Annotated in this window: 74 protein-coding genes and 4 tRNA genes (2 of these 78 only partly in view); 6 read left to right on the top strand and 72 right to left on the bottom strand. The window is 39.3% G+C overall.

Translation table 11 applies throughout. From position 1 onward, the window contains the following. From hpt to AC4PGZ_RS04705, 3 genes are all read right to left on the bottom strand, one after another. On the bottom strand, positions 1 to 412 hold the 5' portion of the coding sequence (gene hpt / locus AC4PGZ_RS04715) for a hypoxanthine phosphoribosyltransferase (RefSeq protein ID WP_492159893.1). The gene continues 128 nt to the left of window position 1, outside the view; only the first 412 of its 540 coding nucleotides appear in the window; the start codon lies at positions 410 to 412; its stop codon lies beyond the left edge, outside the window. 104 nt (positions 413 to 516) lie between these two features. Further along, the gene (locus tag AC4PGZ_RS04710) at positions 517 to 1422 is read right to left on the bottom strand and encodes a DMT family transporter (RefSeq protein ID WP_492159892.1); all 906 of its coding nucleotides are present in this window, start codon (positions 1420 to 1422) and stop codon (positions 517 to 519) included. Positions 1423 to 1484: 62 nt separating this feature from the next. Beyond that, positions 1485 to 3107, bottom strand: coding sequence for an ABC-F family ATP-binding cassette domain-containing protein (locus AC4PGZ_RS04705; protein ID WP_492159891.1), 1623 nt, complete (start codon positions 3105 to 3107; stop codon positions 1485 to 1487). A 188-nt stretch (positions 3108 to 3295) separates the two neighbouring features. On the opposite strand from AC4PGZ_RS04705, the gene AC4PGZ_RS04700 reads away from it, so the two are divergent. Further along, the gene (locus tag AC4PGZ_RS04700) at positions 3296 to 4648 is read left to right on the top strand and encodes a Na+/H+ antiporter NhaC family protein (protein ID WP_492159890.1); all 1353 of its coding nucleotides are present in this window, start codon (positions 3296 to 3298) and stop codon (positions 4646 to 4648) included. A 5-nt stretch (positions 4649 to 4653) separates the two neighbouring features. On the opposite strand, the gene AC4PGZ_RS04695 is transcribed toward AC4PGZ_RS04700, so the two are convergent. Continuing rightward, entirely contained in the window at positions 4654 to 6024 is a 1371-nt protein-coding gene (locus AC4PGZ_RS04695; RefSeq protein ID WP_492159889.1) for a cobyrinic acid a,c-diamide synthase CobB, read from the bottom strand. A gap of 112 nt (positions 6025 to 6136) precedes the next feature. Between AC4PGZ_RS04695 and AC4PGZ_RS04690 the strand changes: the two genes are divergently transcribed. Beyond that, a complete protein-coding gene (locus AC4PGZ_RS04690; protein WP_492159888.1) occupies positions 6137 to 7063 on the top strand; it encodes an AEC family transporter in 927 nt (308 codons plus the stop codon). Between the two features lie 53 nt (positions 7064 to 7116). Here the strand turns inward: AC4PGZ_RS04690 and AC4PGZ_RS04685 are convergent, their stop codons facing one another. The 20 genes from AC4PGZ_RS04685 to AC4PGZ_RS04590 all read right to left on the bottom strand — a co-directional run bounded on the left by AC4PGZ_RS04685 (position 7117) and on the right by AC4PGZ_RS04590 (position 22166). Beyond that, on the bottom strand, positions 7117 to 7656 hold the full coding sequence (locus AC4PGZ_RS04685) for an FUSC family protein (RefSeq protein WP_492159887.1): 540 nt from the start codon (positions 7654 to 7656) through the stop codon (positions 7117 to 7119). Between the two features lie 3 nt (positions 7657 to 7659). After that, on the bottom strand, positions 7660 to 9162 hold the full coding sequence (gene pap, locus AC4PGZ_RS04680; RefSeq protein ID WP_492159886.1) for a polyphosphate:AMP phosphotransferase: 1503 nt from the start codon (positions 9160 to 9162) through the stop codon (positions 7660 to 7662). An 85-nt stretch (positions 9163 to 9247) separates the two neighbouring features. Further along, on the bottom strand, positions 9248 to 9931 hold the full coding sequence (locus AC4PGZ_RS04675) for an RluA family pseudouridine synthase (RefSeq protein WP_492159885.1): 684 nt from the start codon (positions 9929 to 9931) through the stop codon (positions 9248 to 9250). After that, positions 9932 to 10801: a class I SAM-dependent methyltransferase gene (locus AC4PGZ_RS04670; protein WP_492159884.1), complete on the bottom strand. Its 870-nt coding sequence runs from the start codon at positions 10799 to 10801 to the stop codon at positions 9932 to 9934. A 12-nt stretch (positions 10802 to 10813) separates the two neighbouring features. Beyond that, positions 10814 to 11974: an NAD(P)/FAD-dependent oxidoreductase gene (locus AC4PGZ_RS04665; RefSeq protein WP_492159883.1), complete on the bottom strand. Its 1161-nt coding sequence runs from the start codon at positions 11972 to 11974 to the stop codon at positions 10814 to 10816. A 143-nt stretch (positions 11975 to 12117) separates the two neighbouring features. After that, on the bottom strand, positions 12118 to 13344 hold the full coding sequence (gene dnaJ / locus AC4PGZ_RS04660) for a molecular chaperone DnaJ (RefSeq protein WP_492159882.1): 1227 nt from the start codon (positions 13342 to 13344) through the stop codon (positions 12118 to 12120). A gap of 62 nt (positions 13345 to 13406) precedes the next feature. Further along, positions 13407 to 15236: a molecular chaperone DnaK gene (dnaK, locus tag AC4PGZ_RS04655; protein WP_492159881.1), complete on the bottom strand. Its 1830-nt coding sequence runs from the start codon at positions 15234 to 15236 to the stop codon at positions 13407 to 13409. A gap of 84 nt (positions 15237 to 15320) precedes the next feature. After that, positions 15321 to 15935 (bottom strand): nucleotide exchange factor GrpE, encoded by a 615-nt coding sequence (gene grpE, locus AC4PGZ_RS04650; RefSeq protein ID WP_492159880.1) that lies wholly within the window; start codon positions 15933 to 15935, stop codon positions 15321 to 15323. A gap of 13 nt (positions 15936 to 15948) precedes the next feature. Further along, the gene (gene hrcA / locus AC4PGZ_RS04645; protein ID WP_492159879.1) at positions 15949 to 17007 is read right to left on the bottom strand and encodes a heat-inducible transcriptional repressor HrcA; all 1059 of its coding nucleotides are present in this window, start codon (positions 17005 to 17007) and stop codon (positions 15949 to 15951) included. Between the two features lie 163 nt (positions 17008 to 17170). Then, positions 17171 to 17244, bottom strand: a tRNA-Gly gene (locus tag AC4PGZ_RS04640). 20 nt (positions 17245 to 17264) lie between these two features. Then, a tRNA-Gly gene (locus AC4PGZ_RS04635) sits at positions 17265 to 17338 on the bottom strand. A gap of 32 nt (positions 17339 to 17370) precedes the next feature. Next, positions 17371 to 17455, bottom strand: a tRNA-Tyr gene (locus AC4PGZ_RS04630). A gap of 16 nt (positions 17456 to 17471) precedes the next feature. Further along, positions 17472 to 17547: transfer RNA gene (locus AC4PGZ_RS04625), tRNA-Val, on the bottom strand. Positions 17548 to 17652: 105 nt separating this feature from the next. After that, entirely contained in the window at positions 17653 to 18177 is a 525-nt protein-coding gene (pyrR, locus tag AC4PGZ_RS04620) for a bifunctional pyr operon transcriptional regulator/uracil phosphoribosyltransferase PyrR (RefSeq protein WP_492159878.1), read from the bottom strand. 19 nt (positions 18178 to 18196) lie between these two features. Then, complete coding sequence (locus tag AC4PGZ_RS04615) at positions 18197 to 19111, bottom strand: RluA family pseudouridine synthase (RefSeq protein WP_492159877.1); 915 nt, start codon at positions 19109 to 19111, stop codon at positions 18197 to 18199. Positions 19112 to 19120: 9 nt separating this feature from the next. After that, a complete protein-coding gene (locus AC4PGZ_RS04610) occupies positions 19121 to 19504 on the bottom strand; it encodes a DUF3783 domain-containing protein (RefSeq protein ID WP_492159876.1) in 384 nt (127 codons plus the stop codon). A 57-nt stretch (positions 19505 to 19561) separates the two neighbouring features. Continuing rightward, on the bottom strand, positions 19562 to 19738 hold the full coding sequence (locus AC4PGZ_RS04605) for a hypothetical protein (RefSeq protein ID WP_492159875.1): 177 nt from the start codon (positions 19736 to 19738) through the stop codon (positions 19562 to 19564). A gap of 10 nt (positions 19739 to 19748) precedes the next feature. Next, entirely contained in the window at positions 19749 to 21617 is a 1869-nt protein-coding gene (gene feoB / locus AC4PGZ_RS04600) for a ferrous iron transport protein B (RefSeq protein ID WP_492159874.1), read from the bottom strand. Positions 21618 to 21687: 70 nt separating this feature from the next. Next, the gene (locus AC4PGZ_RS04595) at positions 21688 to 21909 is read right to left on the bottom strand and encodes a FeoA family protein (protein ID WP_492159873.1); all 222 of its coding nucleotides are present in this window, start codon (positions 21907 to 21909) and stop codon (positions 21688 to 21690) included. Between the two features lie 41 nt (positions 21910 to 21950). After that, the gene (locus tag AC4PGZ_RS04590) at positions 21951 to 22166 is read right to left on the bottom strand and encodes a FeoA family protein (protein ID WP_492159872.1); all 216 of its coding nucleotides are present in this window, start codon (positions 22164 to 22166) and stop codon (positions 21951 to 21953) included. A 190-nt stretch (positions 22167 to 22356) separates the two neighbouring features. Here AC4PGZ_RS04590 and AC4PGZ_RS04585 point away from each other — a divergent pair, with 190 nt between their 5' ends. Further along, entirely contained in the window at positions 22357 to 23442 is a 1086-nt protein-coding gene (locus AC4PGZ_RS04585; RefSeq protein WP_492159871.1) for a pyridoxal phosphate-dependent aminotransferase, read from the top strand. A 27-nt stretch (positions 23443 to 23469) separates the two neighbouring features. On the opposite strand, the gene AC4PGZ_RS04580 is transcribed toward AC4PGZ_RS04585, so the two are convergent. Next, complete coding sequence (locus AC4PGZ_RS04580; RefSeq protein ID WP_492159870.1) at positions 23470 to 23871, bottom strand: YkvA family protein; 402 nt, start codon at positions 23869 to 23871, stop codon at positions 23470 to 23472. Positions 23872 to 23921: 50 nt separating this feature from the next. Here AC4PGZ_RS04580 and AC4PGZ_RS04575 point away from each other — a divergent pair, with 50 nt between their 5' ends. Together AC4PGZ_RS04575 and ychF are read left to right on the top strand one after the other, a co-directional pair. After that, on the top strand, positions 23922 to 24539 hold the full coding sequence (locus tag AC4PGZ_RS04575; RefSeq protein WP_492159869.1) for an NUDIX hydrolase: 618 nt from the start codon (positions 23922 to 23924) through the stop codon (positions 24537 to 24539). Between the two features lie 65 nt (positions 24540 to 24604). Continuing rightward, positions 24605 to 25702, top strand: coding sequence for a redox-regulated ATPase YchF (ychF, locus tag AC4PGZ_RS04570; RefSeq protein ID WP_492159868.1), 1098 nt, complete (start codon positions 24605 to 24607; stop codon positions 25700 to 25702). A gap of 471 nt (positions 25703 to 26173) precedes the next feature. Here the strand turns inward: ychF and AC4PGZ_RS04565 are convergent, their stop codons facing one another. From AC4PGZ_RS04565 to AC4PGZ_RS04345, 45 genes are all read right to left on the bottom strand, one after another. Beyond that, on the bottom strand, positions 26174 to 26476 hold the full coding sequence (locus tag AC4PGZ_RS04565; protein WP_492159867.1) for a hypothetical protein: 303 nt from the start codon (positions 26474 to 26476) through the stop codon (positions 26174 to 26176). Positions 26477 to 26706: 230 nt separating this feature from the next. Next, on the bottom strand, positions 26707 to 27054 hold the full coding sequence (locus AC4PGZ_RS04560) for a hypothetical protein (protein ID WP_492159866.1): 348 nt from the start codon (positions 27052 to 27054) through the stop codon (positions 26707 to 26709). 12 nt (positions 27055 to 27066) lie between these two features. Continuing rightward, positions 27067 to 27750: a peptidoglycan recognition protein family protein gene (locus AC4PGZ_RS04555; protein WP_492159865.1), complete on the bottom strand. Its 684-nt coding sequence runs from the start codon at positions 27748 to 27750 to the stop codon at positions 27067 to 27069. Positions 27751 to 27858: 108 nt separating this feature from the next. Beyond that, the gene (locus tag AC4PGZ_RS04550) at positions 27859 to 28569 is read right to left on the bottom strand and encodes a hypothetical protein (RefSeq protein ID WP_492159864.1); all 711 of its coding nucleotides are present in this window, start codon (positions 28567 to 28569) and stop codon (positions 27859 to 27861) included. A gap of 329 nt (positions 28570 to 28898) precedes the next feature. Then, positions 28899 to 29051, bottom strand: a complete 153-nt coding sequence (locus tag AC4PGZ_RS04545) for a hypothetical protein (RefSeq protein ID WP_492159863.1) — start codon at positions 29049 to 29051, stop codon at positions 28899 to 28901. Position 29052: 1 nt separating this feature from the next. Continuing rightward, complete coding sequence (locus AC4PGZ_RS04540; protein WP_492159862.1) at positions 29053 to 29319, bottom strand: hypothetical protein; 267 nt, start codon at positions 29317 to 29319, stop codon at positions 29053 to 29055. A gap of 3 nt (positions 29320 to 29322) precedes the next feature. Continuing rightward, entirely contained in the window at positions 29323 to 30036 is a 714-nt protein-coding gene (locus tag AC4PGZ_RS04535) for a pyocin knob domain-containing protein (protein WP_492159861.1), read from the bottom strand. Between the two features lie 14 nt (positions 30037 to 30050). Then, positions 30051 to 30575 (bottom strand): putative phage tail protein, encoded by a 525-nt coding sequence (locus tag AC4PGZ_RS04530; protein WP_492160245.1) that lies wholly within the window; start codon positions 30573 to 30575, stop codon positions 30051 to 30053. Position 30576: 1 nt separating this feature from the next. Next, positions 30577 to 31665, bottom strand: a complete 1089-nt coding sequence (locus AC4PGZ_RS04525) for a baseplate J/gp47 family protein (protein WP_492159860.1) — start codon at positions 31663 to 31665, stop codon at positions 30577 to 30579. Beyond that, positions 31658 to 32092, bottom strand: a complete 435-nt coding sequence (locus tag AC4PGZ_RS04520; RefSeq protein ID WP_492159859.1) for a DUF2634 domain-containing protein — start codon at positions 32090 to 32092, stop codon at positions 31658 to 31660. Before AC4PGZ_RS04520 ends, AC4PGZ_RS04525 begins: the two co-directional genes overlap by 8 nt. 1 nt (position 32093) lies before the next feature. Further along, complete coding sequence (locus AC4PGZ_RS04515) at positions 32094 to 32366, bottom strand: hypothetical protein (RefSeq protein WP_492159858.1); 273 nt, start codon at positions 32364 to 32366, stop codon at positions 32094 to 32096. Continuing rightward, positions 32363 to 33340, bottom strand: a complete 978-nt coding sequence (locus tag AC4PGZ_RS04510; RefSeq protein ID WP_492159857.1) for an XkdQ/YqbQ family protein — start codon at positions 33338 to 33340, stop codon at positions 32363 to 32365. Before AC4PGZ_RS04510 ends, AC4PGZ_RS04515 begins: the two co-directional genes overlap by 4 nt. Positions 33341 to 33348: 8 nt before the next feature. Continuing rightward, positions 33349 to 33753, bottom strand: a complete 405-nt coding sequence (locus AC4PGZ_RS04505) for a phage portal protein (protein ID WP_492159856.1) — start codon at positions 33751 to 33753, stop codon at positions 33349 to 33351. Positions 33754 to 33762: 9 nt separating this feature from the next. Continuing rightward, on the bottom strand, positions 33763 to 35301 hold the full coding sequence (locus tag AC4PGZ_RS04500) for a tape measure protein (protein WP_492159855.1): 1539 nt from the start codon (positions 35299 to 35301) through the stop codon (positions 33763 to 33765). Between the two features lie 212 nt (positions 35302 to 35513). Continuing rightward, a complete protein-coding gene (locus tag AC4PGZ_RS04495) occupies positions 35514 to 35948 on the bottom strand; it encodes a hypothetical protein (RefSeq protein ID WP_492159854.1) in 435 nt (144 codons plus the stop codon). An 8-nt stretch (positions 35949 to 35956) separates the two neighbouring features. Then, positions 35957 to 36385 (bottom strand): phage tail tube protein, encoded by a 429-nt coding sequence (locus AC4PGZ_RS04490; RefSeq protein ID WP_492159853.1) that lies wholly within the window; start codon positions 36383 to 36385, stop codon positions 35957 to 35959. A 13-nt stretch (positions 36386 to 36398) separates the two neighbouring features. Further along, on the bottom strand, positions 36399 to 37466 hold the full coding sequence (locus tag AC4PGZ_RS04485; RefSeq protein WP_492159852.1) for a phage tail sheath C-terminal domain-containing protein: 1068 nt from the start codon (positions 37464 to 37466) through the stop codon (positions 36399 to 36401). Positions 37467 to 37478: 12 nt separating this feature from the next. After that, complete coding sequence (locus AC4PGZ_RS04480; RefSeq protein ID WP_492159851.1) at positions 37479 to 37910, bottom strand: phage tail terminator family protein; 432 nt, start codon at positions 37908 to 37910, stop codon at positions 37479 to 37481. A gap of 8 nt (positions 37911 to 37918) precedes the next feature. Next, the gene (locus AC4PGZ_RS04475; RefSeq protein ID WP_492159850.1) at positions 37919 to 38350 is read right to left on the bottom strand and encodes an HK97 gp10 family phage protein; all 432 of its coding nucleotides are present in this window, start codon (positions 38348 to 38350) and stop codon (positions 37919 to 37921) included. After that, positions 38347 to 38676, bottom strand: a complete 330-nt coding sequence (locus AC4PGZ_RS04470) for a phage head closure protein (RefSeq protein ID WP_492159849.1) — start codon at positions 38674 to 38676, stop codon at positions 38347 to 38349. The genes AC4PGZ_RS04475 and AC4PGZ_RS04470 overlap by 4 nt, the downstream gene beginning before the upstream one ends. Further along, entirely contained in the window at positions 38663 to 38947 is a 285-nt protein-coding gene (locus tag AC4PGZ_RS04465; protein ID WP_492159848.1) for a head-tail connector protein, read from the bottom strand. Before AC4PGZ_RS04465 ends, AC4PGZ_RS04470 begins: the two co-directional genes overlap by 14 nt. 62 nt (positions 38948 to 39009) lie before the next feature. After that, entirely contained in the window at positions 39010 to 40119 is a 1110-nt protein-coding gene (locus AC4PGZ_RS04460) for a phage major capsid protein (protein WP_492159847.1), read from the bottom strand. Between the two features lie 31 nt (positions 40120 to 40150). Continuing rightward, on the bottom strand, positions 40151 to 40867 hold the full coding sequence (locus tag AC4PGZ_RS04455) for a head maturation protease, ClpP-related (RefSeq protein WP_492159846.1): 717 nt from the start codon (positions 40865 to 40867) through the stop codon (positions 40151 to 40153). Continuing rightward, a complete protein-coding gene (locus AC4PGZ_RS04450; protein ID WP_492159845.1) occupies positions 40868 to 42130 on the bottom strand; it encodes a phage portal protein in 1263 nt (420 codons plus the stop codon). It abuts the gene before it with no gap. A gap of 12 nt (positions 42131 to 42142) precedes the next feature. Then, positions 42143 to 43885, bottom strand: a complete 1743-nt coding sequence (locus AC4PGZ_RS04445; RefSeq protein WP_492159844.1) for a terminase large subunit — start codon at positions 43883 to 43885, stop codon at positions 42143 to 42145. A 10-nt stretch (positions 43886 to 43895) separates the two neighbouring features. Continuing rightward, the gene (locus tag AC4PGZ_RS04440) at positions 43896 to 44369 is read right to left on the bottom strand and encodes a phage terminase small subunit P27 family (RefSeq protein ID WP_492159843.1); all 474 of its coding nucleotides are present in this window, start codon (positions 44367 to 44369) and stop codon (positions 43896 to 43898) included. Positions 44370 to 44464: 95 nt separating this feature from the next. Then, positions 44465 to 44920: a hypothetical protein gene (locus AC4PGZ_RS04435; RefSeq protein ID WP_492159842.1), complete on the bottom strand. Its 456-nt coding sequence runs from the start codon at positions 44918 to 44920 to the stop codon at positions 44465 to 44467. A gap of 139 nt (positions 44921 to 45059) precedes the next feature. Beyond that, positions 45060 to 45617 carry a site-specific integrase gene (locus AC4PGZ_RS04430; protein ID WP_492159841.1) on the bottom strand — a complete coding sequence of 186 codons (558 nt, stop codon included), beginning with the start codon at positions 45615 to 45617 and terminating at the stop codon, positions 45060 to 45062. Between the two features lie 170 nt (positions 45618 to 45787). Further along, on the bottom strand, positions 45788 to 46192 hold the full coding sequence (locus AC4PGZ_RS04425) for a DUF1492 domain-containing protein (protein WP_492159840.1): 405 nt from the start codon (positions 46190 to 46192) through the stop codon (positions 45788 to 45790). 62 nt (positions 46193 to 46254) lie between these two features. Beyond that, positions 46255 to 46524: a hypothetical protein gene (locus tag AC4PGZ_RS04420; RefSeq protein WP_492159839.1), complete on the bottom strand. Its 270-nt coding sequence runs from the start codon at positions 46522 to 46524 to the stop codon at positions 46255 to 46257. Positions 46525 to 46532: 8 nt separating this feature from the next. Beyond that, positions 46533 to 46916: a hypothetical protein gene (locus AC4PGZ_RS04415; RefSeq protein ID WP_492159838.1), complete on the bottom strand. Its 384-nt coding sequence runs from the start codon at positions 46914 to 46916 to the stop codon at positions 46533 to 46535. A gap of 17 nt (positions 46917 to 46933) precedes the next feature. After that, on the bottom strand, positions 46934 to 47104 hold the full coding sequence (locus AC4PGZ_RS04410; RefSeq protein WP_492159837.1) for a hypothetical protein: 171 nt from the start codon (positions 47102 to 47104) through the stop codon (positions 46934 to 46936). A gap of 65 nt (positions 47105 to 47169) precedes the next feature. Further along, on the bottom strand, positions 47170 to 47550 hold the full coding sequence (locus AC4PGZ_RS04405; RefSeq protein ID WP_492159836.1) for a single-stranded DNA-binding protein: 381 nt from the start codon (positions 47548 to 47550) through the stop codon (positions 47170 to 47172). Positions 47551 to 47552: 2 nt separating this feature from the next. Beyond that, positions 47553 to 47882 (bottom strand): hypothetical protein, encoded by a 330-nt coding sequence (locus tag AC4PGZ_RS04400; RefSeq protein WP_492159835.1) that lies wholly within the window; start codon positions 47880 to 47882, stop codon positions 47553 to 47555. Between the two features lies 1 nt (position 47883). After that, the gene (locus tag AC4PGZ_RS04395; RefSeq protein WP_492159834.1) at positions 47884 to 48174 is read right to left on the bottom strand and encodes a hypothetical protein; all 291 of its coding nucleotides are present in this window, start codon (positions 48172 to 48174) and stop codon (positions 47884 to 47886) included. A 2-nt stretch (positions 48175 to 48176) separates the two neighbouring features. Then, a complete protein-coding gene (locus tag AC4PGZ_RS04390) occupies positions 48177 to 48593 on the bottom strand; it encodes a hypothetical protein (protein ID WP_492159833.1) in 417 nt (138 codons plus the stop codon). A gap of 2 nt (positions 48594 to 48595) precedes the next feature. Continuing rightward, a complete protein-coding gene (locus tag AC4PGZ_RS04385; protein WP_492159832.1) occupies positions 48596 to 48901 on the bottom strand; it encodes a hypothetical protein in 306 nt (101 codons plus the stop codon). A gap of 11 nt (positions 48902 to 48912) precedes the next feature. After that, positions 48913 to 49224, bottom strand: a complete 312-nt coding sequence (locus tag AC4PGZ_RS04380; RefSeq protein WP_492159831.1) for a hypothetical protein — start codon at positions 49222 to 49224, stop codon at positions 48913 to 48915. A gap of 174 nt (positions 49225 to 49398) precedes the next feature. After that, the gene (locus AC4PGZ_RS04375; RefSeq protein ID WP_492159830.1) at positions 49399 to 50517 is read right to left on the bottom strand and encodes a hypothetical protein; all 1119 of its coding nucleotides are present in this window, start codon (positions 50515 to 50517) and stop codon (positions 49399 to 49401) included. A gap of 11 nt (positions 50518 to 50528) precedes the next feature. Beyond that, complete coding sequence (locus AC4PGZ_RS04370) at positions 50529 to 50717, bottom strand: hypothetical protein (RefSeq protein WP_492159829.1); 189 nt, start codon at positions 50715 to 50717, stop codon at positions 50529 to 50531. An 18-nt stretch (positions 50718 to 50735) separates the two neighbouring features. After that, a complete protein-coding gene (locus AC4PGZ_RS04365; RefSeq protein ID WP_492159828.1) occupies positions 50736 to 50933 on the bottom strand; it encodes a hypothetical protein in 198 nt (65 codons plus the stop codon). An 11-nt stretch (positions 50934 to 50944) separates the two neighbouring features. After that, positions 50945 to 51373 (bottom strand): helix-turn-helix domain-containing protein, encoded by a 429-nt coding sequence (locus AC4PGZ_RS04360; RefSeq protein ID WP_492159827.1) that lies wholly within the window; start codon positions 51371 to 51373, stop codon positions 50945 to 50947. Continuing rightward, the gene (locus AC4PGZ_RS04355) at positions 51374 to 51535 is read right to left on the bottom strand and encodes a hypothetical protein (RefSeq protein ID WP_492159826.1); all 162 of its coding nucleotides are present in this window, start codon (positions 51533 to 51535) and stop codon (positions 51374 to 51376) included. Then, the gene (locus AC4PGZ_RS04350; protein WP_492159825.1) at positions 51525 to 51782 is read right to left on the bottom strand and encodes a hypothetical protein; all 258 of its coding nucleotides are present in this window, start codon (positions 51780 to 51782) and stop codon (positions 51525 to 51527) included. The genes AC4PGZ_RS04355 and AC4PGZ_RS04350 overlap by 11 nt, the downstream gene beginning before the upstream one ends. A 23-nt stretch (positions 51783 to 51805) precedes the next feature. Further along, positions 51806 to 52012 carry a hypothetical protein gene (locus AC4PGZ_RS04345; RefSeq protein ID WP_492159824.1) on the bottom strand — a complete coding sequence of 69 codons (207 nt, stop codon included), beginning with the start codon at positions 52010 to 52012 and terminating at the stop codon, positions 51806 to 51808. Positions 52013 to 52097: 85 nt separating this feature from the next. Here AC4PGZ_RS04345 and AC4PGZ_RS04340 point away from each other — a divergent pair, with 85 nt between their 5' ends. Then, the gene (locus tag AC4PGZ_RS04340) at positions 52098 to 52922 is read left to right on the top strand and encodes a DUF4393 domain-containing protein (protein ID WP_492159823.1); all 825 of its coding nucleotides are present in this window, start codon (positions 52098 to 52100) and stop codon (positions 52920 to 52922) included. Positions 52923 to 53098: 176 nt separating this feature from the next. On the opposite strand, the gene AC4PGZ_RS04335 is transcribed toward AC4PGZ_RS04340, so the two are convergent. Together AC4PGZ_RS04335 and AC4PGZ_RS04330 are read right to left on the bottom strand one after the other, a co-directional pair. Further along, positions 53099 to 53239 carry a hypothetical protein gene (locus AC4PGZ_RS04335; RefSeq protein WP_492159822.1) on the bottom strand — a complete coding sequence of 47 codons (141 nt, stop codon included), beginning with the start codon at positions 53237 to 53239 and terminating at the stop codon, positions 53099 to 53101. A gap of 122 nt (positions 53240 to 53361) precedes the next feature. Beyond that, positions 53362 to 53522: the 3' portion of a helix-turn-helix transcriptional regulator gene (locus tag AC4PGZ_RS04330; protein ID WP_492159821.1), read on the bottom strand. Its footprint extends 31 nt past the window's final position; only the last 161 of its 192 coding nucleotides appear in the window; the start codon falls outside the window, past its right edge — the gene reads right to left on this strand; it ends in the stop codon at positions 53362 to 53364.

Below are 53522 nucleotides of genomic sequence, written 5' to 3'. Positions count from 1 at the left end.
CCTGTCTTCTTTCCGGCTTGTCAAGAAGCACACAGCTCCTTACGCTGGCCGGAGACTTTTTCATTATATGTTCTGTAACATATTTCATAGTAATTCCTGAATCAGTAATATCATCCACAACAAGCACATCTACCCCCTCGAGGTTATCCTGTATATCCATGTTTATAGATACACTTCCACTTGATGTTTCTGAATGTCCATAGCTTGAGGTCATCATGAAACCAACTTTTAAAGGTATTCTTATTTTCCTTACAAGGTCAGCTGCGAATATAAAGCTTCCTTTAAGCAGAGATACCACAAGCAGAGTCTTTCCCTCATATTCCTTGCTGATTTCTTCTCCAAGTTCGCTTATCCTGTCTTCAATCTCTTCCTCTGAACAAAGTACTTCCCAGACCTTACTCTCAATATCCATTTTTTTCTCACTTTCTTTTTCAATATTTGTATCACTGTTTATAGACAATTTTAAATAAAATACACTGAAATGTCAATAATCAAATAGCATATTATCTGTATTTTCTAAGCCTTGATTTCACTGGATTCCTTTTTGCCAAATCCAAGAAATTCAAACCTTGTTTCTATAAGAAGTATAGCCGCAAAAACGGTTATGCATCCAAGCGCCATCTGCAGATTGAACATCTCCCCTTCAAAGACAACAGCAACAAGAGTTCCGAATACGGACTCAAGTGAAAGAATGAGTGATGCATGTGTGGATGGAGTATATTTCTGGCATATGTTCTGGAGAAGAAACGCCAGCAGAGTAGACGCAAGCACCATATAACCAACAGACAACATGGCCTCTGAACCTATCTTTGCAGGAAGAGGCTCCATCATGAGCGCAGACACGAGTGAAAGAACAGCTGCTACGGCAAACTGGACTATCGTAAGCGCTATAGGATCATTCTCCTTAGCAAAAAAACCTATTGAAACTATATGTCCGGCAAAAAATACAGCGCAGGCAAGTGTCCACATGTCTCCGACATTGAGATGAAGTCCTTCCTTGAGCGTAATGAGCCCTATCCCTACGGTAGCGAGCGCTGCACCGATGAATGCGAATTTGTCCGGAGCTTTTTTGTAGACTACCCAGACCAGAAATGGCACGAATACAACATTTGTCGCCGTCAGAAAAGCCTGATTCGAAATGCTCGTAAACTGAAGCCCGATAGTCTGGGTTGCAAAAGCGATATAAAGGAATATCCCAATGATAAGTCCTGCCTTCAAGTCTGACTTGCTTATTTTTCTGAAATTCTTATAAAACACTATGCTCATTATGATCGTAGCTCCTACAAATCTCATCGACATCATCCAGAGCGGAGTTATATAATCCAGTCCCCTTTTGGTAAAAAGAAATCCTGCCCCCCAGAGAAGCGCCACAAGCAGTAATCCTAAATCTGCAAATAAAACCTGCTTTTTCGTCCTGTCCATAATTTTTCTCCTATGTACTAAAATGCATGAAGTTATTCATGCATTTTAAAATATATCATATTCTAAACGTTATACATCTTTTCGACCTGTGACTGTATATCATCATTCTCAAGGTATTCATCAAACTCCATCATTCTGTCCATTATTCCTCCAGGAGTTATTTCAATTATCCTGTTAGCGATAGAGCTTATGAACTGATGGTCGTGAGATGAGAACAGCATGCTTCCGCTGAATCTTATAAGCCCTTCGTTCAGCGCTGTTATCGATTCAAGATCCAGGTGGTTTGTTGGATCGTCCATCACAAGCACGTTTGAGTTTGCAATCATCATTCTTGAGAGCATACATCTTACTTTTTCTCCTCCGGAAAGAACAGAAGCCGATTTAAGAACCTCTTCCCCTGAGAAAAGCATCCTTCCAAGGAATCCTCTTATGAAGGTTTCTGTCTTATCAGTTGAATACTGTCTAAGCCAGTCTACAAGATTTATTTCAAGACCATCGAAATATTTATTGTTGTCCTTTGGAAGATACGAAACAGACGTAGTTACTCCCCACTTGAAGGTTCCACTGTCCGGCTCTTCTTCGCCAGTCAATATCTTGAACAGCATAGTCACAGCCTGCTCATTCTTGCTCATGAAAACTACCTTGTCGTCTTTAGTAAGTCTGAAAGATACGTTGTCCAGTATCTTTACTCCATTTACGGTCTTAGTGATTCCATCTACTTCAAGAAGCTCATTTCCTACTTCTCTCTCAGGCGTGAATCCGACAAACGGATAACGTCTTGAGCTCGGTCTTATGTCTTCAAAAGTAAGCTTTTCAAGCTGCTTCTTTCTTGATGTCGCCTGTTTTGCCTTGGAAGCATTTGAGCTGAACCTTGCGATAAAGTCCTGAAGCTCCTTTGCTTTTTCCTGTACCTTCTTATTCTGATCCTTCATGAGCTTTGAAGCCAGCTGACTTGACTCATACCAGAAATCATAGTTTCCTACATACAGCTGTATCTTGCTGAAATCCACGTCACACATGTGAGTACATACCTTGTTCAGGAAGTGTCTGTCGTGGGATACGATTATTATGGTCGAATCTTCAAGGTTCATAAGGAAGTTTTCAAGCCACATTATGGATTTGAAGTCAAGGTGGTTTGTAGGCTCATCCAGAAGTAGTATGTCAGGCTTTCCAAAAAGCGCCTGAGCAAGGAGAACCTTTACTTTGTCTCCACCTTTGAGTTCTTTTATCTGCTTGTCATGAAGATCCTTTGGTATTCCAAGTCCCATAAGAAGAGATGCTGCATTTGATTCAGATTCCCAGCCGTCAAGCTCTGCGAATTCAGCCTCAAGCTCTGCTGCTTTCATACCGTCTTCATCAGTAAAATCTTCCTTCATATATATGGCATCTTTTTCAAGCATTATATGATGAAGTCTTTCGTGTCCCATTATTACAGTATTGAGAACTATTTCTTCATCAAACTGGAAGTGGTCCTGCTTTAATACAGCCATTCTCTTTCCAGGCTCTATAGTCACGCTTCCGTCATTTGCCTCTATCTCTCCTGAAAGGATCTTCAGGAACGTTGATTTTCCGGCACCATTAGCTCCGATTACTCCATAGCAGTTTCCTTCTGTAAATTTAAGATTTACATCCTTGAACAGCTGCCTGTCGCCAAATCTGAGTCCAACCCCTGTTACATTTATCATTCTTTACTCCTCACTTATATATTATTATTGTTATTTACGCATACTTATATATTATACTATATCATGCAGAAAAAATACAGTTATTTTCGTATAAATATTTTGATAATTGACATGCAAATAAATTGCCTGTAAAATTTCATTACAGCCTTGCAAATAGTTAAACACTTTATTTTCAGTTAGGGGAAATCATGAACACATACAGAAAACTTTCATTTAATCTTATGACCGTGACAATATTGCTGATTGCAGCTTCCGTTTATTTTGGATTCAGCCTCATATTCAGCTTTTGGGCTGCAATAATATACTCACTGATTGTGATGTCCGCAAACGGCTTTGACACAAAGCTCCTGCTCAGCCAGTCAGCAGATTCGGTACTTAAATACATACCGCTTTACATAACCATACTGCTGATTGGTGCCACTGTGTCCATGTGGCTATCATCCGGCGTGATAGCATCGATGATATACTACGGATTCAACTACGTAAAGGGAATCAACTTCCTATTCTTCAGCTTCATAATAATAACCCTGTGCTCCGTATTCATGGGAACTGCTGTTGGTACCTTCAGCACTATAGGACTCATACTCTACAGCATAGGATCCGCAATTGGAATCCCCTCACACATAATGATGGGAACGATAGTCTCCGGAGCTTTTATAGCGGACAAGATATCCCCGCTTTCAGGACTTATGAACATAATGCTGAAGGTAACCGAAACCAGCTATAACAAGGTTCTGAAATCCATGCTTTTTACCCTCGTGCCCTCTATCCTGATAACGCTTGCGTTCTATCTGGCAATAGGAAACAGGTACATTGTAGGAGATGATGTCAGCAGCTTCGTAATGCTACAGAGCGCACTTGGCGATTCTTACGTTATATCTCCATGGCTTCTGCTTTTCCCAGCCTTCATCATAATCATGTCCTCAAGAGGCATGAATTCTCTGATTACCATAGGAAGCGGCGTGCTTATTGGCTCTCTTCTTACGACTGCAGTACAGGGTTACAGCGCTGCTGATACGCTCGGATTCCTTGTAAACGGGTTTGCTCTGCACTCTGAAAATGAATATCTTGGGTCCATACTCAGAGGAGGCGGTGTGTCCGGGATGATCGAAGTCATAGCAATCGTAATAAGTGCCATATTTCTTGTCAGCATCTTTGAAAAAAGCGGCATCATCAGTTACATCATCGGAAACTTCGTAAAAAACATCAAGACGCCTTCTGAACTGATAACCAAAACTGCACTCATAAGCACAGGACTCACAGTGCTTACCTGCGACCAGACCGTTGGAATAGTGCTCCCGGGATCCCTGCTCAGAGAAAAGTATGAAGAGTTTGGCATAGCCCCCGAAGTACTCGCGCGTACGATATCTGACAGCGGAATAATTGTCGCTCCTGTGATACCCTGGAACATAAATTTCATAATAATAAGCAGTATAATACCGGCAGGAATCTCATTCATTCCCTATGCACTGTTCTGCTTCATATGCCCGGCTGTGACAGTAATTTCGTCCTTCCTTCTGAAAAAAAAGCAGATTGTCTGATAAGGCTATCTTTTTCTATAATTCTCCATTTTATCTATAAAATTGAGAGCTACAGCGTAATCGCTGCAAAAATGAGCGTGGAGGTAGGTGCCCAGAGTATTTCTCAGGCAGTATCCGCCTCCCCAGCGCTTTATCTGTCCGTCTGACATCTCCTTGAACATGTCAAAAGCATTCTCCATATCAGACTCAAAAACAGAATAGTGGAATTCATGCCCTTTTACAACCTGTCCCCTGTGTGATATTACAGTATCTGCATTTGATTCGCCGCTGCAGTATCCGAATCTCTGAAGCCTTTTCTGCATCTTGCTCGTACCCTTGAATATGCCAGTCATGCCATACAGATTGCCATCCATGTCCTCAACTTTTTCTCCAAGATACATAAGTCCTCCGCACTCTGCATAAATCGGCATCCCATCAAGAGATTTCTGCTTTATCTGCTCAAGTATTTCCGTGTTTTTCGAAAGTTCAGAGGCAAATATCTCAGGAAACCCTCCGCCGATATATATGCCATCACATTCTGGGAGCTCACGGTCTTCAAGCGGACTGAATCTTATCAGCCTTACACCCATCTCCTCAAGCAGGTCAAGATTATCCTGATAATAGAAATTGAACGCCTTGTCATAGGCAATAGCCAGCCTTACATCAGTAATGCCTCTTACTTCGTCCCGCCTTTTCCTGTCAAACGTATTTTCCTCATTTTCCGCTATCTTCAGAATCATGTCTATATCAAGATATTCTTCAAGCTTTGCTGACACATAGTCGAGCTTTTCTTCGAGCTCATCTACTTCAAAGCTTGGAGTGAGTCCAAGATGCCTTGAAGAAAGGCTGAATCTCTCATCCCTCGGAATCCTGCCTACCACAGGTACACCTGTGTACTTCATTATCGCATCCTTAAGAAGCGTATAGTGACTCTCTGTATTAACATTATTCACTATCACTCCGGCAAGGTTGACGTCTCTGTCTATGTTTTTGAAGCCATATACGAGAGCTGCCGCCGAAGCTGCCATGGCTCTTGCATCAATGACGAGTATGACTGGACAGGAAAGTATCTTTGAGATGTTTGCGCTGCTGCAATAATCAAGCGAAGATCCGTATCCGTCGTATAGTCCCATTACCCCTTCTATTACAGATATATCCTTTTCCTGAGAATTTGTACCAAATATATATCTGATTTCCTCAACAGGAAGCATGAATTCGTCAAGATTTCTGGATTTAAATCCGCTAGATTTCGTATGATATTCTGTATCGATATAGTCAGGCCCTACCTTGAATGGCTGAACCTTCATGTTCCTGTTTCTGAAAGCTCTCATAAGTCCACAGCTTACTGTAGTCTTACCCGTCGAACTGCTCACCGCTGCAATCATTATTTTTTTCATATATCCTTATTCCTCCGTCTATAATTTCATTTTCTCTTATTTTTCTCAAGATACTGTGATATAATTTATATACAGTATTTAATAATTATATCATCAGGACAAGGAGTTAGAAATGAATTTTTACCTTATATTTTCAAAAGTGTCTGTTATTTTCCTTCTCATAATAGTAGGATTCATCCTGTCAAAAAAGAAGATCCTTTCATCCGAAGGCCAGAAAGAGCTCACATCACTGCTTCTTTACGTGCTTCTTCCATGTACCCTCATCAAATCTTTTGATATTGAATTTTCTTCTGATATTCTTGCAAGAGGACTCAAGATGTCTGTTTTTATGTTTGCAATATATATTGTATCTTATTTAATCGCAACGCTCGTCTCAAAAAAATATGCAGAGCCTGAGAACAGAAGAGACATACATGTGCTTTCCATGATACTTCCAAATGTCGGTTTTATGGGATACCCTATAGTGAATGCCCTGATCGGCCCCGAAGCCATAATATACGCTGTCATGTGCAACGTGGGCTTTGAGTTCTTTGCGTGGACCTTCGGAATAAGAACCGTGTCAAGAAACAGCCCTGTAAAGGCTTCCGGAAATCCAGTGCTCTCACTGCTCAGTACTCCGGCTATTATAGCTATACTTGCCGGAATGGTGCTTTTCACTACCCCGCTTTATATCCCGGAACCCCTTATATCTACGGTTAACCTTCTCGCAGCTGCGATGTCTCCGGTGGCTATGATAATAGTGGGAATCTCCCTTGCAAACAGCGACCTTTCAAGAATAATTACAAACAAATATATATATATTTCTTCATCTGTAAGGCTTGTTCTCATACCGCTGATCACAATGTTTGCTCTCAAGGCTCTGTCAGCTGCGGATATGTCATACTATATTCCTATGATCGTGATTTCAATGCCTACCGCAGGCTACGCTACAATGTTTGCAACAAAGTATGAAAACGACAGTCTGCTTGCCTCAGAGATGATATCTATGAGCACCCTTATGTCACTCATATCTATTCCTGTGATCCTCAGCCTGCTTTAGAATTCAAAAGAGATGAAGAAGCTTCATCTCTTTTTTTATGCCTGTATTCATTTTTATTCTTCATTATTTTCATGCACGAAGGCATCTATGACTTTTCTCGTGAACATTACATTTACAAAAAGCGAGACCATTATACCAACTATGGTGTCAAGCATCCTGGTCAGCGCATAATACATGACCTGATCGCTACCTACATGAAGGATAACGATGCTTGCATAAACCACTCCGGTAACCGAAGCTGCTCCGGCACGATTCATTAGCTTGAGAATCAGAAGCATAGGCACTATCATTGCAGATATAAGTGCAAATCTCAGGATGTCTATATCCATATACGGTATGATATTTACTGCATAGAGCGTAATCACTCCGAATATACCTCCCGCAAAGGTACCTATTATACGGTTTTTAGATACAAGCCAGCTGTTGTCAATGTCCTTCTGCATACATATGATGGCAGATATGACTGAGTATATTGGCTGATTCACTCCTCTCAGTGCATCAATGCAGAAGCACAGAAATGTTGCTATCGCAGTCTTTATTATCCTCATGCCAGGTTTTGGCAGAAGCTTGTTTATGTCATCTTTGTATGGCATTTACTAATCCTCTTTTTTTAATCTTTCTTCAATCTTATCTATAAATATTTCCATCGTCTTTATGCGAGCATGCCTTTTGCTGTTTGCCTCTATAAGGTTCCATGGCGCAAAATCAGTTGAAGTATATCTTATCATATCGCTTACAGCCAGTTCGTACTCATCCCATTTATCGCGGTTTCTCCAGTCTTCATCAGTAATCTTGTACTTTTTAGAGAATGTGTCCTCCCTTTCATTGAAGCGCCTGAGCTGTTCATCACGGTCAATCTGAAGCCAGAACTTTATTATTACAGCTCCCCATTTATCAAGAGAAGCTTCGAACTCATTTATCTCCTCATAAGCTCTCATCCACTCAGACCTGCTGCAGAACCCTTCTACTCTCTCCACTAAAACTCTTCCATACCAGCTCCTGTCATAAATCGAGATATGACCCGTCTTTGGTATTTTCTTCCAGAATCTCCAGAGATAATGATGGCTGTCTTCACACTCATTCGGCGCTGCGATGGTTGCCACGCTGTATCCGCGCGGATCAAGCGCGGATGCAATCCTTTTTATGCTTCCGCCCTTACCGGCCGCATCCCAGCCTTCATAAACCATTATTACAGGTATTTTTTTCTGATAAAGAATGTTCTGAAGCTTTTCTATCCTGTCTTTATATTTCTCGAGCTTTTCCTGATACTCGTCCTCAGATAAATCTTTTGTAAGATCCATGCTATTCAGGCTCTGTCCGTCGATGAGCCTGAACCTGGGATGGATGCTTATAATATCATTTGCAACATTATTTTCAGCCATTTGAGATTTCAGCTTTATGTGAGACTCTATTTTCTCTGTTATGATTTCAAGTGTCTTTATCCTCAGATAACGCCTGTCCGTTGCCGGGATAACATGCCACGGAGAAACGGGAGTGCTGGTACGGTCTATCATTATATCAAAAGCCTCAAAATGCCTGACATATTCCTTGTTGTGCTTTCGGTCCTTTTCAGTCACCCTCCATGAAGTTGACTTGTCCTCCATGAGCTTTTTGAAACGCTGCTTCTGCTCCTTCTGATCGATATGAAGAAAAAACTTTATTATCAGCGCCCCGTCATCTGAAAGCTGCTTTTCAAAAGTGTTTATCTCATCATAGGATTCCAGCTTTTCTCTGAATTCACCTGCCGAATCTATAAGGTCTGTAGATATGTCAAAGTACCAGCTCCTGTCAAATATGGCTATGTTTCCGTATTCAGGTATCTTATCCCAGAATCTGTAAAGAGGAGGTAGCCTTTTTTCAAGCTCATTGCATGGAGATACAGAGTAAACATCAAATCCCCTCGGATCCAGCGATCTTATCACCGAAGAAATGGTACTTCCCTTTCCAGAAGCTCCCCAGCCTTCAAATACTATGATTACTGGTATGCCCAGTTTCTTTATCTGCTGCTGAAGAAGGAACAGGCCGTCTCTAAGGCCCTCAATCCTTCCTTCGTATTCTTCCTTTGTAACAGAAAGCCTGAGATCTGTTTTTTCCAGCACGAATACTCCCCCTTTATGTAAAAAAGGTGATTAAACTAATAAAAATGTTCTAATCACCTTAAATATCACAAAAAACAATGTTAAATTAATCCATCTTCCTGTTGACCTTGAATTTATCCCACGGCTCTACAAGAGGCGGCTCCAGCATAAAAGTCATTTTCGTCTTCTTTGTCGGATGCATGAATTCTATCTTTCTCGACCAGAGTGCTATGCCCTTTCTGCTCTTGTAGGATGATCCGTATTTTCCGTCTCCCCAAATAGGGTTTTTTCTGCTTGAAAACTGTACTCTTATCTGATGAGGCCTTCCGGTAAGAAGATCTACTGAAATCAGTGTCAGGTTGTCCTTGGATTCTATCATCTCATATTTCAGTATGGCTTCCTTTGCATCTTTTACATTTTTATTTACTACCTGTACAGTGTTTGTGTCCTTATCCTTCTTAAGATAGTCAACAAGCTGAGATTTTTCAGATTTTATCTGGCCTTCGACAACGGTGACATACTCCTTGTGAAACTCTCTGTTTCTTATCTGCTCAGAAAGCCTCGATGCCGCCTTTGAGGTCCTTGCAAATACCATAAGTCCACCCGCAACTCTGTCCAGCCTGTGTACAAGACCAATATATACCTCTCCCGGCTTGTCGTATTTTACCTTTACGTAATCCTTTACTTCCGTAAGAAGGTCTCTGTCCTTTGACTCGTCCTCCTGGGTAGGCATGTTGAAGGGTTTTTCCACTACTATTATATGATTATCCTCATATACTACATTTAACATCTACTTATTCTCCATTCTTGCATATATTCCGCACGGCAGAATCAAATCGCCATTTCCTATCGGCAGTCCTATCTCACCGGAAGAAAATGAAGCATCAAATTTTTTAAATACGATTTTCATCATGTTGCTGAGCGATATATGAGAAAAACCAGTTGTATATGAATTTACCAGTACGAAGAGCGGATCATCTACAAGGACCTTTGAAGTAAGCTCAAGCAGCTTTGGCAGCTCATCTTCGAGCTTCCATATTTCTCCCTTTGGTCCTCTGCCATAAGAAGGAGGATCCATTATTACCGCATCGTATCTGTTTCCTCTTCGGATTTCCTTTTCAACAAACTTGAAAACATCATCAACAAGAAATCTTATCCTGTTTTCCTTGAGCCCGCTTATTTCGGCATTCTCCTTTGCCCAGGCTACCATTCCCTTTGATGCGTCCACATGGCACACCTCAGCTGCGCCTGCCTTTGAAGCTGCACATGTAGCTCCGCCTGTGTAGGCAAAGAGGTTAAGCACCTTAACCGGACGGCCGGCACTGCTTATTTTTTCAGTCATCCAGTCCCAGTTTGCAGCCTGCTCAGGAAACAGTCCGGTATGCTTGAAGCCTGTGGGTTTTATATAGAACGAGAGGTCCTTGTATTTAACTATCCATTTTTCAGGATATTTCTTTTTGTTCTCCCACTGTCCTCCGCCCTGAGTGCTTCTGTGATAGTGAGCATGGACCTCCTTCCATATTTTCTGGTTCTTGTCTGTTTTCCAGATTATCTGAGGATCCGGTCTTCGAAGGACTACGTCCTTCCAGACTTCGAGCTTTTCGCCCTCTCCCGCATCAAGTATCTTATAGTCTTTCCAGTTGTTTGCTATTATTAACATTAATTGCCTTCCTTATTTGATAATTTCCAGAAACTGCTCTCTGGTTGTCTTGTTTGTAAGCATTGAAAAAATCTTTGATGAGAGCTTTGTATCTCCAATCAGATTCGCTCCTGTCAGTATGTTATCTTTGAAGGTAAAGAATCTGTAGTTGCTGCCATCCTGCTCTTCTATATGATCATCTCTGTCATATATGTCGCCTGCAGAATAAACTCCCGTATTCAGGGCTTTGAGGATTACAGCAGGCGGATTCATGCTGAATCTGGCTTCTTTTCCGAGTATGTCAAGCGCCGCAATCTTTCCAGTCTGCATAGCCAGAGGCCATATTCCAAGACAGATTCCGTTTACCTGTGCACAGTCACCTACGGCATATATGTCTTCATCAGAGGTCCTCATGTTTTCATTAACAACTATTCCTCTGTCGGTTTCAATGCCTGCGCCTGTCGCAAGCCCTGTCTCAGGTCTCACTCCCACAGAAAACATCAGCATGTCCGTAGGAATCTCTTCTCCCGACTCAAGTATTATCTTCTCTACTTTTTCATTACCTATTATACACTTTGTGCTTTTTTGCGTAAACACATTTATTCCTTCGCTGCTCAGTTCATCCTGTACTATCTGGCTCGCTTTTTCGCTGAGCTGTCTGGCCATGAGCCTGTCTCCGAATTCAAGCACATTTACATTTTTTCCGGTTTTTTTAAGAGTCCACGCAGCCTCTATTCCAAGAAGCCCTCCTCCGATTATGGTAACCGTGCTTTTGTCTGCCATATAGCCGTTTATTTTTTCCATGTCCTCATAAAACTTGAGATTGAATACCCCAGTAATATCTGAGCCTTCAACCGGCGGCACGAAATTCCTGCTGCCTACCGCAATTACGAGTTTATCATAATCTATGCTTTCTCCTGAGCTGAATTCAACCTTTTTTGCATCCCTGTCTATCCTGACAGCCTCTTTTCCCTGAAGGAGCTCAATGTTATTGTCTTTATAATAATTTTCTGGCTTTAGATAAAAACGGCTGTCGATTTTGCCTTCACCCAGCATATGTGAAAGCTGAGGCCTGTAATATGGCAGTATCTCTTCCTTTCCTGCCACAGTAATCTGAATATCTGAATCATTCTTTCTTAAAGTATCCGCACATGAGATTGCACCTGCGCTGCTTCCTAATATCAAAATCTTCATATCTGGCCCTCCTTTTTATTTTAAATGATAACACAATGACAGCCACTCATCAAGAGAAGTTAGGCAATAAAAAAAAGAGGATGTGAATAAAAATATATTCTCATCCTCATGATAAACTGCTAAAAATCAGCAACGAGTGTCCTTCAGTCTTTCAGAGAGTCCTTCATCTTCTTAAAGAAAGATTTTTCCTTTTTTCCCGAATTCTCCTCTTTCTTGCTCTCGGTTTTTACTTCAGGCTTTTTTTCAGATTTGCCGTCTGCTGCCTCCGGGCTCTTTTTCTCACCGATAGCTTCCGCAAATTCTTCAAGTATCTGCCTCTGTCTCTGAGTAAGGTTTTTAGGAGTCTCGACTGTAACTCTTACCATCTGGTCTCCACGTTTGTCAGGATTGCTTATATAAGGGATACCCTTATTCTTTATCCTGAATATCGTTCCGGTCTGAGTTCCTTCTGAAACCTTGTACTTCACCTTTCCATCAAGCGTAGGCACTTCAATCTCAGCTCCCAGCGCTGCCTGAGTAAATGAAATCGGTATCTCCAGCCATACGTTGTTTCCATCTCTTTCAAAAAGCTTGTGGGGAAGAACGTTTATAGTAAGGTATACATCTCCTCGAGGGCCTCCCTTGCTTCCCGGCTGACCTTCGCCTGCTATTCTCAGAGTAGATCCGTCGTCTATGCCGGCCGGTATCTTGACAGCTTTCTTGACCTTTACGGTTTCAGTCTTTCTTCCTCTGCACTTTGTACACTTTTCATCGATGACTTCACCAGTTCCGTTACAGTTTCCGCACACACTGGAGCTCATCATAGTACCAAACGGAGTTCTCACCTGTTTTTGAACCTGTCCGCTTCCGTGGCATACAGGACATGTCTTTGCAGATGTACCCTGCTTTGCACCTGATCCATGACACTCAGAGCATTCCTCTTCTCTTGTAATGTTTATTTCTTTTTCTACGCCAAATGCTGCCTCTTCAAAAGTGATATTCATCCTGTAGCGTATATCTTCTCCCTTTTGAGGTCCATTCCTTCTCTGTCTGCTCCCCGTGGCGCCGAATCCACCTCCAAATATACCTTCAAAGATATCCTCGAAACCTCCGAAGCCTCCAAATCCTCCCCCAAAGCCGCCTGCTCCTGCTCCAGGTCCGCCCTGTTCAAATGCTGCATGCCCAAACCTGTCATAGGCTGCTCTCTTCTGAGGATCGGAAATGTGCTCATATGCTTCATTTACTTCCTTGAATTTCGCTTCTGCCTCTTTGTTATCAGGATTTCGGTCCGGATGGAATTCCATAGCTTTTTTCCTGAAAGCCTTCTTTATCTCTTTCTCATCTGCATCTTTTGAAACACCGAGAACTTCGTAATAATCTTTTTTTGCCACCGTATCACCTCTTCAAGGCAAAAGCCTGCGGAGATATCCGCAAGCCTGCCGTCATATTCTTATTATTCTTCCACAATCTCCGCATCAACCACATTATCCTGCTTAGGCTCTTCTGCCCCAGGCTCTGCGCCTTCTGCTCCCTGAGCTGCCTGAGCCTGCTCATACATTTTCTGAGAAATAACATGGAATTTATTCATTACTTCATCAATTGCTTTTCTTATTTCATCACCAGACGCGTTTTCGTTAGCGATTACAGCTTTAAGATCGCTTACTGCTGAATTCACAGCATCCTTTTCTTCCTGTGAAGCTTTGTCTCCAACCTCTTCGAGAGTCTTCTCTGTCTGATAGATTGTTGATTCTGCCTGGTTAAGAGCTTCCATTCTGTCTTTCTTCTTTCTGTCTTCTTCAGCATGAAGCTCAGCTTCCTTGACCTTCTTGTTTATTTCCTCTTCAGAAAGATTTGTAGATGAAGTGATAGTTATTGACTGCTCCTTGCCTGTTCCAAGGTCTTTTGCCATAACGTGAACTATACCGTTGGCATCTATATCAAACGTAACTTCGATCTGTGGAATTCCTCTTGGCGCCGCTGGAATGTTTGTAAGCTGGAATCTTCCAAGAGTCACGTTGTCAGCTGCCATTGATCTTTCTCCCTGAAGTACATGGATGTCAACCGCTGTCTGGTTGTCAGCTGCCGTAGAGAATACCTGAGATTTCTTGGTTGGTATTGTAGTATTTCTGTTGATTATCGGTGTAGATACTCCACCAAGTGTCTCGATTCCAAGTGAAAGTGGCGTAACATCAAGAAGCAGAAGATCTTTTACTTCACCAGTCAGAACTCCGGCCTGGATAGCTGCTCCCAGAGCAACACACTCATCAGGGTTGATTCCCTTGTGCGGATCTTTTCCTGTGAAGTTCTTTACAGCTTCCTGTACTGCAGGTATTCTTGTTGATCCACCAACAAGGATTACCTTATCTATTTCGCTTGTTGAAAGCTTTGCATCTGCAAGAGCCTTTTTAGTCGGCTCCATTGTAGCATCAACAAGTCTTCTTGTAAGCTCATCAAATTTTGCTCTTGTGAGATCCATGTTAAGGTGTTTTGGACCTTCAGCAGTAGCAGTGATGAACGGAAGGTTGATATTTGTTGAAAGTGTTGAAGAAAGCTCTTTTTTAGCTTTTTCAGCAGCATCTTTAAGTCTCTGAAGGCTCATCTTGTCAGCCTTAAGGTCAACACCCTCCTGCTTTTTGAATTCAGAAGCCATATAATCTACAAGTATATCGTCGAAGTCGTCTCCGCCAAGTCTGTTGTTTCCGCTTGTTGAAAGTACTTCGAATGCTCCGTCTCCAAGCTCGAGGATAGATACGTCAAATGTACCGCCACCAAGGTCAAAAACAAGTATTTTTTCTTCTTTGCCATCTTTGTCGAATCCATATGCTATAGAAGCAGCCGTAGGCTCGTTTATTATTCTCTTAACGTCAAGTCCTGCGATTCTTCCGGCGTCCTTTGTTGCCTGTCTCTGAGCATCAGTGAAGTATGCCGGTACAGTTATAACTGCATCTGTAACCTTCTCTCCAAGATAGCTCTCAGCGTCAGCCTTAAGCTTCTGAAGGATTATTGCAGAAATATCCTGAGGAGTGTATTTTTTTCCGTCTATCTCAACATGGTGATCAGTTCCCATCTCTCTTTTTATAGAGCTTATTGTCCTGTCAGGGTTTGTAACTGACTGTCTCTTTGCCGGCTCTCCTACTATTCTCTCGCCATCCTTTGAAAACGCAACTACCGAAGGTGTAGTCCTGAATCCTTCTCTATTTGATATTACGACTGGCTCTCCACCTTCTAATACAGCAACACATGAGTTGGTTGTTCCAAGGTCAATTCCTATTACTTTTCCCATTTTTTGTTCCTCCTGAATTTTTTATTCATTAAATAAAATTTGTTTTATTCAAATTTCCATATCTCTACAGAAATATTTAGCGATTTATCTCGATACCTTTACCATTGCAGGTCTTATGACCTTTTCCTTGAGCTTGTATCCCTTCTGGAATACCTCTAGTATCTGATCCGGAGTTTCTCCTTCATCCTGCATTACAGCGTGGTGCATATTCGGATCGAATGTGCCGTCTGTAGGTATTTCCTCTACGCAGTTTCTTGCAAGTACATCCTCTACCTGCTTCTTTATCATCTCAACGCCCTTGTATACGGATGATTCTCTGTCCTCAGAGCTTGAAAGCGCTCTGTCGAAATTGTCCATTATCGCCAGCAGCTCAACGATTATCTTTTCGTTTGCAAAAGCCGATATGTCTTCTTTCTCTTTTTCAGTCCTTCTCTTGAAGTTCATGAAATCCGCCTGAGTCCTCTGAGCCGTAGCCTTGAGCTCCTCAATCTGCTTTTTCGCCTCTTCAAGCTCAGCCGATGATTTATCCTTCTTTGCTTTTGACTTTGCAAAATTCAGTATTTTTTCACCCATGTCTGATTCTTTTCCTGAGGGTGCCGAAGTTTCTTCAGCAACATTTTCAGCATTTTCTTCCTGAGCGGCAGACTTTGCTTCCTGTCTCAGATCCTCTTCAACCGTGTTTTTGTCCTTCTTGTCCATTTCCCTTCCCTTTCTACGAGTCATTTATTATCGAATTTATCTTTGACTGAATATAGCTTATGACCGAGTAAGCCTTGTCATAGTCCATCCTTTTTGGAGCTATCAGTCCTATCTTTCCTATCACAGATCCTTTGTAGTGGAAATTCGCAGTAATAATTGCACAGTCCTTGACTACAGATCCCATGTCTTCGTTTCCTAAAATTATATTTATGTCATCTTTCTTTATGCCCTCATTATCCAGTATTCGCTTTACCTCATCCTTGCTGCTGAGAAAATCCATGAACGACTTTGCTCTTTCAATATCATGAAACTCAGGATAGTCGAGCATGTTTGTAGCTCCGTCAAGCGCCAGCTCGACATTATTCTCAGTTATGAAGGCGCTGCTGAGGTTCATAGCGATATCATCAAATACCGCCGAATATACATCCAGCTTCCTTCTTATGAAGTCAAGAAGATCAATGTCAACTCCGGCAACATTCTTTCCTACAAGGTTGTCGTTTATCATCGAGCCTATGAGCTTTACCGTGTCGTCCCCAACCTCTGTGCTGAGATTTGCCGTACAGCTTTTTACCTCTCCATTGTCAAGAACCGTAACTATGACTACCTGTCTTTCATTTATCTTCACAAGCGAGACATGCTTTATATATATCGCCTCTGTATTTCTTTTTGAGACTGCAAATGCAGTGTAATTAGTTACCTTGGTAAGCATGTTAAGCGACTGCTCTATCAGAGAATTTATCTGAGTTATATTGTCAAAGAAATTCATGTCCTCAAGAATCTTCATGTTGCTTTCTCTCTTCTCAAAGGACTGATCCTCAAACAGAAGGTTCTGTACATAAAGTTCATATGCCTCAGGCGAAGGAATCCTCCCTGCAGAAGTATGCGGCTGCATAAGCAGGCCCAGCTCTTCGAGGTCAGACATCTCGTTTCTTATGGTTGCGGCGCTGACTCCAAGGTCCTTGTTCTTTGATATGGTTCTTGAACCAACTGGCTCAGCTGTGTCTATATATTCCTTTATTATGAATTTCAGTATTCTTTTTTTTCTGTCACTGAGATTGATTAATGAAGCCATTTTGTCACCTCACTCTATCTTTGTTAGCACTCTATCACCACGAGTGCTAACTCTATACATATAATATAACTATTTGCCTGCTGTGTCAATAATATTTTAAATTTTTGCAACAAAAAAACTTCTTAACATATCTTGGTATGTAAGAAGCCTGATATTGATCAACTGGAGCGGGTGAAGGGGATCGAACCCTCGCAACCGGCTTGGAAGGCCGGGGCTCTACCACTGAGCTACACCCGCAGGTTAGTTAGGTTATGTACTGGAGCGGGTGAAGGGGATCGAACCCTCGCAACCGGCTTGGAAGGCCGGGGCTCTACCACTGAGCTACACCCGCAGGTTGATTATTGTTTCATGCCAGTAATTTTATGGTGGTGGAGAGTGGATTCGAACCACTGAAAGCGTTGCTAACAGATTTACAGTCTGCCCCCTTTGGCCACTCGGGAACTCCACCATGCATGATTGTAATTTGGTGGGACCAACAGGGCTCGAACCTGTGACCCCCTGCTTGTAAGGCAGGTGCTCTCCCAGCTGAGCTATGATCCCGTACAAACAATCAAGTAATTATTAAAGTAAGGTATGTCCTTACCACGTTTATTATAATACCAAACTAACCGTCAGTTGTCAACAAAAAATTTCATATTTCTATTTTTAAAATATAGCGACTGAGTTTTTCGGGTCAAAAGGCTTGAGGCTTACCTTGACGCTTTCTTCTCTTGAGGTAGGTACGTTCTTGCCTACAAAATCAGCTCTTACAGGAAGCTCTCTGTGCCCTCTGTCTATCAGAACTGCAAGCTGTATGGATTTTGGCCTTCCTATCTCCATTAGCGCATTCAGTGCAGATCTCACAGTTCTGCCTGTATAGAGCACATCGTCTACGAGTATTACCACCTTGTCGTCAATTCCGAAAGAAAGATTGTTTCCTTCGCTTACTGTGTTTATCTTCTTCTGTTCAAGGTCGTCCCTGTAGTTTGTGACATCAAGCTCACCCGTGCTGAGCTGTGTGCCTTCAATCTCGTTTATCTTTCCTGATATCATCTGAGCGAGCGCTATCCCTCTTGTCTTTACGCCTACGACAACAATATTCTCTGTTCCCTTGTTCTTTTCGATAATTTCATGGCTGATTCTGGTGACTGCCCTGAATATATCTTTTTCGTCCATTATTAATGCCTTCATTATGAATCTCCTTTACCAGCTATATTTCTGTCAGTTTTGACAGTATATCAGAAAAATACTTCGGAAGCTCTGAGTTGAATTCTACATATTCACCACTTGAAGGATGAATGAATCCGAGCCTTCCTGCATGAAGCACCGGCCCCTGAGTCTTAAACCGGAAGCTTCCTCCATAATAGAGATCATCTCCAAGAAGAGGGTACCCCTTGTAAAGCGAATGTACTCTTATCTGATGCGTCCTTCCGGTTTCAAGTGTAGCCTTCAGAAGGCTGTGCCCGTTATATCTCTTTTCGACCTTAAAATGAGTTACTGCGCGCCTTCCACCCTCGACAACCGCCATCTTGAGCCTGTCCTTAGGATTTCTTCCTATAGGCGCATCCACCGTATAAGAGTCCTCCTTTGGGTTTCCAAGCACTATCATGCTGTACTCCCTTGTTATGCTATGATCCTTGAACTGAGCTGAAAGCGAATTGTGCGCTCTGTCATTTTTTGCTACTACAAGTATCCCCGTAGTGTTCTTGTCAATTCGATGGACTATTCCCGGTCTTCTGATTCCGTTTATGGTAGACAGATTATCCCGGCAGTGAAAAAGGAGCGCATTCACAAGAGTCCCTGTATAGTTTCCGGGAGCAGGATGCACTACCATATCCTTTCCCTTGTTTATGACTATGACATCCTCGTCCTCATAAATTATATCAAGAGGTATATCCTCAGCTATAATGTCAAGCTCAACAGGCTCCGAAAGCTCCATGACCACAACATCATCCTCCTGAACCAGATAGCTCGGCTTTCTGACTTTGTCATTTACCTTTACATTTCCGTCCTTTATGTTCTTCTGTATAAAAGACCTGCTGCTCGTGCTGACTTCGGATGCAAGATACTGATCCAGCCTCGCGCCGGAGTCTTCTTCATTTACATAAAATATGCTTTTTTCCACAGATTCTCCTTAATCGTTCTTAGTTTCAGATGAGTTCATCTTCTGCATCTCAATATGCTCCTGATTTACATCAACGAGAACTTTTTCAAAATTCCATTCAAGATTGTTAGCAGTCACGGTAGCAAAAACAGGTCTTCTTATTCCGGTCTTTCTGAGTTCCTCTATGAATGTGAATATTCCCTCTCTGTCAAATCCTGCAAACATGCAGAGCTCAAGATTGCGAACTGGCTCCTCTGTAAAATGCGGGTGAGCTTCCTTTTCGAGTATATCGATAACTTTTTCTGAGAGTTCCTGATTTTTTACAACATGAAGCTCATCACTCAGCTCCGAGGCAATACCTGAAATAGTGATTATTCTCTGCTGATCAATCCCATAAAGCAAAATCTTCTTCATATATCTTCTCCTTTTCACGTACAAGAAGAATGCCCGGTAAAAGGCATTCTCCGTAATCTACTGTTTATCCTTCAGGTCACAGTCCGCAGAGCATGATCCACTGCGTTTCCTGATCTCGCATTTGTCTCTGGAAGGGCAGGCATAGCAGCCGTCGCTCACTTCTCTCTTGACCGATCTGACAAGGATATAAATCCCTGAAGCGACAATAATAAATCCGATAATATATGATAACATATTTTCTCCTTTAGCCCAATAGCAGGCTTGCAATCTGATAAAACGCCATTGACACGAACCAGGCTATACCAAACTGATATAAAACTGAAAAAACAGTCCATTTGATTGAATTGGTCTCTCTTCTTATTACTCCTATAACCGATACGCAAGGAGTATAAAGAAGGACAAATATCATGAAAGCATATGCTGAAATCGGAGTGAATGTCGACGACAGAGCCGCTGCAAACTCGCCTGCAGTCTCACCTATTCCATATATTATTGCCATGTTCGCTATTACGACTTCTTTTGCAAGAACTCCCGTAAGAAGCGAGAGTGAAGCCTGATAGCTTCCAAATCCAAGAGGTGCGAATAAAGGAGCAATCATTTTTCCTATCGAAGCACCTATGCTGCTGTTTATCTCGGACGGACCTGAGAAATTGTAATTAAGCATGAACCAGAGGACCACAGAAGCCCCGAATATAAGGGTTCCGGCCTTGATAATGAAGCCCTTTACCCTGTCCCATATGTGAAGGAACAGATTCTTTGGTGAAGGAAATCTGTACTGCGGAAGCTCCATTATGAAAGGAGTCTCGTCAGCCTTGAAAAGCGTCTTCTTGAAAACGAGTCCAACCGCAATTGCCACTAATATACCCAGAGCATAAAGCGAGAAAACAATATATTTCTCTCTTCCCGGGAAAAACGCCGCTGCAAAAAGCGTATATACAGGCAGCCTCGCCGAGCATGAAACAAAAGGATTTATAAGGATAGATGTCAGCCTGTCCTTTTCATTTTCAAGCGTCCTGGTACTCATTATCGCAGGAACGTTGCAGCCAATCCCCAGCACGAGCGGTATGAACGCCTTTCCGCTGAGTCCTATGTTTCTCATTGCCCTGTCCATTATGAATGCGACCCTTGCCATGTAACCTGTGTCTTCCATCAGTGATATCATGAGGAACAGACATGCCACGTTAGGAATGAATACAAGCACTCCTCCGACTCCCGAAAGTATCCCATCTATTACAAGTGCTATAAGCCAGCTCTGAGCTCCTATGGCTAACAGCACCGACTCAAGAAACGGAGCTATGGTACCTGCAATCAGCCCGTCGATGAACTCGTTCATAGGATTTCCCACAAGGTCAAAGGTAACAAAGAAGGTAAAGAACATCATGAGCGCGAATATAGGTATAGCCAGATATTTGTTTGTCACCACCTGATCTATCCTGTCGCTCACTGTATATTTCTCATCTTCAGGTTTTTTGAGTATGTCTGTCGAGATGCTCTCGATGAATTCATATGTGAGGTCTGTCTTTTTTTCTTCCCTCATGTCCTCTGAAGCTACGGTGTCTTCAATCTCAGAAATCCTGTCAAAGAACTCCTCGAGAACCGGAGTGTCACGCGTTATGCCGGCTTCTGACCTTATTGCATCTACAAGCTCCTCTACTCCCTCATTTCTGGAGGCCACAATAGGAATAACCCTGAGTCCGAGCTTTTTTTCAAGCTCTCTTATGTTGATCTCGTGTCCCATTTTCTGCGCCACATCAATCATGTTGAGCGCAATGATCATAGGCTTTCTGAGACTGAGAAGCTGAAGCGTAAGAAACAGGTTTCTCTCAAGATTTGCTGCATCAACAATGTTCACTACTACGTCAGGATTTTCTTCAATTATATAATTCTTGGAAACTATCTCCTCCATTGAATATGGAGAAAGCGAATATATTCCCGGAAGGTCAACTATCTTTATCTTTTCTCCATTTGAAACAAAATACCCTTCCTTCTTCTCAACAGTTACCCCAGGCCAGTTTCCAACATACTGCCTCGAGCCTGTGAGAGAGTTGAACAGCGTAGTCTTTCCACAGTTCGGGTTTCCTGCAAGTGCAATTGTAAAATTCTCATGTGACATATATATTCTCCAATTTAATTAAATTTATTGTCTAAAAAAGGCAGGATGATGCATCCTGCCATTACAAATCTCATTTTATGCGAATGTTTGTAGCATCAGATCTTCTTATCGCTATATGGGAATTTTTCACCTTGATGTCTATAGGATCTCCCAGAGGAGCCACCCTTTCTATCTTTACAGTGCTTCCCTTTGTTAGCCCCATATCTACAATTCTTCTCTTTAATATTCCAGTTATATCTATAGATTCAATTACAGCCGTTTCACCAATGCCTAAATCGCTCAGATTTCTCATAATACCTCCATGAAAACATATATTTAAAATTCAAAATCAGATCAGGCGACTATCACTCCGTGCGCCGTAGAAAGATTGATCACAAGCTTGGAGTTTAAAACCTTTATCAGCATGGAACCATTTCTGGACCCCTGAATCACTTTTATCCTGGTGCCTTTTACAAGCCCCAGCTCATTAAGTCTTCTTGTTACTGAAGAATTTCCTCTGAAATCCATAACTGTCACTTCATTATTTGTAGCAGCCATACTTAAGGGCATATATAACACCTCTCTTCAATGATTCTGATATCTAATTGATAATCTATATCAATTATACTGCAGTCGTATCATAAAGTCAAGAATCAAGTGCATAAAAGGAATAAATTATAGTTTTTCACTTGTATATAATCACAATATGGCCTAAAATATATTCATACTTTAATAATTCGTGAATAATTCGAGGTGCGAAATGAGCAAAAAACACGGTGCAAACTTATTTGAGCTTTCAAAGCAGTACAATTTCGATATCAACAACATACTGGACTTCAGTTCCAACATAAATCCTTTCGGCGCAAGCAGAAAGGCGCTTGATTATGTATCTGAGAATATAGATATGGTGTCCATATATCCAGATCCAGAATACATCAGCCTTAAAAATGCAATATCAGGCTACAGCGAATGCAAGGCAGAAAACATAATCCTGAGCAATGGCGCGACATCTCTGATATCAAACTATATTAAATATGTATCCCCTTCAAAATCACTGCTTATACAGCCGGCGTATTCGGAATACGAAAGCGAGCTTGAAGCTCAGGGATCCGAAATCTGCAGATTCTATCTCGATAAGGATAGCGATTTTGTGATTGATGCAAAAAAAATGACAGATTTCATAAATGAAAATCAGATCGATCTTGTCATATTGTGTAATCCTAACAACCCGACAGGAACAATTGTATCCAGATCAGACATGCACGATATCATTACTGGCACCAGAGCAAAATTCCTGGTTGACGAGACCTATATAGAGTTTTCCGAAAAGGACATATTCACCTCATCCCCTCTTACGACCGAAAATCCAAATCTGTTTGTAATAAGAGGCACAAGCAAGTTCTTTGGTACCCCTGGAATAAGGCTCGGCTATGCCATAACATCAGATTCAGGGGCAAAAGACTTCATAAACTCAAAGTTCAACCTCTGGGACATAAATATAATAGCTTCTGCAATGGGAGAGATAATGTTCACAGATACGGAATATATAAATGATACATTCAAAAAAATATCAGAAGAGATGAAATACCTTAAATCAGAGCTCTCAAGGCTCAGAAACCTCAAGGTATATCCAAGCAGCGGAAATTTCATATTATGCGAGATTCTGCGCAGCGACCTTGACGCATCCGATGTTTATGGCGAACTTATAAAAAAAGGGATTGCGATTAGAAACTGCAGCAGCTTCAACGGTCTGAGCGAAAAATTCTTCAGAATATGCACGCTGAGACATTCTGAAAACGAGCTCCTGGTATCTGAACTGGAAAAAATATTCAATAAAAATGAATAATGCATATGCATTATTCATTTTTATAAATCAGTTTGTTTTGTTATGGGGTCCGCTGTCACGAGGAGGGGTTTGATATCCAAATTGTACGATCTTGCCTTTGCCCTTGCTACTGTCAAAAACCTCAGCAGCCTTGATCTTCCTTATCTCATTGCCAATCATGTTTCCTATGAATACAAACATAGCCAGTCCAACAACGAGATCTTCGATCAATGCGAAGCCCGGTACCAGATCAGGCAGAATGTCCAGAGGCAGTATAATATATATCGCAGTCACCAGCATAAGTGTCAATATAAGCAGTTTCTTGAAAAAAGATACCCTTCCGGATTTCAAAACCACAGAAGCATCTCTGACATATCTTAAATCACCAAATATGTCAGTAAAATCAGTGATCTTGAAATTCTTGAATTTCATATCAATATTTTTTCTCATAATAAACACCTACTTTTTATAATATTTATAAAGCCAGTTAAGGAGCTGTTATGAACTATAAGCAAATAAAAGAATACTTTGAAAACTATCAACGCTATATATTGTCATCAAACGATTATACGATATCATCAGTTCTTATCCCGCTTGTTGAAATAGATGATGAGCTTCATATAGTGTTTCAGGTGAGATCATCAACACTGAACACCCAGCCAAACGAGGTATCATTCCCAGGCGGAAAAATGGAAATCGGAGAAACTCCTCTGGATACAGTGATAAGAGAAACCTTTGAAGAATTCGGCCTCGAAAAGGATAAGATAGATATAACAACAGAGCTCGACCTTTTCGTGAGCCCATTCGGTGTTATAATCCACAGTTTTCTTGGCAAGATATCCAGTATTGATGATATAAAATTCAATACTGACGAGGTAGAATCTATATTTACGGTCCCATTATCGTTCTTAGTTAATTATACCCCAGAAGAGCACGTCAACTCACTAATTCCAAATTTTGATAAAAACTTTCCTTTCGACCTTATACCTGACGGGAAGAAATACAAGTTCAGGAATGCAAAATACAAGACATATTTCTACAGATACAAAAACAAGGTAATCTGGGGAATGACCGCCATGATACTCGAAAACTTTATAAACAAACTTAGACAGTTGTAATTATTGAATAATTGGAGTATAATAATATGTCGAGATTTGACTATAATTGAAAGGAATTAATATAAATGAAATTAGGAATAGTAGGATTACCAAACGTAGGAAAAAGCACGCTTTTCAATGCAATCACCCAGGCTGGAGCAGAATCAGCCAACTACCCTTTCTGCACTATAGAACCAAATGTAGGTGTAGTTTCAGTGCCAGACGAGAGACTTGAGCAGCTGGCAAAAATTTATGACTCCAAGAAAATCGTTCCCACATATATCGAGTTTTATGACATTGCAGGACTGGTAAGAGGCGCAAGCAAGGGAGAAGGTCTTGGAAACAAATTCCTCTCGCACATAAGAGAAGTTGAATCCATAGTCCACGTGGTAAGATGCTTCGAAGACGAAAACATAACTCACGTGGATGGAGGCGTTGATCCACTAAGAGACATAGAGACAATCAACCTTGAGCTCATATTCTCTGATATCGACCTCATAGAGAGAAGACTTCAGAAAACTACAAAGCTTGCCAAAACTGACAAATCTCCTGCGTTTGAAGTAGAAGTACTTCAAAAAGTCCTTAGTGTCCTTGAAGACGGAAGATCTGCAAGAACAGAAGATTTCACAAAAGACGAGGATGAATTCGTTAAGAGCCTAAGCCTTCTTAGCTACAAACCAATAATATATGTAGCCAACGTTGCTGAAAGCGATGTTGCAAATGACGGAGAAGGCAATAAATTCGTAGAAACAGTAAGAGAGTTCGCAAAAACCGAGAACTCAAGCGTCATAGTAGTATGCGCACAGATAGAGGCAGAGATTTCACAGCTTGAAGACGAAGAAAAATCTATGTTCCTTGAAGAGCTTGGACTTAGCGAGTCAGGACTTGACAAGCTTGTCAAGGAAAGCTACTCGCTGCTCGGACTTATTTCCTTCCTTACAGCAGGACCTCAGGAAACAAGAGCATGGACAATAATAAAAGGCACAAAAGCACCTCAGGCTGCAGGAAAGATCCACTCTGACATAGAGAGAGGATTCATAAGAGCTGAGACTATATCATTTGATGAAATAATGGCACACGGCGGAAACCTTGCGAGTGCAAGAGAAAAAGGCCTAGTAAGACTTGAAGGTAAGGATTATGTAATGAAGGACGGCGATGTCGTGCTGTTCAGATTCAATGTGTAGGATTTAGCATACACCTTGAAAATACAAAAAACATTGATAAGTCAGCAATTACAACTACATTGAAATTGTTTGAAAAACAGTGAAAAATACTAAGTTTCCGCAAACTACTGCACACCTGATGCACATTTACTGCACACATATAAATATAAATAGAAGGCTCAGGAGGATATCCTGGGCTTGTTTATTTTTATATATTATTTTTTGCTAATTTAAAAATTATTAGCTTATCTTATTTATATATTCATCAAGCTTATCTATCTTACATTTTCTCTTGATTGTGTTTTTTATATCTTAAAAGGATTATTTTTCTCAAAAAACCAAATCCGAAAAATGCCTTTTTTAAGCCACTTTTGTAAAGAAAAAAGGGAATAAGTACCCTAAATCGATATAAAAATCAAGAAAATGTAAGAAAAACTCGATTTACTGCATTAACGCAAAAATGACCCAGGATACAATCCTGGGCCTGCTTTTTTATATGCCAATACTCGTTTTGGCTTCAATATTTGATTCAATATACTCCTTCATATGCTCGACAGTATCGTTGATCATCTTCTCAATGTCACTCTTACTGAATAAAATAGTAATGATAATCGGAAGCCTGCTGTACACATAAGAGAATTTTACAGCACCGGTTCCTGAGCCCCAAGCTTTCTCCGCCTGTATTACTAAGACAAGCAATATTTCTTTGACTTGTTTTTTATACCCTTTTTTCCACATCGCTATTAATACTATAATCAAAGCTATTACTATCACTGTATTCACTATCAGATTCATTGCTTACTCCTTCCAAATCATAAGGTGTTCCGTTCTCATCAACTTTATACTTATTTCTACTGTTCTTTTCTCCAAAAGATTTTATAAAATATGCCAATAGCCCCAATATCAAAGTTGATACTATCGCAATGGCCAAATTCTCAACAGGGTCCTTTCCCAGGGACGCAAGAATATAGGACCATGTCACCCAGGCCATCGATGCGCAGATAAGTACGAGCATTAATTTCTGACTATATGATAGAGATTTTTTCACTTCTACCCCCTTGCTGCAGCGGCAATGCCTTACACCGATTGTACAGTTCAGTGCCGGTCCCATTGCCGCCTAACCCATGATAGCTGCTGTACAGATATTCAAGATTGTCCAGATCAGGAACAGTTATGAATCCCTGGTGAATATAATATTGGCAGGCCTGATATAATCTATCGTGAAGAAGGGCTAATACTCCTTCGTGTAAACAGTTATGTTTATCTTGCTCTACCTTGACTTTTGACACGATGTTCTTACTTGTAACAGTTATGAATGATACTATAAGCCCAAACCCTACCTGTATCCAATATTTTGTTACGAATTCTCCCATATACACCTTCCCTTATCCGTAAACTCTACTCAATATAGCTCTTCCATATTTGTATCTCAACACAAACTCTTCCGTATCAGGAGTGATAGGTCTCTTGTCAATAAAAGCCTGCATTAGCGCATCAGCATGCTTGTAGGATTTAATATAGTTGATGGTATTATCATCGAATTTAAATGCTGCTTTGACTTGATCAGATAATGTATTTCCAGCTTCTAATTTCATTTTGAATTCTTTCCAAAGCTTCCAGTTGTTCTTTGACATACTTCCCGGACACTGTTTCAGGCATGCATCATAGTGTCTTATAACTCTTTCATTTGAAATATTAAGCTCTTTCTGTAGATATTTAACGAGCTCTACAGTGTTTTCTATAGCTTTTGAATATACACTGTCTGGATTTATGCAGATCTCTATCCCAATACTGTTTGAGTTGGTACAGTCCTTCACAGGTGGATTTCCATATCTTTTTCCTGCATGCCAGGAGTATTCATTTCTGTAATCTGTAAACTGCCCTACCTTCTTGTCATCTACAAAGAAGTCTGCTGATGCATTCCGATTGCCTCCATTAAAGTAATTGTAATGACTGTCCACGCCTGCACCTTTGCCTGTATTTCCTGTATCGTGGATAACGATATACTTGATCTTACGACCTCTGGCCGGAGTCTTATTGTATTTAATTATCATTTTTTGTATGTTCACGTTAGCTCCTTTCTTTGCATAAAAAAACACCGTAATCATTGTAATTTACAGTGTTCAAAATATATTTCATTTTTATAATCAAATACATAGCATGATGTTGGTTGTTTTTTAGTAGGAAATAAATACAATATGGGCATTAAATTTTTCTATCGAACCTCTCATATGATTTATTCTCAAACTGCCATCAATCTCTAATGTTAAAACTATTTCTGAATTTCCATCGCTATAGCCACTAAAATCGATGTTGTTTTTAGGTCGATGTTGTACAGGTAATCCTAAAATTACAGTATTGTCGCTTTTGACTCCTCCGCTAAAATTATTTAGTTTTATGTCTATTACCTTATATTTCCCGTAGTCTATTGCAAAAACATTTGCGTCACCAGTCCAACCATTGATAATTGATGGCGAATAATCAACCGCCTCGCTTGTGATAATTTCTTTATGATTTAGCAAAAGTAAAGCATTATTCTTATCTGTTTCAATATTTATAACCGGCTCATCTTTCAATTTTACTATTCTAACGTTAACATCATCATTAGGAGAGTTATTTAGAATTATTTTTCCGACTATTTCAGGATTGTATTTATCTAGTTTAAGATTATTATCATCTAATAATCTATTTATTCCTTTGTCTATACCTGTTTGAATAATAGATTTTGATATAAAATATAAAGCTAATCCAGTTATTGTAATTACACCTATTATTATGGTCCAGTTTAAAGCAATGTTGAATTGAACCATACCATCAACTAAATCGATTTTGTCATTTAATGCTTCCAATTTATTTGTCAATTCTGATATTTGTTCTGCTGTATTCATATTAGCGCCTCCTTTTATAAGATATATTACTATATCTTATAAAAAAAGACAATCTAATTAAATATATCATTACCATTATTAATGTACTTAATTGTATAAAAAGTAAAAATTATCCAAAATAGTATATGATATACAAAACAAAAAAATGGCAAAAATCTTACGTAACGATAACCAGAGCATAATAAAACAAAAAACAAGATAACTACTAGCAAAGACAATAAAATATATCCACCTATCAGCACGTCCGGGTGTGTTTTAAATTTAATACATTTCAATTAATTCACCTCTCTCAATGATATAGCCTCACGATAAGTTAGTTCGTATAATTACTATTTTGCAATTAAAAGTTGAGTTAATTCTTCGTATTCAGTAGAGGTTATTCTATTACCTGCAAAGAACACATCAAGTTTCATCTGCATATCTTCTTTAGTTTTGTAGTTTCCTCTTTCAATCACTGTTTTACATAATGTATATGTTGTCATCTTATATTCCTCCTATCATTTCTAACATAGTGACTCGATAGTCCATCTCTAAATTAAAATCTTCAACGGTTGGCTGTGGTGGAAGTGGATTCAAATATTCTCGATACACTTCTTCTGATGTTTTATTCAACACAAAATCTGTATACTCATAATCTATGACTTCACCGTCTTCATTTTTTATTGCTAAGCACTCTGCATAGGAATAGTTTGGTGTAAAAATCCCTTCAGGTTTCTGTATGTTCAATTTGTCTACTTCTGATTTTTTCACGTATTACACCTCCCAAGACGCTTCTATAAAGATATATGGTTTTGAATTTATCAGTCTAATCTGTGCATTTCCGTCAGGGTAAATAGCTATAAAATGATTGACTGGGTTTTCTGTTTGAGTTGCATAAACACGTACTGTTATGAATGTTTCTACAGTTGGTCTAAATCCTATTGGAAAATTGCAAACAACTGTGTCAACTGTAGTGACTCCTGAATTTACAATAAATCGAGCAAACACTCTGTTTCCAATTTTTTGTAATGTATTTCCATATCCTAAAGCCCATCCATTCCGCATATCTGAAGCTTGCATAGTGTATTTTTCAGTTGTTGCAATTTCTTTCCAAGCGGTCCAAGCCGAAGTCTGATATTTAGTTCTTGTAAAATATCTACCACTTAATGCTTTTAGTGTTTGATGGATAAAATTATTGTCATATATGGTAACATCAATCAAACTTGATTCTTGTATGGGTAAATTTAAAGCTAAATTATTAGTTCTATATTTACCGTTTAAAATAGCAGTATTGCAATCTGTAATTTCTTTTGATGCTATATACCCTCTCTCATCCGCTATCTGCCCAATTGCCGAACTATTTTCTTCTACTTTTAAGTCTATCTTGTCCCAGTTTTCATTCAGCATTGTCTCTATATTAAAAGTATCTTTGCCATCTGTAGCAGGATTTTTCTTTAAAAGATTTAAAAAACTTGTAAAACTTGCCATTTGTACCTCCAATTCTATCCTGCAAATTTATCTAATGTAATCATTTCCATATCTTCAATTGCCATCACATTATGAATGTCTTCGATTAGCATCCATCTGAATGCATAAATGACCGCCAGGTGAGATGGCTTTACTTCATCGATTGCATTTTTAAGACTCTGCAGATCTGTAGGAATTCCAAAATCACCCTTGAATTCAATATTTATCTTCCCCTGGATGAAGCTTACATCTATCTCACCATTTCTCCAAGAGTCAGCTATTGATTGAAGTAAATACAAATCGACTTTCCCTGAGCTTTTCCACTTTGCCTCAATTGCGGACCGTCTGTCTTCAAGAGTCATTATAGGTTTTGATTTGAGGCCGGCTTCCTTCTCATAGTAATCAAGTCCCTGATCAGTTGCTGTATCAAAAAAAAGCTGCAGCGACATTTCGTCAAGTATTGTTTCTACTTCATCAAGCTCCATTCCTGCTGATTTGAACATTTCCTCTATCCATGGGTCTTTCCTGTAAATCTTATGAATGGCTTCAATCATCTTCACTTTATTCAAACGTAATCACCACACTTCCAATTACGGCCACTTCTTCAGGTGCTACAGATATGTTTGTCATGGCGCCATTTACTTTAAGCTCTGTATAGTCAAATACTCCTTCTGTGTCATTTACCTCATTTGATATCTTTGCATAAGATACATAGTCTTGTTTGAAGGCTATATCCTTGAGATATTTCGTTACATTTGCCTTGATTAAATTCAGCACATCTTCCTGGTTATATCCATCAAGAAGCGTTACATTTGCAGTTACATTTATATTGATAGCTGCCGCTGAAGCTACTGTGCAATATGCACCAATAGGCGCCTGACCAGAGCCGGTTCCCCAGAGTGTCCATACGCCTTCTATTAATTCACCTTTAGGATCTATATAATCCTGCACCCTGGTTATGAGCTCCGGGTTAGCCGGCTGCTTATCTGAATCTATTATCACTATCTTTACCGTATTATCTCCATTCCAAAGGCTGAAAATCTTAGCTTCTCCCACTCCTACCACTTCCTTGGCCCACAACATATAATGATATTTATTGGCGCTTGTAGGTGGCTTTTGGAGTGCCAGGTAATATCTGTCCCTCAGACTTTCATCTGCCTCCTGGTCATACCCGTCATAGGTTGCCTGAGGATTGTTAACTGAAACAATGCCTTGTATCGTCACAGGGATCATGTTAATAGAATTGGCTCCTACCACTCCGATATTTCCCGGTGTTACCGCTTCTATGTTTACTGTCCCTGTGCCTGATATAACAACCGTATTTGTTGCTGAAAACTGGATTCCTGATACTGTTTCAAATAGATCACCTGTATTAATCGTTCCATTTCCAGTAACCTCAAGCATACCTATGGCCTTCTTTGCTTCTTTTCGAATAACACCTTTTCTCTGCTTTACGAATCTTGTAAGCTCTTCATCCTTGTAATTGTCTACATTGAATTTTTCTTTTATTTCTTCAGCTTTATCATAAATATCTTTAGCTGCCACAGCAACTGCCCTCGTGATGTCTGCTGTTGGAAATCCTGTTGTCTTCTCATAGTCATCACTCATGCTGTCTAACATCCTTTTGTGTATATCATCAACGCTATACATTGCTCACCACCTCTAATACCTTCTTATTTTTCAATATGACAGTAAAAGAAACCTGCAGCATATCACCTTCAAGAGAAGTTTCAAAATCTTCTATGCCTTCAATAGCTCTGTTCATCATGATATTCTCACTGATCTCTCTTTTTATCTCTGATTCAATAAACCCTCTCAGGCTCTTGTATCCCACAAGCTTGCTTATATTCGTTCCAAACCCTGTACCTTCATATACCTTGTACCTGTTGACTGCGGTTCTTAAAAGCAGCTCTATCCACTGCTTTATTGCTTCTTCCTGCGTAGTCTCTTTTACTTTTCCGGCCATTACATTGAATCTTTTTGTGTTGAAATCAAAAGAAAAGCTCCTTCCGATATTTATGTCCTGCGCTTTTTCTTCTTCTTGTATTTGCGTTTCAAAATCGAATACAGGAAACATATTATCCCACCTTGTCTATAATAAAAAATGACTGTCCATCAACAGAAAGGACAATCACCTTATCTCCGTTCACAATCTCATCTGCGTTATCAAGCTTTACTTTGAATGTATCTGTAATTGTAAGATCATCTTCATCAAGAAGCACCTGGCCGTCAGCAAAGCTTATTTTGAGTGGAGATTTAGATACTATTATACCTATGCCATGGCCGATGCCTCTGTCAGTTTTTCTTTCTATTTTATTTATCCTTTTTGCCAGTTCAACATCCCACATCATATTTCCTCCAGCTCAAGCTCCATCGTATGGATTCCAGAATTCAGACTGTGCATACAATCATGAATCATATACTTGCCCACAATCCCATAATCAGCAATGTTAAGTACCATTATTCTTCCTGATCTGACGTTATCATCTCCCAGCATTCTGCATTTTATAACTTTGCTTATCTTGTTTTTTGATTTGAGGTTATTGTTTGCAATCGTTCTTGCCTTGGCTGCATTCGTCTTTTCGTCTACTTCGATTACTTCCTGAAGCAGTCCGAATATATTCACGCTGCTCTGATTCTTTGCTTTTGCGAGTATCTTGTTCTCACCGTTAGATACGATGATATTGTTCTTCATTCCTGTTATGCTTCTTTGAATACTGAGAATCTCAGGTGTAATTCTTATGTCAATTGCTCCAAGGTTTACCGCCGGTTTAAAGCTGCCCTTTACCTCAATTGTCATATACTCTTCGATGAATAGCTTGCCGGCTCTCATTTCAAGCCTGAATTTCTTTCCGCTTTCATTTTCCACCTGCTCAAGTATATCCTTCATTATGTCTGATACCTTGTTCTTGTATATTTTCTTTATTTTAGTTGCCATGCCTGCAATAGATCCGACAGGCACACCATGTTTGCTGCACAGCTTCTTTATGGCATCATCTGCCCTTATATTCTTGAACTGGATTATATCGTCATTCTCATTCAGATAGAATGCAAAATCAAATGCATTGATGCTATCTGAATACTTATCAAATCCATTATCAACTACTATTCCTCTGAATATCTCTTCAGTATCATTCATGAGAAGCAGCTTGTCTCCTGGCTCACACCTGTATTTCGGAATGTATTTTTCAAGCGACTGAGCCTTTGAAAAACTAAGGTTCATACCTAACGTATCAATATTGTCTCTCCACTGCAAATCTGCCGACATTTTCGTTATGTCATAAGACTGGTCCATCTTTAGAAGTATAAGCTTATGATTATTCATGTCTTCACCTACACAAACAAATATTCTTTAAAAATCATTGAATAGGAAATGTCTCCAACCTTGTCATAGCTCCATTTCAGATTGAATGTACAGGCCATATTTATTATCTCTTTTCTACCTGAATACATTACCAGTCTTACAGGTACTTTCTTTTTCTGCCACTTCTTAAAGAACTCTACATATTTGTTACCATCTCTCTCTGACTTCGGATGAACAAAGGCATAATTCTTATTCACAGGCCAGAATGCACTTATCTCAACTACTCTCAATCCGCTTTCACCTATCAGCTGAAGAGTGCCTTTTATTCCTTTAAATTCTTCATATTCCCATGGGTCTTCAAATTCGGTGCCAGGAGGAACAAAAGGAAATACCATGACTTCTTCGTTGTTGTTTGCACTAACTACTAAATCCATATTTCCTCCCTATATATTATCCAGTACCAATATCAATTTCTTTGCTACAGTTTCTCCAACTTCATCTGCAAACTCGCTGTTTCCAACTACATTACCTTGTATCTCAACGTTTACCTTTATTTCTGTCTTGCCTGACATTGCCTTGTTCGTCTTGTCTGCAGGTATTATCTTGGAGCCTGACGGAAGGACCGCCATCTCACCTCTGCCGCCTTCGTTTATTCTTGTTTCCCCTCCGGCGAAGTATGATGTTCCTGTGGCATGCCTTGGCGCAGTCTTGCCTTTTTGATATGCCTGAGGTACTTTGTTGTCAACTACCTTAGATTCCCAGTTACCAGTAAATACATTCTTTACGTTCTGTGCTACTTCCTTGGCCTTGGCTATAATCTTATCCCAGTTTTTTATAAGCAGCACTCCTGCAGTAACTACCGCTCCAATAGCCAGGGCTGTGAGTGCAAATGGATTCAATGACATTACAAAGTTCATGACACTTGTTGCAGTTGTTATTCCTTTGATTGTTACTCCAAGTGTTTTCATCATCCCGGCAACGGTGCTTATAATATTGAATGTCACAAAAGTAGCTGCCAGTCCACTTGCTACAGGAATAAGCCAGTCCATATTGTCCTTGCACCACTTTATTGATTTTGAGAGTCCATCAAATGCGGTAGTGACAACTCCGGTAACCTTTTCTGAAATCGCATCAAGAGTCCCGTCACTTTGCCATGCAGTAAGCTGATCAGCGACCAGCTTGATTTTACCCTTCAGCATTTCAAGCGCACTTCCCTGTCTTATACTACCTTCTTCAGTAATACCTACAATAGTAGCAAGTGATGATTTCGTTACCCCTGTAATTGTAGACCATAGGCCTTTTACAGTAGTTGCCTGTTTCTCCATACCGCCTTTGAACTTGTCTTCCATCAGAGCAACAAGGGCCTCATTGAACTTCTCCTGGTTAGTTATCTGGCCTTGATTGTTAACCACCTGAATCTTTCCCATCTTCTCATATGCATACTTTACTATGGCTTCTTTCTTTATTCCAAACTCTTTAAGCCTTTCAAGCTCTCCGCCCTGAGCATCAATCAACGCTTCTGTAGCCTGCATGAAATCCTTGTTCGTAGCAGCTGCCATATCTCCGGCAAGAGGAAGCCACTTCTTGGCGCTCATTCCCATTGCTTCAAACTGCGCTGCACCCTCTACCAGCTGACCGCCCTCAAAAGGTGTTTTGTTCGCAAGCTGAATAGAGAACTTCATTATCTCAGCAGCCTTCTTTGTGTCCTTGGTGGCCGTCTCAAGCTGCAGCTTGTATCCTTCAAGGTCAAATGCTTCCTTGAATCCTACACCTGTTGCAAGTGCTCCAAGCGCTCCTGCAGCCTTTGCCGTATTTTTTACAGCGCTTATGGCCATGTTGTTCATATCACGGCCAAATTTCTTGACTGTATTTGAGGCCATCTTTGTTTTCCGGTCCATATTTTTTGCATTGTCAGCAGCCTTCTTTACTCCTGCCGAAAATTTATCTTTCAGTGCCAGTACCGTATTTATGGTTTTGGCCATAATCTCACCTCCTTACTTTGAGGTTAAAAAGCACCCTTGTGAGGTGCTTTAACTTTCACTATCTGTTCTATTTAATCGTTCTTCTTCAATCTCTATTTCCATAGATGCTACATAGAAAGCCCTTTCTATGAAATTGAGCCTGAGAAGTTTCTCATGAGTAATACCTTTCTTCAGGTAATAATGAATCATATAAAAATCATTATCACCCTTGATTAGTTTTTTAGTTCATCTACCAGGCTTTCATCTTCAGGACCATCTTCATTCTTGGACTTGTATTTATACATCCCGTAAAGACTCATTATGAAGTTTGTAATGTCTTGAATTTCTCCGAGGTTATCGTTAAAAACCTTTGTGACTATATCATAAGGCTCTACGCAGTCATATGCCGCCTGCAGCTCCTTATTTTGAAGCATAGGCACACTTTTATATACAAGCTCGATATTCATATCAAGATTGCTTGTTATTGCGTTGCTGTCACCATCATCAGCCTTATCAAGAAATGCAGTGAGTTTCCTGAGCGGCATTTTTGTTACTGCTATATTTCCGCCCAGCTCCTCACTGAAATATTCTCTGATCTGGATTTTGTTATTGTCTCTCTGCCTGGCTCTGTCCAGCAGGTCCTCAAGCGTAAGCTTTTTTTCTACCATTTATCCTCCTAAATCATATCAATATAATCAAAGTCAGCGTATTTGAACGGTACTTCTTCTTCCTGAAGTTCTTTGTTCGCAAACTTCAGGAGGGTAAATTCATCAAATGTCACATCTATGAACTTAACCCTTTCAGCTCCATGTGCAGCTGGATCATTTAGCGCTCCAACCATTTCTATATCCGGCATCACTCCAGTCTTTACACCCTTTGCCAGAAGCTTTGCGACATTAGAATCAATCTTGTGAAGGACCATAGTACCGGCACCCTCAAATCCCATATATTTCTGGCTAGTGCCCATCTCTCCGGCAATATCGACAGGTTCATATTTCAGCGAGTTTTTCGCTTCAAATGACTTTACGTTTGCATAAAGTTCACCATTAATCCATATCTTTCCAAAATTACCGCTTATTACTTTATTTGCTTTCATTTGACTCATGTTTTTTCACCTCCTATGCCAGTTCAATATTAAACGTTAAATCTTCCATAGCATCAGTTATTTTTATATTGCCGGCAAGCAATACCTTGGAACCGATAGTGTTTTTCTTGACTTCGAACTCTGTCCATTCTTCAGCTTCTGTTTTGCCCATAGCTATATGCATGTCTCTTTGCGCCTCGACATCTACAAATGACCTGTTGTCATAGTCAGGATCCAGTACATCTTCTTTTGTGAGGCCTTTGAAATATCCATTTACTGCCGAAATGAACAGCGCCTGGTTGTCATATCTGTTCTTGAATTTTCTCACATAGTTGTTTTTGAACTCTGCATATATGTCTTCCTGGATCATGTCCATTGCTTCAACTATCACTATCTTCTTCATGTCCTCTGTTACTGTTGCAGATAAAGTCTGAAGGCTGTTTACTGCTCTTCCTATCTTTGGTTCTCCGTCATCATTGATGATAACAAGCTCTCCATCATCAATTGCTTGATTCACATCCTCAGGCTCAGTCACGCTCTCAAGATCTGGAAGAAGATAATATGTGCCCGACTGGTCAAGCGGCATTGCTGCAAATATTCCTATCAGCCTTGCAAGGTAATTCCAGCCAGCTTCCTGCGCTGATTCTTTTTTCTTTATGTTCTCATTTGTAAAATTCACTATATGCATATCATCAGTGATAGTGGCCTTGTAAGTTATGGCCTTTATCTGCCTTGCCTTATTTGCTGCATTTTTCGCCTTAATATAAGTTGCCAGTTCCTGCTGCTCTGTTGCTGCCATGAATGCAACCCAGTTATATTTCAGGGTGTCAAGAATAGCTGCCGCATCGCTAAATACACTTGTTAAATCTATCCTTACCACAATAACTTCATTCGGTCCGGCAAGAAATGCGTCCTTGATGTATTCAACGTTTTTTGCTGTGAATTTTGCTGTTTCAATATCTGTTGAGAACTTATATCTCTTAACACTGAAACTCTTGTCTGTATCGTCTTTTATAACGATGCAGGCTATACCTCTCTGAGAACGCTGTATGAGTGAAGCCGCTCTCTTGGCAAAGTTTATTAATATCTCTGGTAGTCCCATCTAATCATCCTTTCATTTAATATTGAAATCAAGCTCTTCCATAAGTGGAACATCCTGATTATCTACAATATCCTGTACCATTCTTAAATCGAAGGATACAATCAGCACCTTGTCTGCTATCGTTGATGTAATATCATCAACAGGTATTACAAAATCATCATTAACCTTTATGCTGAATCTTAACATTCCTACAAGCTCTCTCTTAATCTCCATATTCTCCAGGCGGTTATTTTTAGGATCGCTTGGGAAATAATAGATTCTTATAGTCAGGCTATCATCTGTATAGCTCTGCCCAATCTTCCCATAGTTTTCATTATCTGATTCAATAAAAAAAGAAGGCCTCTTGAAACCTTCTTCAATGTCTTTGCTGTTCCTTTCGATATCAGGAAACTTGATTGCAAGCTCCCTGTTTATAGCACTTATTATCTCTTTTTCGCCGATCATAAAACCTCCTAAAAATGGAGACCGTCCTCAACTGTTTTTTCAATGAATTCTCTTGTATGTTTCCCAAATTCGTCCTCAAATGATTTTGAAGCTTTTTCAAGAATATGCTGGCCTTTTACAAAACCAACCTCTTTGCCTTTGTATTTTTGAACATGTCCATATTCAATTAATTGTGCATGCGGAGCATTGTTGTACACCCTGATATTGTACTGAACATCGCCATAGGAATATATCCTTTTCCCTCTTTTGAAGCTTTTAATATATCTTCCTGTTTTCTTTCCTACATTAGCTTTTGCTAAATCCTTCGTTTTTTTCCTAAGTTCATTGCCCTCTGTTCTGAGAAAATTCCTACACGCATTTGGCATCTGCTTTCCTGCAAGTTCTAACATGCTGTCTGCGAAATCATCAAGCTCACTCGTATCAAATCCATCTGCCATCATTCCACCACCAATCTGCAAAACACTTCAATCCTGTCCTTTTTCTTGTAATTCGGGATATAGTGCTTTACTTCATACCTCTGATTCTCAAATACAAAAATCATTGTATTCTTAACCTCAATCACATTCTTTCTTATAACGAACTTGTGAGAAATCTCAACCGATTCCGTATCAGCCTGACCATTTTTCATGCTTCCATTCATAGGTATTATATTCGCCCAGATTGAAGCAATAAGGCCCTCTGCATATTCATTCTCTCCAAGCTCATTCAAAACCTTTGTTTTTTTATAAACATCAATCCTGCAATTTAAATCATTAGACAGTCCCAACGATATCACTTCCTAACTGTAACTGCTGAATAATAGCCCTTAGAGAAAACTCCATCTCTTTTGATATTGTACCTGTGACAACACCTTCTCTGTTGGAATACCAGTGATTCACAAGAAGCATTACGCACAGATGGTAAAGCCTGTTCTCATAATTGACCAGAACTCCTGCAGATTTAAGATATTCCTCTGCCGCCATCTGCAGAGAAGTAAGAAGAACGTCCTCAAACGTTCCGTCAATTCTCAAATACAACTTTAATTCATCTAAAGTCATAACTCCTCTTTTCCAAATGATGCTGCTGTATTTTTGCTACAGCAGCGCCATCATAAAAAATATTAACCAGCAACTACAGTTATAGTAAGCTCAACCATAGCCTTAGTATCAACTGCCTTAACATCAAATGCCTCAGTAACTCTCATGTAAGTTGCATTCTTAGTGAATCCAGCTTCTTTGGATACCGCCATCTGATATACCTGTCTGTCAAAGAATGCTATTGCATCAGACATAGATCCGATATAGAATTTGTACTTATTCAGCCCAGCTGTAGGCATCTGATTTAGTGAAAGAACTTCGATAGTTCTGCCTTTGTACATTTTCTTTGTAGGATCTGTAAGAGAAGTAGTAAGCAGAGGTCTTCCGCTTCCATCAACCAGATTGTCAAGATAATCAAAGCCCTCCTGATTTGTAAGGATGATAGCTGTAGCGCTTATGTCTGGATCCAGTTCTATATTGAGCATCTTATTAATATCTGTATAGTCAGCTCCCGTTTTCTTAGGAACAGTTGCCAGAATTTCCATTATCTTTTTATTCTCAGTTCTTACAGCCTTCTTCGCAAATCTCTTTCCTACAAAGTTTGTAAGGTTAGCCTTCTCATCACGAAGCAGTGAGTTTGAGATAGGAATTATATCTCCCTTGTCTGACAGCTTCCATGTAACCTGACCAAATCTTATGTCAGATTCGGCAATGCTGTTAATTTCATCAAAATCAATAAGCTCCCCGTTTTCTTCAACCTCAAGAGGCATTGTTCCAGAATAGCTTGATACTGGTATGACATGGCAGAATTCCTTTAATGACACAAGGCTTCTCTTTAGCTCTGTTATCTGATTTTGCTGTTCTACAGGTACAAGGTATCCACCTTGCTCTCCAACCGCTTCAATGTTACCTGTCTCTACCAGAGCTGCCTCAGCTTCTGTAAGAGGTTTTCCTAGAATAGCTTTATTGAATGCTACTGTAGGATCAGCCTTCTTGTTAACTGGAAGAGGATTTCCCTCAAACTTTTCTGTCTCTGCTTCTTCAAGAGCTTCCTGGACAGCAATTGCATTTTTTAACTCCGTAAGCTCTGACAGTTTTGCATGAGCCTCAGTTATCTTACCCTCAGCCTGCATCTGAGCTATAGAGTTTTTCAGGCTCTCAAGATTCTTTTTCATTTCTGTTGATTTTTTCATTTTCAATTTCTCCTCTCAATAAAAAATATCGCTAGCAAGTTGCCAGGGCGATATCAATTTCACATTTCAATAATTCATTTTTTGATTCTTTTGCTTCAGGTTTCTTGATTTCAATATTCATCTTGGGCAAAGATTTAGGAACATTCTTGTACTTTTCAAGCATTTCACTGCTGCATGCAACCGCTCCCAATGCATTTGTCTTGGTCACGTTAAAATAGGCTTCCATTTCCTCACCACTCAGCCAAGTTTCAGCATTCATAAGGTCATTAATCGTCTCAATATCAACCCCCTCTTTAAGATGCCTTTTGTATGAATTAAGCATACCCTCTTGCAACACATCCAGATAATCAATTATTTTCTTGAAATCATCTGAATTTCCGCTTGCTCCAATCATAGGTTTATGGATCATGACAAACGAATCTGCCGGCATTTCAATCTCATCACAACCCATAAGGATAACACTTGCAATGCTGGCTGCTATTCCATCAACAATCCCTTTAGTGTGTCCATCATGCCTTGCTATCAAATGTGATATTGCAAGTCCTGCATTTACATGTCCACCGCCTGAATTGATATAGATATTTAAATCCTTTCCAGATAAATCATTAAGCATGTTTCTTATATCTGACGGATAGACATCCTCAGTCTCTGCCCAGGTCCAACCCTTCCATGAATCATCCACAATATCACCATAGATATACAAGTCTGCAGAAATATTGGTCTTGTTTTTCACTTCATAAAACTTCATCTACTCACCTCCCTTCTGGTACTGCTTTCCAACTTCCGTTATAGGAATATAGTTTCCATTAACCATCAGGATATCTCCTCCTTCGGCTTCTTCTGCATCAAGATATTTTCTTGCATCATTTGGTGTATAAATCCCGTTGTTAACATATTTAGACAGACATTCAGCCTGCGTCTTAATATCAGCCCTCAGTATCGAACTTACATTAAATTTAAAATGCAAACCTGATTGCCTCTCACTTTCTGTCAGAAGCTTGTAATTGAACTCCTCCTCATACTGCTTTAAAATAAACAGCAGCGTATCGACATAAAAACTGAGGTTCTGCATCTCGCTGTTCGAATAGCTGCTCTTTTCATAATTGTTAAGCTGATTAGGTTTTATTCCAAAAGCTGCAGCAATCTGAAGCGCAGAGTATTTTCTAAGTTCAAAATACTGGCTGTCTGTAAGCTTGAGATCAAGCGGAGTCAGCTTCATTCCCAGCGGAATAGGAATAATCCTTCCTGCATTATCCTCACCGGTTGCAAACTCCTCAATAGTCTTTACAAGTTCAGCCTTTCTATTTCGGTCAAGATCTCCGACATATTCAAGCACCGCCCTTGCAGTAAGTCCCTTTTCATTAAGGCTGTTAAGGAAATTCTGACTTGCCTTATTGCCTTTCATTGTAGATGCCAATACATCCTGAACGCTCAATCCTAAATATCCATTTTTTGAAATACCGCATTTCAGATGGATTACTTCCTTCTCGCTAAGCATTACTTTCTTTAACGTCTTAGGATTCGTATACTCGTAATAAAGCCTATTTTCACTTTTGAATAAATTTATATCATCAACAAGAACATTCACATTTTCATTCTCAAGCACCCACATATCCTTGACTCTTGCACCCTGGTACCTTACCCATATGAATGCATTTCCATAGTGATTACGATTGAATTCAACAAGGCTTTTGAAAGTGCTTGGTGTCATGTAGGGATTCGGTCTATACTTCATGAGATTATACAGTTCATGATTCTTAATCTTTACGGTACCTTTATCAGTATCCTGCATGAGATCTATGTTTAACTTCCCCAGGGATTCACTCAGCATCTTCATGCATGTAAAGTAAGTAACCTCAGACAGATTCTCACCAACACTCCCAGATGCTCTGTTAAACAGCTCGTTAATCTCTGATATACCTATATCATTTGACACAATGCTTTCAGTCTGGTTTCTTGCAAGCTGCCTTTTCAAATATCCCAAAGCCATATTTTCAATTATCTTCAACATTTCACCTCCTCTCTATTTTCCTTTTTTCATAAGATTCATGTAATCATCAACCTCATTTTCAACGCAGTAACCAGGAAGCCTCTTTAACATCATCAGTTTCCATCCATCTATTATTGCATCCACAGGGTCTATCCTGTTTTGTTGCGCCTGCTTGTCAATTTTAATCTCTCCGAAACTGTTTTTTACAGTGCTGGCATTTGCAATTGACCATACAAGCAAAGCATTTTTCTTGTTATATAAAACCTGCGTTGCCTTGACAGCAAGCTGAAAATCAACAGTCGCATCATTCAAGCTTTTCGCAGATTGCACAACCTCTGTCAAATCACAATCAAGGAAGTCCAAATCAACTAAAAAAGCACTTGCATTATGGTTGTCATAACCACATTCAAGTACCTCGACATTGTAAGTATCAATGATATTCTTTAGATGATTAACAATAAATTTGTAATCTGTCTTGATTCCAAAAGCTCCCGTTGTGAGTGTCATGAGTCCATCATTCGCCCATAGCCTGTATGGTACATCATCTGTTTTCTCATGTTCCATAAGTCTTAACTCCGGCATGAAACTTTGAGAATAAATATATATCTTCTCATCCTCAAGCGGAAATATAAGCGCAATACTCGTCAAGTCTCCTCCTGATGAAAGGTCAATACCAAGGTAACATGGCCTTCCTCTCATATCCTCAAGAGTTAAATCACACTCGCAAAGCTTGAATTTCTCTAAATCTACAAGTGCTCCACCTTTAAAAGTAACCCATCTGTTTAGCCATTTTGTTATGAAGTCTACGAGATCATTTCCACCTTTTTCTCTTGCTTCAACAGCAACTTCGGCCATCTTCTTAACTTCTTCCATGTTGATGGAATAGTCATCGTTGAACAGCAATAACGGATTTGCCTTGGCCCAGTTTTTATAATCCCATATGTCATCATCTTCATCCATCTCAGTTATGAATATAAACAAAGATTCCTTTTCAACAAGTCCTCTAAGTACCTTTTTGCAAAACTGATAATGTTCATAACAAAAACTATTCAGATTAAATCCTGCTGTTGTTATGGCCAAGATAAGCGAATTATCCACTTTACGTTGTCCGCCAAGAAGCAGCTTGTACATCTGATTATCCTTGTGTGCATGCAGCTCATCTGGTATAGCAAGAATACTTCTTAATCCGTCAATGGATTTAGTATCCCGGCCAATACTCTTTATCACAGTACCAGTCACAAGAGATTTTATATTATAAACAGATGGAGTTATCTTATACAGCCTGTCCAGTTCAGGATCCGTCTGAATAAACTTTCGGACCTCATCCCATACTATGTTTGCCTGGTCCTGCTTCGTAGCAGCGCAGAATATGCGGCCTTCGTTATAGCCTGAGAAGGTAGAGAAGTTTACCGCTTCAGCTCCACCAAGTAATGACTTGCCATTCTGCCTGGCTATCTGGATGTAGGCCTCTCGAAACCTTCTGTATCCAGTCCGCTTCTGTTTCCATCCATGAAGTGATCCAATTATGAACTCTTGGAAACCTTTAGTATTTAAATCTTGTATCTCTTCGCCTTCACCTATTTTTAATTCATTTGCAATATCAATAGCCTTTTCAGCTTCTCCTACATCAAACTTATAATCAAAGCCTCTGCTCTTACTTCTTTTCACATCTTCTAAATGTCTTCTGCATGCAAGGATTTCAGATTCTCCAGCTATCTTCTTGCCCGCAACTACAAGCTTTGCAAAGGCTGTTGTCCTGTCTCTAATCCTTGCCAACTAATCACCCCTAGCTTAAGTATTTTAGAAACTTGTTAACTTCGTTTTCCGTATTGGTAGGAACAACAAGTTTAAGTCTATCAGTTGTTGCAAGTCCAAGCTTTGTACTACAGGAGAATATTTGCTTAACGTATTTTTCCTGTGCACTTACATAAGGGCTCACCTTTTCAACATCATTACTGTCGAGAACAGTCATGCCATTTCTATCAATTTCAATAGTTGCTTTTACATAATTGGAATATGCTTTTGAATAAACTGCTAATACCGACAAGTCAAGGTTGTCTAACAGATTTATCTTGCCGGCCTCTTTTACTACTCTCAAAAATTCTCCCTTCGCAATAGGATCTTCGTTCATCCACTCAGGAACCAGCAGCTCATTTCTTTCCAGCCTTAATTTATCTTCAATCTCCTTTCTGTTCTTAATTTTGTCCTTTCCAATCTTGCCTGTCGAAAGTTCAACTTTTTTTCTTGGTCTTCCTGCCATTTTCTCACCTCCTCTCGCCCTGGAAATTTTCATTTCTGGCATTTTCTCCAGAGATTATGGGACATGCGGTCTTGGTCAGTGTCTTCCAAAACTTTTCAGACACCCCCCACTCCAAATTCATTTATAAATCTACTTCTTAGTTCCCTGAGCATATTTTGTGCTGCTTTCTTGTCTGTATTGTACAGTGCATCAATCTTATTGTGGTTCTTGCTTGTTATTGGAAATAAATTATCTATGTCCAGTCTCTTCTCCCAGGCTTCAGACAATTCTTCTATATGATGGACTGTATTAGCCTTAGATATTTTATTGTTGACATAGTAATCATAAATATCAAGCTCATAATACATCCTCAATACCACCGCTCTGATTTTTAACCACTCAGCAGAATTATAAAATGACTTTGCCTTTTTATTTCTCAGATGCTTATCGTAATGTTTAACAATGGTCTTCTTTTCTTCCGCAGCATTTATTGAACATACCTCACAATATTTTGAAGAAATTGGCACCATTCTAAAATTACACTTCGGACAAAGCTTTTTCAACGCTGTCAAGTCCTACTCCTTTACACTAAATTATTCATATCTTATATTTTGTATAGTTTCCGGCAAGTCTCAAGCCTCACTCTATATAAGCCTTACATGCTATTTATAAAATACCTTATCTACATTTTCTCAATATGAATAATTAAATTCAAAAAAGCTTAAAATCATTGATTTTTTTGTTCATTTCGGCCTGTTGCAAGCCGATATAATTTAGCGTAATTGATGGATCTGAATGATTGAATATCTTTTGCAATGTAACCACATCCTTAGTCTGCTGATAGAAATGATAACCAAATGTCTTGCGAAGCGTATGCGTTCCTATGTTCTGTAATCCAAAGAAGTCTGCAGCTTCTCTCATAATCTTGTATGCCATGTCTCTGCTGATAGGCTTATTATGCTTGCCCTGACGCTTAATCAAGTATGCGTCCATGTCCATTTCATAATTCTCTATATAGTTATGAAGAGCGGTCCTCAGGTATGGATTAACCGCAAATATCTTTTGCTTGCCTGTCTTCTGCTCTCTGATTGATATCGTGCTCTTGTTCTTTACATCTTTTACTTTCAATTTCAAAATATCTGATATTCTAAGCCCGGAATATATCCCAAGCAGGAACATCAGTTTATTTCTTGGAGAAGTCGCATCAAAGTACCTTGCAATGTCTTCCAGCAAGTCTATATCTCTTATCGGCTCAACTACATTCATCATTCTCACCACCTTTCATTTATCCCTGGCACCCACCCCTGCCGTTGCTGCCCTCGCAATTCGGATATAGTTTTCCCTTATCACCTAGTTTGTTGCATGAAAAAAGCAGAGATTTCTCCCTGCTATTTCACACTATCATAATATCATTTTTTTTACTGCAATATACTGCAATGTTATATTTTTATATCTTTAATTCCTTTGTCATGCAGGTAGAACACTGAACGTACTGAAAAATTCATCCTATCTGCTATATCATCAAACTTGAGGTTATCTATGTACCGATAACTTAAAACTATTCTTCTGTCTATATCATCAACTTCATCTATCTTGCTTTTAATATCTATTCTAAGCGCCATTGCTGCTTTTAGCTTCTCCTGTAAATCTTTTTGTAAATCTATTATTTCATCAGATATCATGCTTCTATCTTTATTGCCGCCACCTCTTGGCATATCACTAAGTATTGTTGTAATCCTGTCCCTGCTGTCAATAAGATTTGAAAGACTAAATTGTTTTTGCTCAATCTCTCTAGCCAAACTCTGATAACTCTTTAAATACTCTTTCTTTTCTTCAATCGTCATAGATCCTCCTGTAGTAAAAATGCATTATCCTGGATGCCAAAACACACCCAGGATTGCAATTTTTATATTTCTTTTAGTATTTTTTCAAGCCTTTTAATCTTATATTCCTTACTGTCTCTCACAAAATCATGAAGTGAATAATACTCTTTCATCTGTTCAAGCATTATTTCAACATCCGCTATCTCTTCTGCAATATTCTTAAGAGAAAGGGTTCCTCTTAGCGCCTTGCATAATTCCTTCTGAAGCTCTGCCATTTCTTCAAATACCATTGTTGTCTGACTCTCAATCCCAAAATAGCTTAATGCTGCTAAATATACTTCTTTTTCATTCATATGATCTCCTATGCAAATAACCTTTTGAAAAATCCCATATTCGCTCTTTCTTCAATTTCGCTTTTAAGGCGGTATATCTCTTCCTGCAGGGTCAGTATCTTTTCTTCTTTCTTATCAATTATTGAATCACCTATAATCAGCTGTTTTTTGAACTGTTCTATTGCATTTGATGATGCAGTGTTTATATATCCTAATTGAACTACATTGTCCTGAAGTCTAAGTATTTCTTCTGTTTTCCTATCAATTGACTTTTCAAGACCATGATTTACTTTCACAGATTCTGATATCATTTGGTCTAACATAAGTATTTGCTTTTTTAATCGAATGTTCTCTTTGTTTAGTGATGATTTTGTGACTCTATTTCCTGATTTCTTAGCTATTCTCTTATTCATTAGATTCTCCATTCTTATTATACAAGTATCTTTCGTTTACCATTTTTCATTTGAGATCTCAGCCACCTAGCTTCAGCTTTCTTGTTTATCTCAGCCAGGCGACGCTTTCTGTTTTCCTGAGTCATAATGTTTTGGATGGCCTCATTCGCAGTTGGGTCGCTGTAGGCATACCTGTTCGACAAATTCATTAGCTTCTCCTCCCTGTTTAGAATCCTGGTTCATAGTAGTTGAACTGCTTGTAAGGATTTTCACTTTAAGGTGAGAATACCGCTGCAGCTTCCTGGCCTATGTCCTCTACGTATTGGCTCTTTGACTGAGATTTTTCGAGGAACTGTACCTGGTCAGCTATAATCTCAGTTATATATCTCTTGGCACCGTCCATATCATCGTATGTCCTGTTTTGTATCTGACCTTTAATCCCAACCAGTCTACCTTTTGCCAAGTAGTTGGCACAGTTCTCTGCAATTTTGCCCCAAACCACTATATTGAAAAAGTCTGTCTGTTTTTGGCCATCCTTTCCGATAAAGGTCCTATCCACAGCTATATTGAATGTTGCTACCGGTTTTCCTGTTGAGGGAATGTATCTGAGTTCAGGATCCCTTGTAAGCCTGCCGATTAGTATTGCTAAATTCATGGTTATTCCTCGCTTTCTTTTATGAATTTTTCAAATATTTTTTGATGCAATTCTCTCTCTTTTTGTCTTCCTTCTGCATCTGGATGAAAACTTCCGAGATATTCATCAACTGGTAGCTTTCTTCCTTTGAAATTTCCCTCATAGGCCATTATCGCACTCAAAGATTGCAAGTCAGACTTTTGTTCGTTAGTGGCATATCCTGTTAATTTTATTATTTGCCTTTCCGCACTTTGTAGCATGTAGCTTCCAACTAATGTTGCAAGCCTAGCCTCTTCATAACTAACTTTCTTGCCGTCTTTCAAGTCTATTATTATATCTAAATAGCTTCTCATGTTAGTCCTCGCTTTCTGTTATATTAACTCCGGTAATGTCTGATAAGAATCTAAAGCCTTCAGGAGATAGATGAAAAAGCCATCCGTATGTTCCATCTTGCCTTGAAATCATGAGTCCTTTGTCGCATAAATCTACAAGTTGCTCAAAGTCTTCGCACCCTTCTTTGGTGGAATAGTAATTTCTGTATGCTTCATATCTTCTGTGTTTCGTACCCCTTATATTTCGATTCTTGAATCCTATCGTGTGCTTCATGTCGTCTATCTGAGTATTCGTTACGCTATAATTTTTCATCTCTACTTCTTCCTCTCTCTCGGTACAAGTTTCCATATCTGGTGGGAATATTCCCCTTTCTCTTTGACGAGTTTGTTTTCTTTTAAAATCTCCGCAATCTTGTCAAGGCAGTATGGCTTATCTTGTGTGCATTCTTCGTTCTTATAGTGCTCGCAATCTGGACAAACAAAGGTATAGCAGAATTCCGAACAACCTCCCTGGAAATCCTCTGCTTGCATCCCATCATCTGGATCAATATATCTCCATAGCTCTATTGCTATAAAATTGCAACGAAGATGCCCTTTCCACTGGTAAACGCCTCCTCCGTCCTTCAAGAATGCGGACCTATATGTCTCGCCTTTTTCTATCTTTTCTCCGCAATAGTTGCATGTATGCTCTTTTCTTGCTTTTCGTTCTTCTTGTGATATGAATTCTGGCATTCTTATTCCTCTCTTTCTCTGCCTTCGCTGAACCATTTGTTAAGACGGTCCAGCTTGCCTTGAAGCTTCTTCCACTCTTCATGTCGCTTCATGAATTCAATATATGACTCCGGCTCCGACGGGTCCATTTCTCCGTCCTTGTCATTGAGCTCTTTGGTCTGCTTCAGGTACTCCTGCGACTTTGTGTTGTATTCTATGAGTTCTATCTCCCTGAGCGCACTTTTCCTGGACATGTCGTTGTATAGATACATGCATATCGAATCAAACGAGCATTTTTTAAGGTGCTTCTTGAACTGTTCGTAATCCATCTTTATCTCCTTTACTTTGGCTTATAAAAAGCACATTTACCATATTCACATTCAGTTACCTTTAGTGCCCTGCATGGCTCGCCCGGCTTACCGGAGAAAGCAAAACAGTCTATATCGCTTTTGAATACTACCAGGAACCTTTCGTCTGGTTCATTTGCTTTTACGTCAGATTTTTTCTGATAAGTCCTGCAGCCATACATTCTGATTACACTTTCTTTGACTCCCATCTCCTGGGCGATCTCTTTTCTTGTGCCTACTGAGATCATTTTATCTCCCTCATACAGTGCATATTTTGTTTTTGGATTGCTTATTTCGTTTCTCATGTCTTTCTACCTTCCCCCAGCAGATGCCGTCATAGTCGAATAATGTGCATATGTACATGCGACTTGATTCTGTACATTTACCTTTCCTTCTGCAGTTCTTGCAAGTCAGATTTCTTTTTCTCATGCAACCTCCCTGGATAGTTTATTTTTATTTTTGAAATTGTTATACGCTTTCTAAATGCTATTTCCTTCTCTTTCTCTGATTGACTTTAGAAACTCTTCTGCAGAAGATTTATTGTCGATTTCCTCATTAGCAGCTTTAGCTGCTTCCCTGGCTGCAAGTTTTTCGGCCATCCTTTTCTGCATCTTTAATTCCAAAGGGTCCATTTGTGCATTACGATCAGCAAGTTTGAAGCTTGATGGACTCTTTCCGCTTGCACTTGAATTGCCGGATTTGATGTCGTAGGCCTTGTTGATATTTGTATAATTGCCCTCAAAGACCTTTATGAAGTTGTTAGGCTTTATGAACCAGTCAAAGGTTACTATCCATCCGTTTTTGTTCTGACCTCTCAGGAAGTCTGACTTGTTAATCATGTCTATTGCCTGAATAACCCCATCTATGCCGTGCTCTTTAATTCTTGAATTTAAGAGCTTGTATCTGGTTGAACTTGTTTTTATATTCGTCAGCTTCTGCAAGTTCAAATCATTCCAGGAATCGATTACGGGTTGCAATTTTTTGCAACAATCATATTTATTCTCTATATCTTTATCTTTATCTTTATCTTCTTCTTCTTCTTTATCTTCTTCTTGTCCCCTTGACGTGGTACGTATCGTGGACGTATCGTTAAAAGCCTGTAAATCACTGCATTCTTCATCTGTTTCAAAATTTTCAAATTCGGGTACGTTTTTTTCTTGACATTCTTCTTTAAATTCCTGATTATAGTCATCGAATAATTTTTTCAGCGATTCGCAAGGTACATTTTCGGCTACCAGAGGAATGAGTGTTATATCTTTTACCTCCGATAGTTCTTTCTTGACACAGTCTTCCATCGGTTTTCCACCTCGGTTGAGGTTATACTCACCCCATTTAAGTATTGCGATTTCTCTTGTTTCTTGATTGTATTTAACCAGCTTGTGATGATTTACAAATCTGTCCATCAGTGAATTTATTGACTCAGGTGAATATCCAAGTTCAAATCCCATGATTTTTTTCGAAATCTGGTATATCCCTATCTGCGTAGTGTGTGAGTTCGTCAGGATATACAGATAAAAATATCTGTCCTCCGGTGTCATTTCTTCAAGGACCTTTGCATCAGTCCAGAACTCTGTATGAATCTTTCTAAAAGTTGCCATTTTCCACTCCTTTAATAATCAAGCTTATATGTCCTCATCCTGTTAATGCAGAAGGCCACAAGCATGGCTGCGTGATCTTCTTTTACTCCCTTTTTGAATTCGTGCCTTATGACATTTGTAGCAACCTTCATTGCCATTTTGTACTCTCGTTCGGATGTTTTTCCCTCTAATTTACTTTCAACTTTATCTCTGAACATCATATCGCCTCCTATTTTTATTTATGCTCTCCTTGCCCTTAGAAACTTCTCAAACTCGTCCTTGATCACTCGATAATGCTTATTGTTGCCACCCTTTATTCTTGGGCAGCCTCGAACATTTAATATCGCATATACTTCGTCTCTCGTAAGTCCATATATCTTCTGAATGTCATTTGTGTTTAATATGACTATGTCCGTAGTTGCTTTTGCGTTATCCATGGTATCCTCCTTTATTTTGCAAACTTGACGCTCATTATTGCATTTGTAATGTCATCCAGTTCTTTGAGTATGGTTTCCCATCTTGGCTTTTCGTCTTCGGATATAACTCCATCGCAGGTTATGTCCAGTAGGTCATCCTTGAGTTTCAAAAAGTCATTAACCTCTTTCTGAAGCTTCAAGATTGCTGTTGATATGTCTGTGAGATTTACTTCCGGCATGAACTTCTGGCCGACTTCTGCTGAAGTTTTTAAATGTTGATATGCCAGGTACCTTGAATCGTATATTTCAATCATTTTTATAACTGATCTGTCCGGTGGTATTCTTTTGTCCAGTTCGTAGGATCTAAGGCTTTCAACACTTATTCCAATAAGTTCTGCAGCTTTCTCCTGTGTGTACCCAGCTGCCTCTCTAGACAGCTGGTATATGTTTCTTTGCATCATCTATTCCTCCATATCGTGAATGTTTTTTATAATGTCCTCATATTTTTTGATTCTGTTTTCCAGTTCTATAATGCCGCTATGACGAGGCTCTGTTTTTACTCTTTCTTCATACTGCTTTTTAAGTTCATCAAGCATATAGAGCACATTTTTATCAATATTCATCCATTGTTACCTCACTTACATGTTCAAATAGTATATAATCTTCCGTTTCGTATCCCAGCCTGCAGTTATCCTTGTAATTATATTCAAGGTTGTTTTTTTCTATATACATGCGAAGGCTTTTGCCATAGCACTGGAATTTTATTTTTTCTCCAAGACCTAATGAATATTGAATGCCTATCAGTCCTGCTTCATTTTTTAGCATCTCTATGGTTTTTGTCATGATTTTTAAAGCTGCTTCGATTTTCATACCTTACTCCTTTCGAATTAAAGTTATTTATATTTTCTTAATATTTCCTTGACCATTCTTTCTAGTGCATAGTCTCTGATCTCTTTCATTTTTCTATCATCTGGCAAAGCATCTTCTCCAAATGTAGTCACTATGTGATAAAGAAGCCCTGCAAGTGATGAGGAATACGCAAGCCACTTCGATAGTGCGTGAATCCACAGAACAAGAAGTACTAATATTATTAACCTCATATCCCCTCCTAATGATAATTTTGATATTGATATATCTGCTCTTTTGTCATACTATTGTTTTATAAAATACTGAAAGGAGCTCTTTATGTTTGAATTTAATCCTCTAGAACCATTGCGTGATGCTATTACAGATGTAGCAAATAAAACTTACGATGATGCTCTCCATCCTGCACTTCAAGAAGCTGGTAAATCAACAGCTCTAATTCCAAGAGCTATTAATGCTGCTTTAACTCCCTTGCAAATATGGATTATTAACAGGGAATATAAGGTTAAAGAGACAGCGAAACTGCTTGAGATAAAGCTTGAAAATATTTCTCCCGAAAAAATAGTACCTCCGGAACCTTATGTTGCAGTACCTGCAATTCAAGCAATTTCTTATTGCATGGACTGCGAGGAACTAAGAGACATGTTTGCATCACTATTAGCTTCATCAATGAATTCTGATGTTAAAGATTCTGTCCATCCTTCTTTTGTTGATATTATTAAAAATATGAGCCCTCTTGATGCAAAAATTATTAAATACTTAGACTTAAAAAACTATAATAGAATTCCTATTGTAAAGTATATGTTTTCTAAAAATGAATACACCCAGAATTTAAGTCTAATAACAAACAAAAAAGTTATAGATATTATTGACCACATTATTTCAGTTGATGATATAGAAAACGATTCTCTTAAAATAAGTGCTTCTAACCATAATCTTGAACGATTAGGATTAATAAGCATCGACTATAATTCTTCAATTTCGGATGATAATTCGTACACTATATTCGAAAATAATCAAATTTATAATGAATCTGCAAATCATAAAAGTAGTACCGCTGATTTAGAGGACTTTGAGATAGAAATTGTAAAAGGAATCATCAAACCTACATCTTACGGTATTCTTTTTTCATCAATTACAACTTAGCTACTAACCGTTCCACAACATATTCGAACTGTTTAAAAAACAGGTCAATCATTTTTTTCCCTAAAGCATTTACAAAAACAATAGTTATAGTAGTTGATATTATGAAATTGACTACTATAACTATACTTATTTCTAATATACTCATCAGCTCACCTCCTCAACTTAACTGTTATTTATCAAAATTCCTTAAAATACTCTCCTATCGAAACTTCTCTACCTTCGCTCCACCACATCAGGGCCAGAGTTATTATTCCAAGTACATAAGCTCCGAAGAGATATCCTGCTAATAATTTGATCACTATTGCAAATTCACTCATTTTGATTCCTCCGTTTCGGTAATGTTGCTACTGGTATATTTGAATATATGCAGATTTGGTTACTGTTGGTAGTGCTGCTTATGATGTAATCTATAAGCATAATGTAGAAACAATTCGTTACTTTAATTATCAAAAAAAAGAGTCCATTCAATATTAAAAATCTCTGCAATTTTTTTTGCAACATTTACAGAAGGATTTCTTTGTCCATTTTCAATCATAGTGATATATTCTCGCGACGTACCAACAATCTCAGCTAATTGTTGTTGATTAATTCCGTTTTTTT

It is taken from the genome of Proteocatella sp. QWL-06, from assembly GCF_058684135.1.
Note: the sequence above shows the minus strand (reverse complement) of the source record. Positions and strands in the feature narration are given on the sequence as shown.

What these genes read in the sequence shown, in the direction of transcription:
- AC4PGZ_RS04710 (WP_492159892.1), bottom strand. Translation starts at nt 1,422, where the DNA reads ATGGACAGGACGAAAAAGCAGGTTTTATTTGCAGATTTAGGATTACTG.
- AC4PGZ_RS04705 (WP_492159891.1), bottom strand. Translation starts at nt 3,107, where the DNA reads ATGATAAATGTAACAGGGGTTGGACTCAGATTTGGCGACAGGCAGCTG.
- AC4PGZ_RS04700 (WP_492159890.1), top strand. Translation starts at nt 3,296, where the DNA reads ATGAACACATACAGAAAACTTTCATTTAATCTTATGACCGTGACAATA.
- AC4PGZ_RS04695 (WP_492159889.1), bottom strand. Translation starts at nt 6,024, where the DNA reads ATGAAAAAAATAATGATTGCAGCGGTGAGCAGTTCGACGGGTAAGACT.
- AC4PGZ_RS04690 (WP_492159888.1), top strand. Translation starts at nt 6,137, where the DNA reads ATGAATTTTTACCTTATATTTTCAAAAGTGTCTGTTATTTTCCTTCTC.
- AC4PGZ_RS04685 (WP_492159887.1), bottom strand. Translation starts at nt 7,656, where the DNA reads ATGCCATACAAAGATGACATAAACAAGCTTCTGCCAAAACCTGGCATG.
- AC4PGZ_RS04675 (WP_492159885.1), bottom strand. Translation starts at nt 9,931, where the DNA reads ATGTTAAATGTAGTATATGAGGATAATCATATAATAGTAGTGGAAAAA.
- AC4PGZ_RS04670 (WP_492159884.1), bottom strand. Translation starts at nt 10,801, where the DNA reads ATGTTAATAATAGCAAACAACTGGAAAGACTATAAGATACTTGATGCG.
- AC4PGZ_RS04665 (WP_492159883.1), bottom strand. Translation starts at nt 11,974, where the DNA reads ATGAAGATTTTGATATTAGGAAGCAGCGCAGGTGCAATCTCATGTGCG.
- dnaK (WP_492159881.1), bottom strand. Translation starts at nt 15,236, where the DNA reads ATGGGAAAAGTAATAGGAATTGACCTTGGAACAACCAACTCATGTGTT.
- grpE (WP_492159880.1), bottom strand. Translation starts at nt 15,935, where the DNA reads ATGGACAAGAAGGACAAAAACACGGTTGAAGAGGATCTGAGACAGGAA.
- hrcA (WP_492159879.1), bottom strand. Translation starts at nt 17,007, where the DNA reads ATGGCTTCATTAATCAATCTCAGTGACAGAAAAAAAAGAATACTGAAA.
- pyrR (WP_492159878.1), bottom strand. Translation starts at nt 18,177, where the DNA reads ATGAAGGCATTAATAATGGACGAAAAAGATATATTCAGGGCAGTCACC.
- AC4PGZ_RS04610 (WP_492159876.1), bottom strand. Translation starts at nt 19,504, where the DNA reads ATGAAGAAGATTTTGCTTTATGGGATTGATCAGCAGAGAATAATCACT.
- AC4PGZ_RS04605 (WP_492159875.1), bottom strand. Translation starts at nt 19,738, where the DNA reads ATGTTATCATATATTATCGGATTTATTATTGTCGCTTCAGGGATTTAT.
- feoB (WP_492159874.1), bottom strand. Translation starts at nt 21,617, where the DNA reads ATGTCACATGAGAATTTTACAATTGCACTTGCAGGAAACCCGAACTGT.
- AC4PGZ_RS04595 (WP_492159873.1), bottom strand. Translation starts at nt 21,909, where the DNA reads ATGAGAAATCTGAGCGATTTAGGCATTGGTGAAACGGCTGTAATTGAA.
- AC4PGZ_RS04590 (WP_492159872.1), bottom strand. Translation starts at nt 22,166, where the DNA reads ATGCCCTTAAGTATGGCTGCTACAAATAATGAAGTGACAGTTATGGAT.
- AC4PGZ_RS04585 (WP_492159871.1), top strand. Translation starts at nt 22,357, where the DNA reads ATGAGCAAAAAACACGGTGCAAACTTATTTGAGCTTTCAAAGCAGTAC.
- AC4PGZ_RS04580 (WP_492159870.1), bottom strand. Translation starts at nt 23,871, where the DNA reads ATGAGAAAAAATATTGATATGAAATTCAAGAATTTCAAGATCACTGAT.
- AC4PGZ_RS04575 (WP_492159869.1), top strand. Translation starts at nt 23,922, where the DNA reads ATGAACTATAAGCAAATAAAAGAATACTTTGAAAACTATCAACGCTAT.
- ychF (WP_492159868.1), top strand. Translation starts at nt 24,605, where the DNA reads ATGAAATTAGGAATAGTAGGATTACCAAACGTAGGAAAAAGCACGCTT.
- AC4PGZ_RS04565 (WP_492159867.1), bottom strand. Translation starts at nt 26,476, where the DNA reads ATGAATCTGATAGTGAATACAGTGATAGTAATAGCTTTGATTATAGTA.
- AC4PGZ_RS04560 (WP_492159866.1), bottom strand. Translation starts at nt 27,054, where the DNA reads ATGGGAGAATTCGTAACAAAATATTGGATACAGGTAGGGTTTGGGCTT.
- AC4PGZ_RS04550 (WP_492159864.1), bottom strand. Translation starts at nt 28,569, where the DNA reads ATGAATACAGCAGAACAAATATCAGAATTGACAAATAAATTGGAAGCA.
- AC4PGZ_RS04545 (WP_492159863.1), bottom strand. Translation starts at nt 29,051, where the DNA reads ATGACAACATATACATTATGTAAAACAGTGATTGAAAGAGGAAACTAC.
- AC4PGZ_RS04535 (WP_492159861.1), bottom strand. Translation starts at nt 30,036, where the DNA reads ATGGCAAGTTTTACAAGTTTTTTAAATCTTTTAAAGAAAAATCCTGCT.
- AC4PGZ_RS04525 (WP_492159860.1), bottom strand. Translation starts at nt 31,665, where the DNA reads ATGTATAGCGTTGATGATATACACAAAAGGATGTTAGACAGCATGAGT.
- AC4PGZ_RS04520 (WP_492159859.1), bottom strand. Translation starts at nt 32,092, where the DNA reads ATGTTTCCTGTATTCGATTTTGAAACGCAAATACAAGAAGAAGAAAAA.
- AC4PGZ_RS04515 (WP_492159858.1), bottom strand. Translation starts at nt 32,366, where the DNA reads ATGATGTGGGATGTTGAACTGGCAAAAAGGATAAATAAAATAGAAAGA.
- AC4PGZ_RS04510 (WP_492159857.1), bottom strand. Translation starts at nt 33,340, where the DNA reads ATGAATAATCATAAGCTTATACTTCTAAAGATGGACCAGTCTTATGAC.
- AC4PGZ_RS04505 (WP_492159856.1), bottom strand. Translation starts at nt 33,753, where the DNA reads ATGGATTTAGTAGTTAGTGCAAACAACAACGAAGAAGTCATGGTATTT.
- AC4PGZ_RS04500 (WP_492159855.1), bottom strand. Translation starts at nt 35,301, where the DNA reads ATGGCCAAAACCATAAATACGGTACTGGCACTGAAAGATAAATTTTCG.
- AC4PGZ_RS04495 (WP_492159854.1), bottom strand. Translation starts at nt 35,948, where the DNA reads ATGGTAGAAAAAAAGCTTACGCTTGAGGACCTGCTGGACAGAGCCAGG.
- AC4PGZ_RS04490 (WP_492159853.1), bottom strand. Translation starts at nt 36,385, where the DNA reads ATGAGTCAAATGAAAGCAAATAAAGTAATAAGCGGTAATTTTGGAAAG.
- AC4PGZ_RS04485 (WP_492159852.1), bottom strand. Translation starts at nt 37,466, where the DNA reads ATGGGACTACCAGAGATATTAATAAACTTTGCCAAGAGAGCGGCTTCA.
- AC4PGZ_RS04480 (WP_492159851.1), bottom strand. Translation starts at nt 37,910, where the DNA reads ATGATCGGCGAAAAAGAGATAATAAGTGCTATAAACAGGGAGCTTGCA.
- AC4PGZ_RS04475 (WP_492159850.1), bottom strand. Translation starts at nt 38,350, where the DNA reads ATGATGGCAGATGGATTTGATACGAGTGAGCTTGATGATTTCGCAGAC.
- AC4PGZ_RS04465 (WP_492159848.1), bottom strand. Translation starts at nt 38,947, where the DNA reads ATGACTTTAGATGAATTAAAGTTGTATTTGAGAATTGACGGAACGTTT.
- AC4PGZ_RS04460 (WP_492159847.1), bottom strand. Translation starts at nt 40,119, where the DNA reads ATGAAAAAATCAACAGAAATGAAAAAGAATCTTGAGAGCCTGAAAAAC.
- AC4PGZ_RS04455 (WP_492159846.1), bottom strand. Translation starts at nt 40,867, where the DNA reads ATGAAGTTTTATGAAGTGAAAAACAAGACCAATATTTCTGCAGACTTG.
- AC4PGZ_RS04450 (WP_492159845.1), bottom strand. Translation starts at nt 42,130, where the DNA reads ATGTTGAAGATAATTGAAAATATGGCTTTGGGATATTTGAAAAGGCAG.
- AC4PGZ_RS04440 (WP_492159843.1), bottom strand. Translation starts at nt 44,369, where the DNA reads ATGGCAGGAAGACCAAGAAAAAAAGTTGAACTTTCGACAGGCAAGATT.
- AC4PGZ_RS04430 (WP_492159841.1), bottom strand. Translation starts at nt 45,617, where the DNA reads ATGATGAATGTAGTTGAGCCGATAAGAGATATAGACTTGCTGGAAGAC.
- AC4PGZ_RS04425 (WP_492159840.1), bottom strand. Translation starts at nt 46,192, where the DNA reads ATGACGATTGAAGAAAAGAAAGAGTATTTAAAGAGTTATCAGAGTTTG.
- AC4PGZ_RS04420 (WP_492159839.1), bottom strand. Translation starts at nt 46,524, where the DNA reads ATGAATGAAAAAGAAGTATATTTAGCAGCATTAAGCTATTTTGGGATT.
- AC4PGZ_RS04415 (WP_492159838.1), bottom strand. Translation starts at nt 46,916, where the DNA reads ATGAATAAGAGAATAGCTAAGAAATCAGGAAATAGAGTCACAAAATCA.
- AC4PGZ_RS04410 (WP_492159837.1), bottom strand. Translation starts at nt 47,104, where the DNA reads ATGAATTTGTCGAACAGGTATGCCTACAGCGACCCAACTGCGAATGAG.
- AC4PGZ_RS04405 (WP_492159836.1), bottom strand. Translation starts at nt 47,550, where the DNA reads ATGAATTTAGCAATACTAATCGGCAGGCTTACAAGGGATCCTGAACTC.
- AC4PGZ_RS04400 (WP_492159835.1), bottom strand. Translation starts at nt 47,882, where the DNA reads ATGAGAAGCTATTTAGATATAATAATAGACTTGAAAGACGGCAAGAAA.
- AC4PGZ_RS04395 (WP_492159834.1), bottom strand. Translation starts at nt 48,174, where the DNA reads ATGAAAAATTATAGCGTAACGAATACTCAGATAGACGACATGAAGCAC.
- AC4PGZ_RS04390 (WP_492159833.1), bottom strand. Translation starts at nt 48,593, where the DNA reads ATGCCAGAATTCATATCACAAGAAGAACGAAAAGCAAGAAAAGAGCAT.
- AC4PGZ_RS04385 (WP_492159832.1), bottom strand. Translation starts at nt 48,901, where the DNA reads ATGGATTACGAACAGTTCAAGAAGCACCTTAAAAAATGCTCGTTTGAT.
- AC4PGZ_RS04380 (WP_492159831.1), bottom strand. Translation starts at nt 49,224, where the DNA reads ATGAGAAACGAAATAAGCAATCCAAAAACAAAATATGCACTGTATGAG.
- AC4PGZ_RS04375 (WP_492159830.1), bottom strand. Translation starts at nt 50,517, where the DNA reads ATGGCAACTTTTAGAAAGATTCATACAGAGTTCTGGACTGATGCAAAG.
- AC4PGZ_RS04370 (WP_492159829.1), bottom strand. Translation starts at nt 50,717, where the DNA reads ATGATGTTCAGAGATAAAGTTGAAAGTAAATTAGAGGGAAAAACATCC.
- AC4PGZ_RS04365 (WP_492159828.1), bottom strand. Translation starts at nt 50,933, where the DNA reads ATGGATAACGCAAAAGCAACTACGGACATAGTCATATTAAACACAAAT.
- AC4PGZ_RS04360 (WP_492159827.1), bottom strand. Translation starts at nt 51,373, where the DNA reads ATGATGCAAAGAAACATATACCAGCTGTCTAGAGAGGCAGCTGGGTAC.
- AC4PGZ_RS04355 (WP_492159826.1), bottom strand. Translation starts at nt 51,535, where the DNA reads ATGAATATTGATAAAAATGTGCTCTATATGCTTGATGAACTTAAAAAG.
- AC4PGZ_RS04350 (WP_492159825.1), bottom strand. Translation starts at nt 51,782, where the DNA reads ATGAAAATCGAAGCAGCTTTAAAAATCATGACAAAAACCATAGAGATG.
- AC4PGZ_RS04345 (WP_492159824.1), bottom strand. Translation starts at nt 52,012, where the DNA reads ATGAGGTTAATAATATTAGTACTTCTTGTTCTGTGGATTCACGCACTA.
- AC4PGZ_RS04340 (WP_492159823.1), top strand. Translation starts at nt 52,098, where the DNA reads ATGTTTGAATTTAATCCTCTAGAACCATTGCGTGATGCTATTACAGAT.
- AC4PGZ_RS04335 (WP_492159822.1), bottom strand. Translation starts at nt 53,239, where the DNA reads ATGAGTGAATTTGCAATAGTGATCAAATTATTAGCAGGATATCTCTTC.